The 56,581-nt window shown below is 59.7% G+C and carries 58 protein-coding genes and 1 pseudogene (2 of these 59 cut by a window edge); 39 read left to right on the top strand and 20 right to left on the bottom strand.

Annotated elements, in window-relative coordinates:
• The 9 genes and pseudogenes from QD336_RS05230 to flgB form a co-directional block, all read right to left on the bottom strand.
• Window positions 1-355 carry the 5' portion of a flagellar basal body-associated FliL family protein gene (locus tag QD336_RS05230; RefSeq protein ID WP_269341965.1) on the bottom strand. It extends 146 nt beyond the left edge of the window, so the window shows 355 of its 501 coding nt (coding positions 1-355); its start codon is at window positions 353-355; its stop codon lies beyond the left edge, outside the window.
• A gap of 28 nt (window positions 356-383) precedes the next feature.
• Complete coding sequence (gene flgH / locus QD336_RS05225) at window positions 384-1,103, bottom strand: flagellar basal body L-ring protein FlgH (protein WP_269341967.1); 720 nt, start codon at window positions 1,101-1,103, stop codon at window positions 384-386.
• The gene (locus QD336_RS05220) at window positions 1,100-1,636 is read right to left on the bottom strand and encodes a MotE family protein (RefSeq protein WP_269341969.1); all 537 of its coding nucleotides are present in this window, start codon (window positions 1,634-1,636) and stop codon (window positions 1,100-1,102) included. Before QD336_RS05220 ends, flgH begins: the two co-directional genes overlap by 4 nt.
• A pseudogene (locus QD336_RS05215) lies at window positions 1,633-2,688 on the bottom strand (flagellar basal body P-ring protein FlgI); the annotation flags it as partial. The pseudogene QD336_RS05215 and the gene QD336_RS05220, both read right to left, overlap by 4 nt.
• 62 nt (window positions 2,689-2,750) lie before the next feature.
• The gene (gene flgA / locus QD336_RS05210; RefSeq protein WP_269341973.1) at window positions 2,751-3,239 is read right to left on the bottom strand and encodes a flagellar basal body P-ring formation chaperone FlgA; all 489 of its coding nucleotides are present in this window, start codon (window positions 3,237-3,239) and stop codon (window positions 2,751-2,753) included.
• A gap of 20 nt (window positions 3,240-3,259) precedes the next feature.
• Entirely contained in the window at window positions 3,260-4,048 is a 789-nt protein-coding gene (gene flgG, locus QD336_RS05205) for a flagellar basal-body rod protein FlgG (RefSeq protein WP_269341974.1), read from the bottom strand.
• Between the two features lie 18 nt (window positions 4,049-4,066).
• Window positions 4,067-4,402, bottom strand: a complete 336-nt coding sequence (gene fliE, locus QD336_RS05200) for a flagellar hook-basal body complex protein FliE (protein ID WP_269341976.1) — start codon at window positions 4,400-4,402, stop codon at window positions 4,067-4,069.
• Window positions 4,399-4,818 (bottom strand): flagellar basal body rod protein FlgC, encoded by a 420-nt coding sequence (flgC, locus tag QD336_RS05195; RefSeq protein WP_003503422.1) that lies wholly within the window; start codon window positions 4,816-4,818, stop codon window positions 4,399-4,401. Before flgC ends, fliE begins: the two co-directional genes overlap by 4 nt.
• 3 nt (window positions 4,819-4,821) lie before the next feature.
• Complete coding sequence (flgB, locus tag QD336_RS05190) at window positions 4,822-5,214, bottom strand: flagellar basal body rod protein FlgB (protein ID WP_269341978.1); 393 nt, start codon at window positions 5,212-5,214, stop codon at window positions 4,822-4,824.
• Window positions 5,215-5,511: 297 nt separating this feature from the next.
• On the opposite strand from flgB, the gene QD336_RS05185 reads away from it, so the two are divergent.
• Window positions 5,512-6,162: a LysE family translocator gene (locus tag QD336_RS05185; protein WP_269341979.1), complete on the top strand. Its 651-nt coding sequence runs from the start codon at window positions 5,512-5,514 to the stop codon at window positions 6,160-6,162.
• A 153-nt stretch (window positions 6,163-6,315) separates the two neighbouring features.
• On the opposite strand, the gene QD336_RS05180 is transcribed toward QD336_RS05185, so the two are convergent.
• From QD336_RS05180 to QD336_RS05165, 4 genes are read right to left on the bottom strand one after another with little or no spacing between them, the layout of a single operon-like run.
• Window positions 6,316-6,840 (bottom strand): hypothetical protein, encoded by a 525-nt coding sequence (locus QD336_RS05180; RefSeq protein ID WP_269342426.1) that lies wholly within the window; start codon window positions 6,838-6,840, stop codon window positions 6,316-6,318.
• Between the two features lie 41 nt (window positions 6,841-6,881).
• Window positions 6,882-8,288 (bottom strand): flagellar protein export ATPase FliI, encoded by a 1,407-nt coding sequence (gene fliI / locus QD336_RS05175; protein ID WP_269341981.1) that lies wholly within the window; start codon window positions 8,286-8,288, stop codon window positions 6,882-6,884.
• A gap of 11 nt (window positions 8,289-8,299) precedes the next feature.
• Window positions 8,300-9,034, bottom strand: coding sequence for a flagellar basal-body rod protein FlgF (gene flgF / locus QD336_RS05170; protein ID WP_269341983.1), 735 nt, complete (start codon window positions 9,032-9,034; stop codon window positions 8,300-8,302).
• A 1-nt stretch (window position 9,035) separates the two neighbouring features.
• Complete coding sequence (locus QD336_RS05165; RefSeq protein ID WP_269341985.1) at window positions 9,036-9,815, bottom strand: DUF1217 domain-containing protein; 780 nt, start codon at window positions 9,813-9,815, stop codon at window positions 9,036-9,038.
• A 185-nt stretch (window positions 9,816-10,000) separates the two neighbouring features.
• Here QD336_RS05165 and motA point away from each other — a divergent pair, with 185 nt between their 5' ends.
• The 29 genes from motA (at window position 10,001) to QD336_RS05020 (ending at window position 37,495) form a co-directional block, all read left to right on the top strand.
• Complete coding sequence (gene motA, locus QD336_RS05160) at window positions 10,001-10,873, top strand: flagellar motor stator protein MotA (RefSeq protein WP_004439982.1); 873 nt, start codon at window positions 10,001-10,003, stop codon at window positions 10,871-10,873.
• Window positions 10,870-11,829: a FliM/FliN family flagellar motor switch protein gene (locus tag QD336_RS05155; RefSeq protein WP_499169666.1), complete on the top strand. Its 960-nt coding sequence runs from the start codon at window positions 10,870-10,872 to the stop codon at window positions 11,827-11,829. Before motA ends, QD336_RS05155 begins: the two co-directional genes overlap by 4 nt.
• 64 nt (window positions 11,830-11,893) lie before the next feature.
• Complete coding sequence (fliN, locus tag QD336_RS05150; protein ID WP_269341990.1) at window positions 11,894-12,433, top strand: flagellar motor switch protein FliN; 540 nt, start codon at window positions 11,894-11,896, stop codon at window positions 12,431-12,433.
• A 27-nt stretch (window positions 12,434-12,460) separates the two neighbouring features.
• Window positions 12,461-13,504 (top strand): flagellar motor switch protein FliG, encoded by a 1,044-nt coding sequence (gene fliG / locus QD336_RS05145; RefSeq protein WP_269341992.1) that lies wholly within the window; start codon window positions 12,461-12,463, stop codon window positions 13,502-13,504.
• Between the two features lie 122 nt (window positions 13,505-13,626).
• Window positions 13,627-14,709, top strand: coding sequence for a flagellar biosynthesis protein FlhB (gene flhB / locus QD336_RS05140; protein ID WP_499169664.1), 1,083 nt, complete (start codon window positions 13,627-13,629; stop codon window positions 14,707-14,709).
• A gap of 5 nt (window positions 14,710-14,714) precedes the next feature.
• Window positions 14,715-15,152: a BspJ family T4SS effector nucleomodulin gene (locus tag QD336_RS05135; protein ID WP_269341995.1), complete on the top strand. Its 438-nt coding sequence runs from the start codon at window positions 14,715-14,717 to the stop codon at window positions 15,150-15,152.
• Window positions 15,153-15,458: 306 nt separating this feature from the next.
• A complete protein-coding gene (locus tag QD336_RS05130; protein ID WP_499169663.1) occupies window positions 15,459-16,751 on the top strand; it encodes a flagellin N-terminal helical domain-containing protein in 1,293 nt (430 codons plus the stop codon).
• A 336-nt stretch (window positions 16,752-17,087) separates the two neighbouring features.
• Window positions 17,088-17,738: a hypothetical protein gene (locus QD336_RS05125; RefSeq protein WP_499169661.1), complete on the top strand. Its 651-nt coding sequence runs from the start codon at window positions 17,088-17,090 to the stop codon at window positions 17,736-17,738.
• Entirely contained in the window at window positions 17,735-19,036 is a 1,302-nt protein-coding gene (locus tag QD336_RS05120; protein ID WP_269342000.1) for a MotB family protein, read from the top strand. Before QD336_RS05125 ends, QD336_RS05120 begins: the two co-directional genes overlap by 4 nt.
• Entirely contained in the window at window positions 19,033-20,313 is a 1,281-nt protein-coding gene (gene motC, locus QD336_RS05115) for a chemotaxis protein MotC (protein WP_499169660.1), read from the top strand. Before QD336_RS05120 ends, motC begins: the two co-directional genes overlap by 4 nt.
• Window positions 20,310-21,668, top strand: coding sequence for a flagellar hook-length control protein FliK (locus QD336_RS05110; protein ID WP_499169658.1), 1,359 nt, complete (start codon window positions 20,310-20,312; stop codon window positions 21,666-21,668). Before motC ends, QD336_RS05110 begins: the two co-directional genes overlap by 4 nt.
• Window positions 21,616-22,182: a lytic transglycosylase domain-containing protein gene (locus QD336_RS05105; protein ID WP_269342006.1), complete on the top strand. Its 567-nt coding sequence runs from the start codon at window positions 21,616-21,618 to the stop codon at window positions 22,180-22,182. The genes QD336_RS05110 and QD336_RS05105 overlap by 53 nt, the downstream gene beginning before the upstream one ends.
• A gap of 282 nt (window positions 22,183-22,464) precedes the next feature.
• Entirely contained in the window at window positions 22,465-23,136 is a 672-nt protein-coding gene (locus QD336_RS05100; RefSeq protein WP_004432529.1) for a response regulator transcription factor, read from the top strand.
• A gap of 105 nt (window positions 23,137-23,241) precedes the next feature.
• Window positions 23,242-24,519 (top strand): flagellar hook protein FlgE, encoded by a 1,278-nt coding sequence (locus tag QD336_RS05095; protein WP_269342009.1) that lies wholly within the window; start codon window positions 23,242-23,244, stop codon window positions 24,517-24,519.
• Between the two features lie 21 nt (window positions 24,520-24,540).
• The gene (gene flgK, locus QD336_RS05090; RefSeq protein ID WP_269342011.1) at window positions 24,541-26,019 is read left to right on the top strand and encodes a flagellar hook-associated protein FlgK; all 1,479 of its coding nucleotides are present in this window, start codon (window positions 24,541-24,543) and stop codon (window positions 26,017-26,019) included.
• Between the two features lie 3 nt (window positions 26,020-26,022).
• Entirely contained in the window at window positions 26,023-27,120 is a 1,098-nt protein-coding gene (locus tag QD336_RS05085; protein ID WP_269342012.1) for a flagellar hook-associated family protein, read from the top strand.
• A gap of 34 nt (window positions 27,121-27,154) precedes the next feature.
• Window positions 27,155-27,499 carry a flagellar biosynthesis regulator FlaF gene (gene flaF / locus QD336_RS05080; RefSeq protein ID WP_269342014.1) on the top strand — a complete coding sequence of 115 codons (345 nt, stop codon included), beginning with the start codon at window positions 27,155-27,157 and terminating at the stop codon, window positions 27,497-27,499.
• Window positions 27,496-27,945, top strand: coding sequence for a flagellar biosynthesis repressor FlbT (gene flbT, locus QD336_RS05075; RefSeq protein WP_004432543.1), 450 nt, complete (start codon window positions 27,496-27,498; stop codon window positions 27,943-27,945). The genes flaF and flbT overlap by 4 nt, the downstream gene beginning before the upstream one ends.
• The gene (gene flgD, locus QD336_RS05070) at window positions 27,936-28,406 is read left to right on the top strand and encodes a flagellar hook assembly protein FlgD (protein WP_499169655.1); all 471 of its coding nucleotides are present in this window, start codon (window positions 27,936-27,938) and stop codon (window positions 28,404-28,406) included. Before flbT ends, flgD begins: the two co-directional genes overlap by 10 nt.
• A 48-nt stretch (window positions 28,407-28,454) precedes the next feature.
• Entirely contained in the window at window positions 28,455-28,721 is a 267-nt protein-coding gene (locus QD336_RS05065; RefSeq protein ID WP_269342018.1) for a flagellar biosynthetic protein FliQ, read from the top strand.
• Window positions 28,722-28,879: 158 nt separating this feature from the next.
• Entirely contained in the window at window positions 28,880-30,967 is a 2,088-nt protein-coding gene (gene flhA / locus QD336_RS05060) for a flagellar biosynthesis protein FlhA (RefSeq protein ID WP_269342019.1), read from the top strand.
• The gene (gene fliR, locus QD336_RS05055; RefSeq protein WP_269342021.1) at window positions 30,964-31,719 is read left to right on the top strand and encodes a flagellar biosynthetic protein FliR; all 756 of its coding nucleotides are present in this window, start codon (window positions 30,964-30,966) and stop codon (window positions 31,717-31,719) included. Before flhA ends, fliR begins: the two co-directional genes overlap by 4 nt.
• A gap of 15 nt (window positions 31,720-31,734) precedes the next feature.
• The gene (locus tag QD336_RS05050; RefSeq protein ID WP_269342023.1) at window positions 31,735-32,154 is read left to right on the top strand and encodes a hypothetical protein; all 420 of its coding nucleotides are present in this window, start codon (window positions 31,735-31,737) and stop codon (window positions 32,152-32,154) included.
• A gap of 113 nt (window positions 32,155-32,267) precedes the next feature.
• Window positions 32,268-32,825, top strand: coding sequence for a rod-binding protein (locus QD336_RS05045; RefSeq protein ID WP_499169653.1), 558 nt, complete (start codon window positions 32,268-32,270; stop codon window positions 32,823-32,825).
• A 29-nt stretch (window positions 32,826-32,854) separates the two neighbouring features.
• A complete protein-coding gene (locus QD336_RS05040) occupies window positions 32,855-33,223 on the top strand; it encodes a hypothetical protein (protein WP_269342027.1) in 369 nt (122 codons plus the stop codon).
• Window positions 33,223-33,762 carry a flagellar basal body-associated FliL family protein gene (locus QD336_RS05035; protein ID WP_269342029.1) on the top strand — a complete coding sequence of 180 codons (540 nt, stop codon included), beginning with the start codon at window positions 33,223-33,225 and terminating at the stop codon, window positions 33,760-33,762. The genes QD336_RS05040 and QD336_RS05035 overlap by 1 nt, the downstream gene beginning before the upstream one ends.
• 190 nt (window positions 33,763-33,952) lie before the next feature.
• Complete coding sequence (locus tag QD336_RS05030) at window positions 33,953-34,627, top strand: WecB/TagA/CpsF family glycosyltransferase (protein WP_331284186.1); 675 nt, start codon at window positions 33,953-33,955, stop codon at window positions 34,625-34,627.
• A 115-nt stretch (window positions 34,628-34,742) separates the two neighbouring features.
• On the top strand, window positions 34,743-36,518 hold the full coding sequence (locus QD336_RS05025) for a GumC domain-containing protein (RefSeq protein ID WP_499169651.1): 1,776 nt from the start codon (window positions 34,743-34,745) through the stop codon (window positions 36,516-36,518).
• A 77-nt stretch (window positions 36,519-36,595) separates the two neighbouring features.
• Complete coding sequence (locus QD336_RS05020; RefSeq protein ID WP_499169649.1) at window positions 36,596-37,495, top strand: bifunctional methylenetetrahydrofolate dehydrogenase/methenyltetrahydrofolate cyclohydrolase; 900 nt, start codon at window positions 36,596-36,598, stop codon at window positions 37,493-37,495.
• Window positions 37,496-37,641: 146 nt separating this feature from the next.
• Here the strand turns inward: QD336_RS05020 and QD336_RS05015 are convergent, their stop codons facing one another.
• A complete protein-coding gene (locus tag QD336_RS05015) occupies window positions 37,642-38,667 on the bottom strand; it encodes a LacI family DNA-binding transcriptional regulator (RefSeq protein ID WP_499169647.1) in 1,026 nt (341 codons plus the stop codon).
• Between the two features lie 278 nt (window positions 38,668-38,945).
• Between QD336_RS05015 and QD336_RS05010 the strand changes: the two genes are divergently transcribed.
• The 8 genes from QD336_RS05010 to QD336_RS04975 all read left to right on the top strand — a co-directional run bounded on the left by QD336_RS05010 (window position 38,946) and on the right by QD336_RS04975 (window position 46,671).
• Window positions 38,946-40,307: an ABC transporter substrate-binding protein gene (locus QD336_RS05010; RefSeq protein ID WP_499169646.1), complete on the top strand. Its 1,362-nt coding sequence runs from the start codon at window positions 38,946-38,948 to the stop codon at window positions 40,305-40,307.
• A gap of 103 nt (window positions 40,308-40,410) precedes the next feature.
• Window positions 40,411-41,424 (top strand): carbohydrate ABC transporter permease, encoded by a 1,014-nt coding sequence (locus QD336_RS05005; RefSeq protein ID WP_499169645.1) that lies wholly within the window; start codon window positions 40,411-40,413, stop codon window positions 41,422-41,424.
• Window position 41,425: 1 nt separating this feature from the next.
• Entirely contained in the window at window positions 41,426-42,586 is a 1,161-nt protein-coding gene (locus QD336_RS05000) for a carbohydrate ABC transporter permease (protein ID WP_499169643.1), read from the top strand.
• 37 nt (window positions 42,587-42,623) lie between these two features.
• Complete coding sequence (gene bglA / locus QD336_RS04995) at window positions 42,624-44,279, top strand: beta-galactosidase BglA (protein WP_499169641.1); 1,656 nt, start codon at window positions 42,624-42,626, stop codon at window positions 44,277-44,279.
• Between the two features lie 20 nt (window positions 44,280-44,299).
• The gene (locus tag QD336_RS04990; RefSeq protein ID WP_269342039.1) at window positions 44,300-45,388 is read left to right on the top strand and encodes an ABC transporter ATP-binding protein; all 1,089 of its coding nucleotides are present in this window, start codon (window positions 44,300-44,302) and stop codon (window positions 45,386-45,388) included.
• 238 nt (window positions 45,389-45,626) lie between these two features.
• Window positions 45,627-45,983 (top strand): hypothetical protein, encoded by a 357-nt coding sequence (locus tag QD336_RS04985; RefSeq protein WP_034501827.1) that lies wholly within the window; start codon window positions 45,627-45,629, stop codon window positions 45,981-45,983.
• Between the two features lie 128 nt (window positions 45,984-46,111).
• Window positions 46,112-46,375, top strand: a complete 264-nt coding sequence (locus QD336_RS04980; protein ID WP_499169639.1) for a type II toxin-antitoxin system ParD family antitoxin — start codon at window positions 46,112-46,114, stop codon at window positions 46,373-46,375.
• A complete protein-coding gene (locus tag QD336_RS04975) occupies window positions 46,372-46,671 on the top strand; it encodes a type II toxin-antitoxin system RelE/ParE family toxin (RefSeq protein WP_499169638.1) in 300 nt (99 codons plus the stop codon). The genes QD336_RS04980 and QD336_RS04975 overlap by 4 nt, the downstream gene beginning before the upstream one ends.
• Window positions 46,672-46,752: 81 nt before the next feature.
• Here the strand turns inward: QD336_RS04975 and QD336_RS04970 are convergent, their stop codons facing one another.
• The 6 genes from QD336_RS04970 to QD336_RS04945 all read right to left on the bottom strand — a co-directional run bounded on the left by QD336_RS04970 (window position 46,753) and on the right by QD336_RS04945 (window position 55,340).
• On the bottom strand, window positions 46,753-48,117 hold the full coding sequence (locus tag QD336_RS04970) for a metallophosphoesterase (RefSeq protein ID WP_499169637.1): 1,365 nt from the start codon (window positions 48,115-48,117) through the stop codon (window positions 46,753-46,755).
• 222 nt (window positions 48,118-48,339) lie between these two features.
• On the bottom strand, window positions 48,340-50,160 hold the full coding sequence (gene edd, locus QD336_RS04965; RefSeq protein WP_499169636.1) for a phosphogluconate dehydratase: 1,821 nt from the start codon (window positions 50,158-50,160) through the stop codon (window positions 48,340-48,342).
• 122 nt (window positions 50,161-50,282) lie between these two features.
• Complete coding sequence (gene pgl / locus QD336_RS04960) at window positions 50,283-50,981, bottom strand: 6-phosphogluconolactonase (protein ID WP_499169634.1); 699 nt, start codon at window positions 50,979-50,981, stop codon at window positions 50,283-50,285.
• 10 nt (window positions 50,982-50,991) lie between these two features.
• Window positions 50,992-52,467 carry a glucose-6-phosphate dehydrogenase gene (gene zwf, locus QD336_RS04955; protein WP_269342045.1) on the bottom strand — a complete coding sequence of 492 codons (1,476 nt, stop codon included), beginning with the start codon at window positions 52,465-52,467 and terminating at the stop codon, window positions 50,992-50,994.
• 137 nt (window positions 52,468-52,604) lie between these two features.
• Entirely contained in the window at window positions 52,605-53,891 is a 1,287-nt protein-coding gene (locus QD336_RS04950) for an NAD(P)/FAD-dependent oxidoreductase (RefSeq protein WP_499169632.1), read from the bottom strand.
• 12 nt (window positions 53,892-53,903) lie between these two features.
• On the bottom strand, window positions 53,904-55,340 hold the full coding sequence (locus QD336_RS04945; protein ID WP_269342047.1) for a glutamine synthetase family protein: 1,437 nt from the start codon (window positions 55,338-55,340) through the stop codon (window positions 53,904-53,906).
• Between the two features lie 123 nt (window positions 55,341-55,463).
• On the opposite strand from QD336_RS04945, the gene QD336_RS04940 reads away from it, so the two are divergent.
• Window positions 55,464-56,581: the 5' portion of a BaiN/RdsA family NAD(P)/FAD-dependent oxidoreductase gene (locus QD336_RS04940; RefSeq protein ID WP_499169630.1), read on the top strand. 67 nt of this gene lie beyond the right edge of the window; only the first 1,118 of its 1,185 coding nucleotides appear in the window; the start codon lies at window positions 55,464-55,466; its stop codon lies beyond the right edge, outside the window.

The following is a 56,581-nucleotide window of genomic DNA, read 5'->3' as shown; positions in this document are numbered from 1 at the left end:
TGATGTCCTGGTGGATTTCCTCTGCCAGACTGACCTCGACCGGCCCCTTGAACATCAGCGCCACTTCGAGCCGCACCCAGTTCGTCGAGGGATAGGCGAGGTTGGTGGTGATGGGGTCGAGCTGGACGATGCCGTTCGCCTCGGCCTGGATTTTCTCGATGCCTTCGCCCTTCTGTTCGCCATGGCCGCCGGCGGCAGCCGTGGCATGCGCCTCGGCGCCGGCGATCCTGGGGGCGATCATGCCGCCCACCAGCCAGCCGCCACCCACGCCGAGCAGGGTGAGGATCGCGACCCCCGCAATGGTCATCACCAGCGGGGAGGATTTTTTCTTGACCTCGGTCTGTTCGTTTTCCATGGCTCAGCCCCGCTTTCGCATATCGGCGTCAGAGCGGCGAGAACAGGTCGACGACCTGCTGGCCGACCGGCGGCTGCTGCACTTCCGTCAGACGTCCGCGACCGCCATAGGAGATGCGCGCTTCGGCGATGCGCTCGTAGGAGATCATGTTCTGGGCATCGACATCCTGCGGCCGGACGATACCGCCGACGTTGAGGATGCGGATTTCGTGGTTCACGCGCACTTCCTGCGAACCGCTGATGATCAGGTTGCCGTTTTCGAGAATGCCGGTCACCACGGCGGCCACCAGCAGCGTCAGCTTTTCGGAGCGCTTGGTCTTGCCCTTGGCCTGGGTGTCGGTGTCGGAGCCGTATTTGATGCTGGAATCCGCATCCGGCGTCCAGCCGAAGATCTGTGCCTTGGCCTTCCAGTTCAGGCCGCTGGCATTGGTGCGGTTACGCTCTGTCTCGTTGTCGAAATCGGCCTTGTCGTTGATCTGGATATTAACGGTCAGGATGTCGCCGATGTTCAGCGCACGCAGATCCTTGAACAGCGCGCCCTGGCTGTCGCTCCACAGCGAATAGCCGCTGGCCATGTGTTTCGGCTGCTTGGGATACATGCCCATCTGAGGGGTCTGGCTGAATTGCAGGCCGCTGCCGATCGGGCTCATCGCGGGCGCGTTGCCGATTTCCTTCAGGGTCTGGTTGTTCTGGCAGCCGGCGAGCAGGGCAAGCGGCAGGAGGAGGGCCGGAAGACGACGCGTGCTCATGAAGGATCCTTCGAAGTGTTTTTATCGGTTGCCTGAGACATGATGCCGGCGACGGTTGCCGCTTTCTGTGCATCCATCTCGCTAAGAATGAGGCCCGATTGGCGCGGTGGCAGCTGCATGATGATGGCGGCGGCGATTTCCACATGCATCTTTTCGAGCTGGGGTGCTGCGGCATCCGCCTTCATCGTTTTGTAGATGTCGACGAGATTGCTTTTCGCCTGGTTGAGGAAGTGCTCGCGGCGCGCCAGCCAGTCCTCATATTCCGCCTTGCGGTCTTCCAGCACGGCAATACGCTCGTTGACATCGGCCTGAAGCTTTTCAAGCTCCTGCTTCTGCATCAGGTAACGCTGGTCGCGCGCGGCATCGGCGATGTTGGTGCAGAATTTCTGGATTTCGTCCTGCGTGCTGAGTTCCGAAACCACGTTCTGCTGGCTTTCCGCGCCGGCAGCCGGCAGCAGGAAAAGCAGCGAGGCAACGGCGGCGAAGCGAACGAGGCCATTCGAGAGCGGATTTTTGATCTGAGGTTCCATCATTGCAGCACGAGCTCCGCCTGAAGGGCACCGGCGGATTTGATGCCTTGCAGAATGGCGATGATGCCGTCCGCCTTGAGCCCGATGCTGTTGAGACCGGCAACCAGCGTGCGAAGGTCTGGCCCTTCGACGATGGCGACCTTGCCGCCTTCCTGCAATGCCATGATATCCGTCTGCGGCTGCACCGCCGTCTGGCCGCGCGAGAAGGGCTCGGGCTGGATCACCTGGGGCGATTCCGTTACCTGCACGGTCAGCGTTCCGTAGCTGACGGCGACGCGGGAGATGCGTACGTCCGCGCCGATGACGATCGTGCCGGTGCGCTCGTTGATCACGACCTTGGCGGGCGTATCCGTTTCCACCGTCAGGTTCTCTATCTCCGCCATCAACCGGGTGAGGTCCGCGACACGGGGTTTCTGCACCGCGATTTCCTGCGAATCGCGCGGTTCGGCGATCGGGTCGCCATAACGGGCGCGGGCAAAGGCGTTGACGACATCGGCAACGCGCACGGCGGTCGAAAAATCCGGGTTGCGCAGCTGAAGGACCAGATTGACCGAATCCTTGAACTTGGACGGCAGCTCCCGCTCGATGATCGCGCCGTTGGGCACGCGGGCGGATGTGGTCACGCCCTGCGTCAGCGTTGCGGCATCGCCCTGGGCCGAAAAGCCGTTGACGATGAGGGCGCCCTGCGCAACCGCATAAATCTGCCCGTCCGCGCCGGAAAGCGAGGTCATGATGAGGTTGCCGCCGCGCAGTGACGAAGCGTCGCCCAGCGAGCTGACCGTCACGTCGACACGGCTGCCGGGGCTGGCAAATGGCGGCAGGTTGGCCGTCACCATCACGGCCGCGATATTCTTGGCGTTGGACTGGCCGCCCTGCGTGGTGATGCCGAGGTTCTGCAGCATGGCGCGCATGGATTGCTCGGTAAACGGCGAGGAGCGCAGGCTGTCGCCCGTGCCCTGAAGGCCGACGACGAGACCGTAACCGATCAGCTGGTTGTCACGCCCCGCCTGCAGCGACGCGATATCCTTGATACGGGATGTATCGGCATGGGCTGCCGGGACGGAAAGGAAGGGCTGGGCCGAAAACAGGATGGCCGCGGCTATGATACGAAGCACTCTCATTTCGCCATCACCTGAATGGTTCCATCCTTCATGACCGTGCCGTTGACGATGACGCCGGAATCGATGTTGCGCACCCGCACGATTTCGCCGAGCGAGCCATCGGTCATCGGCGTTCCCGAAGCCATCAGCGTCATGTTGCCGATGGTGAAGACAAGTTTGACGCTGGTACCGCGCACCACCAGCGATGGTTCACGCAAGGCGGCAACGGGAATGGTGCGGCCGGGAAGCAGGGTCTGCTTGGAGATCATGCCTTCCACTTCGCTGATATCGCTCGCATAACCCGCGGAAATATTGGGATTGGTCACCTCCACCGGCTTCACCTGTTCGGGCGTGATGGTCTCGCCCGGATAGATGGTGCGCACGGGAACGAGCGCCATTGGCGCCTGAGCCAGAGCGGGCGCGAAGGCGCCCAGTGAAAAGGCAGACGCAAGGCACATACGGACAAGCGCCGTTCTGCTGCTGCTATTGTTCCGGCCAAACCTCATGTTCGCCTGCCTTTCCGTTCTTACTTCAGGTTCTTGCTGACAATCGACGCCATTTCGTCAGCGGTGGTGATGACCTTGGAATTCATCTCATAGGCGCGCTGCGCCGTGATCAGGTCGGTGATTTCCTTGACGGCGTCGACGTTCGAGCCTTCAAGGTAGGACTGCTTGATGTAGCCGTAGCTCGGATCGTCCGGCACGCCGATCACCGCATCGCCGGATGCCGGCGTCTGGGCGAAGAGGTTGTCGCCAAGCGGCTTCAGACCCGCCTCGTTGGCGAAGTTGGCGATGGTGAGCTGACCGAGTTCGGTGAATTCGGCGGCATTGCCGATACGGGCCGTTACCTGGCCGGTGCGGGTGACGGTGATGTCCTGCGCGTCGGTCGGGATATTGATGTTCGGAATGACGTTGTAACCGTCGATCGTCACCAGATTGCCGTCGGCATTCTTGTTGAAGGAGCCGGCGCGGCTGTAGAGCGTCGAACCGTCGGCCGCCTCGATCTGGAACCAGCCCTGTCCGATGATCGCGACATCGAGCTTGTTGCCGGTCTCGATCAGGTTGCCCTGGGTGTGGATGTTGCGCACGGCCGACGTCTGCACGCCGAGGCCGATATTGGCGCCTTCCGGCACGATGGCCTGGTTGGCGCGGTTCGGCACACCCTGCATGCGCTCGGTCTGGTAAAGAAGATCGGTGAACTCCGCACGCGCGCGCTTGTAGCCGGTGGTGTTGATATTGGCGATGTTGTTGGCGATGACTTCCAGATTGGTCTGCTGGGCGTCCATACCGGTGGCAGCGATGGCAAGAGCTCTCATGTCAATATTCCTGCTGGGCTAGATCTGCATCTTGGTAATGTCGAGATAGGCCGACACGATCTTGTCGCGCAGCGCGATGGCGGTCTGCAGCGATTGCTCGGCCGAAAGCACGGCATCGACCACTTCACGCGTGTTCGCCTTGCCCTGAATGCCTTCAAAGGAGGCGACTTCCGCCTTCTTCAGGTTGTTCATCGCATCGATCGATACGTTGCCGAGAACGCTTGCGAAGCTTGCACCCGTCTGCTGGGCGGGCGTTGTCTGCTGGCTGCCGAAAACGCTTTCCGTCAGCGAGGAGATGCCGCTTGCGCCGCGCGTGAGCGAAAGGGAGCTGAGTTGTTTGATGCCGTCGATCATTGCGAAGCCTTCAGAAGGTCGATGGTGGAGGCGACGAGGTCGCGTGTCTGGCGGATGACCTGAAGATTGGCATCGTAGCTGCGATTGGCTTCGCGCATATCGGCCATTTCGATCAGGATGTTGACGTTCGGCATCTTCACCATGCCGTTGCTATCGGCGGCCGGATTGCCGGGGTCGTATTCGTTGACGAAGTCGCCGCGGTCGACACCGAGCTTCTTCACCGTCACGCGCTCGACACCGCTGACGCGGTCGAGTTCGGAACCGAAGGTGACTGTCTTGCGGCGATAGGGGTCGGCGCCGGGGGTGTCGCCGGTCGATCTGGCGTTGGCGATGTTTTCGGAGACGATGCGCAGGCGCGTGGACTGCACTTCCAGGCCGCTGCCGGCGATCTTGCTCGCCGCACTCAAGGGATCCATGGCTTACCTCTTAACCGTCATCAGCATCATGCGATGGAAGGATTTGACGAGATTGGCGTTCAGGTCATATTGCCGCTTGATCTCGCCGGTCTTGGTCATTTCTTCCGCAAGCGCGACCGAATTGCCCGATTCCTGCATGCCGATCTCGTTGTTGACCGGGTTGTCGCGCACCGCGATATTGTCGCTGAGCGTGCTCTCGCCGAAGTGGGCAGGGTTGGTCCTTGCCATGCCCATCTGCTGGCTGGTGGCCTGCATGACCGCTTCGAAAGGGCTTACATCCTTGGCGTGGAACTTGGGTGTGTTGGCGTTGGCGATGTTGGTCGCCACGACTTCCTGCCTCACGCTCAGCCATTCCGCTTGGCGGGATGCCAGATCGAACAGTTGAATCGGTTGCATAGACTTCTCCATCTCGTATGGCCCGAACCTACGGGGCTAATCTTGCGTCAGACTTGCGGGGAGGGCGGAAGGCGCAGGCCAGGAGCCGGAGGCGGGACGGAAGAGGGACAAAGAAGGGTCTGCCGGAGAAAAAAGGTCACACCTTCGCCTTGAATGATTGCATGCAAGATCCTGCTGTCACGCCGGACCGGGTGTCATCCCACAAGTGCCGGCCAGTGGCTTTTGGAAGCGGTTTCCATCCGTCTTGAACGCAGCCAGATATTAGCGCTACAGTGGTGGAAACGGAGGGAGACAATCATGGATCTGGTAATTCCCAGTGTGGCCAATCTCGGCCTGTTCGTCAGCGCCACGCTGGTGCTGCTTCTCGTGCCCGGCCCAGCAGTCCTTTATATTTTCGCGCGTTCGGTCGAGCAGGGCCGCTCCGCCGGCCTCGTTTCGATCCTTGGCATCCATACGGCGACACTTGTTCATGTCGTCGCTGCCGCCGTTGGACTGTCGGCGCTTCTCGCCTCGTCCGCGCTCGCCTTCAGCGTGGTGAAATATGCCGGCGCGGCCTATCTGATCTGGCTTGGTCTCAAGAAGCTTTTTGGCCCGTCGGACATTCCCGATGTCGAGGGCGGTTTGCCGACGCGCAGCCGCATGCGCATCTTTCGCGAGGGCTTCATCGTCAACCTCCTCAATCCGAAGACAGCGCTGTTCTTTCTGGCCTTCCTGCCGCAGTTCGTCGAGGTTGACCGGGGCCATGTGGCGATGCAGATCGCTTTCCTCGGGATTCTCTACACGGTGATCGGCATTTTGACGGATGGAACCTATGCGCTTGTGGCCGGCACCGCCGGCAGCTGGCTGAAGCGCAGCCCCGTTTATCTGAAAGCCGAACGCTGGGTCAGCGGTTTCGTCTATATCGGCCTTGGTGTGACGGCGGCTTTTGCCGGAAACCAGAGGAAATAGCCCAGGCGAAGTAGCCGCAAGTAGCATCCCCGACGGCTGTCAATGCAATATCGTCGCAAAGGGGCTCTTTGCGACGATCATCGAGAGTTTTGCTGTGGGGTGTTTCTCGTCGCCGAGATGGGCGGCGCGGCCTTGCGCTCGAGGGCGGCTGGACTATTTTTCAGGACGATAGGTTTTCCCGGAGGATGTCTCGATCAGCCATTCGCCGTTGCGCTGCTCGATCTTTGTCAGCAAGGCATTGTCCGGCAGGGTCGAGCCGACCCTGACCATATACATGCCCGAACCGTCTTCGATCAGGGCACGGCCGTTGGAGACATGCAGCAGGCGGAAGGAGGTCTGGCCGGGGAAGGGCTGGTCCTCGATCCCGGCCGCCAGATCGTTCTGTTTTTCCTTGCCGCCTGCGCTGACGGTCGCCGTCGTCAGCATGTCGGGCAGCTCCGCCGGCGGCGGGGTGTCTTCCTTGTTGCGGTTGGTCATGGCCATGGGCGAAACGCTGAAGACTTCGCGCGGCCCGGTATGGGGCAGATCACGGGTGCGGTCGCCGCCCGCTACCCTTATTCCGAATTTTTCTTCATTGAAGAACACGTACCAGGGGAAAAAGGCTGCGGCGGCCGCAAGCCCTATGCCTGTCCATGTCAGAATACGGTCCGGCGTGAAGAAAACAGGCTGTGGCTGCACGTCGTCGACGCCGCTATTGTCGTTCCGTTGCTTTTTCACGGTCAGCCTCTCATTCTCGGGTTTACCTGCGGCTGGTTGTTCTGTGCACCGCCGCGCAGCGCGGTTGCGAGGTCCGCATAGGCGTCCTGTGCCGCCGGTTCGTCCGGAAGCTGTTTCAGCGTTTCGTAGATGATCGGGACCTGCTTCACCGCCATGTCGAGGTCGGGATCGGTGCCGGGCCGGTAGCCGCCGATGAGGCGCAGATCCCGCGTTTCCTCGAAGCGGTGCACCAGCGCCTTGAGGCGCGAGACCAGCTTTTCCTGATCCGGCGTCCAGGCCTTCTTGGCGAGACGCGAGATAGAGGCGAGCGGATTGATCGGCGGGTAGCGGCCTTCTTCGGCAAGGCTGCGATCCAGCACGATATGGCCGTCGAGAATACCACGGGTCGAATCGGCAATCGGATCGTTGTGATTGTCGCCATCCACGAGAATGGAGACGATGGCGGTGATGGTGCCGGTGCCTTCGGCGCCCGGTCCCGCCCGCTCCAGCAGGCGCGGCAGTTCGGTGAAGACCGAGGCCGGATAACCGCGGGCCACCGGCGGTTCACCCGAAGCGACCGCCACTTCGCGGATCGCATGGGCAAATCGCGTCACGCTGTCGATGATGAGAAGGACATTGTCGCCCTGATCGCGGAAATGTTCGGCGATGGTGACGGCGGAAAGCGGCGCCATCTTGCGCAGCATCGGGCTCTCATCACTCGTCGCGACGACGGCGATGGACTTGCTCATATTCTCGCCCATCGTGTCTTCGATGAATTCGCGCACTTCGCGGCCGCGTTCGCCGACAAGCGCAATCACGACCTTGTCGAAGGCGTCGGCCTTGGCAAGCATCGACAGCAGCGTGGATTTGCCCACGCCGGAACCGGCGAAAATGCCGAGACGCTGGCCGAGGCAAAGCGGCGAGAAGATATCGATCGCCCGCACACCGGTCTTGAAGGGCGTTTCCACCCGCTTGCGCGTCATCGAAGGCGGCGCATTGTTGGAAATAGAACGGCGCTCGGTGCCGGAGGCGAGCGGACCCTGGCCGTCGATCGGTTCGCCGAGCGCATTGATGGTGCGCCCGCACCAGCTATCGTCGGGCGCGACACGGAAGGCGCCCTTGCGGATGACGGTGTCGTGAATGCCGATCGGTTCGCCGGGTTCGATGGGGCAGACGTAACAGATATCCGGTTCCACGCGCACGACTTCGCCGAGATGAATGCCGGTCGCGCTGCGATGGGCGACGAATTCACCGAGCCGCACATGCCGCGACAGGCCGGACACGGTGTAGTGCCCAGCCGCAATGGTGCGGACGTGCCCGCCATGCGCCACCGAGAATTCCGGATCGGCATAATGTCCGGCAAGGCTGGCGAGCTGGGCGAGTTTCGGTGAAATGGCCTCAGCCGAGAGCGTGGGGTCCGGCATTGTCATCACTCAGTTCCTTAACGCGCGCCGCCAAGCGTCTTGATGCCTTCGCCGAAGGTCGATTCGGTGTCGCGCATCAGCGAAGAAATGCTTTCGAAGGCACGGTTGACCTGAATGAGCTGCGTCATCTGGGAGATGCCGTTGACGTTCGACTGCTCGAGGTAACCCTGAACGACACCGACCTCGTGATTGTTGACCACCGGAACCGGCTGGGCCACGGGCTTCACGCCGCTATTGGGATGACGCAGGAAGCCCTGCGAAAAATCCGCCTGGAAGATGCCGAGCGTGGCGACGATGTTTTCGTTCTGCCTGATGGCGCCGTCGAGGCCGACGGTGATCGGGCCGCCATTCGGATTGAGCTGGATCGGGCCGCCGCCGGCATCGAGGACGGGATAACCGCTGGACGAGATCAGCGCGCCGTCCGGACGCATGGTGAAACGGCCGTCGCGGGTCAAAATCTGGCCGTCGGGCGTATCCAGCGAGAACCAGGCATCGCCCTTGATGGCGAAATCGAAGGAATTGCCGGTCTGCTCGAAGGCGCCCTGGCGGGTGGAGAGATAGTCGTTGCCCTGCGAAACGAAAGCCACCTTGGCATTCATGTCATTGTGGTTCTTGGCGACCATTTCATCGAATTTCACTTCGGAGCCGCGGAAGCCGACCGTGTTCACATTCGCCATATTGTCGGAAATGGTGGTGAGACGGCGCTCCAGCGCGATCTGCGAAGACAGGGCGACGTATAGTCCGGATTGCATATCATTTGCCTCCGAGTTTCAGGGAGTTGATGGAAATCAGCAGGTCCGGGGAAATGCCGTAGCCGCTGGAGGAGCCGAAAACGGCGAGAGGGTCATAGGTCGTCGAGGGGTTCTGCATTTCCCACATGATGGTGAAACGCTCGAGCAGCTTGCCGACCTTTTCAGGATCCTTCAGATCCTTGATATCGATGGTTTTTTCGATGAGTGCGGCCTGTTTTTCGACGTCTGCCGCGGCAAATTCGTCGGGCAGGTTGTAGGCCGTACGGAACACCTGTGCGAGCGCATCGTCAGCAAGAAAATCGAGCCCGGACTTGATCGTCGACGCCTTGCGCTCGAAATAAAGGGCGAGGCGGACGCCGTTATTGTCGTCGCCCGCTTCCTGCTCCAGCGTCTGGCGGGTGTATTTGGTAATGATGCCCGATTGGGCCGCGTCGACCGAAGTCGCCGCCGCACCCAGATCCGCGAAATTCAGCGATTTGGCGAAATCCGCATAACGGCTGTCGGAGAGCTTGTTGGCGAAGGCGTCCTTGTTGGTCGTGCCTTCCGTCAGCACCTTGCGGATGAAGGCTTTGGCATAGGCCATGTCCTCGAGCCCATGGGCTTTCAGCGCGTAATTATAAAGACGCGTATCGGCCATGAAGTCGTCGATGGATTTCACCTCGCCGATCTTCGCGCGGTAATATTCGGTTTCGCGCGCCACGTCGGGCTGCTGCGACACCCGCTCGAGCGACTTGCCGATATCCTGACTGATCAGTCTGTAGCTGGTATAGGTGGAAGTCACTGAACCGCCGCTCTCGTTTGATCCCGATCTCAAGGCGCACGTCCGCCTTTGCCGGCATAGTGACGCGGCTTGCTTGTGCGAAACTGGTTGCTGGAAGCGCTTGAAAGGGGTCTTGCGGACAGGTTCACGCAAGCCACATTTTCTAGACATGGCGGCATGGAACACTGTTCGGGCGTGGTCGATCAATGAATATTGTAATTGGACTTATAATCACCTTCGGCTGCATCATCGGCGGCTATATGGCGATGGGCGGTCATCTGGACGTGCTGATTCAGCCGTTCGAATTGATGATCATCGGCGGCGCCGGTCTCGGCGGCTTCATCATGGCGAACCCGATGAAGGTCGTGAAGGACTCGGGCAAGGCGCTCGGCGAGGCCTTCAAGCATTCGGTGCCGAAGGAACGCAACTATCTCGACGTGCTCGGCGTGCTTTATTCGCTGATGCGCGACCTGCGCACGAAGTCGCGCAACGAGATCGAGGCCCACATCGACAATCCGGAAGAATCCTCGATCTTCCAGAGCGCACCCTCGGTCCTGAAGAACAAGGAACTGACCTCGTTCATCTGCGATTATGTCCGCCTCATCATCATCGGCAATGCCCGCAGCCACGAAATCGAGGCGCTGATGGATGAGGAAATCGAGACCATCCTTCATGACAAGCTGAAGCCTTACCATGCGATCACCACCATGGGCGATTCCTTCCCCGCCATCGGTATCGTTGCGGCAGTTCTCGGCGTCATCAAGGCCATGGGCAAGATCAACGAATCACCGGAAGTGCTGGGCGGCCTGATCGGCGCCGCACTCGTCGGCACCATGCTCGGCATCATCCTGTCCTATTCGATCTGCAACCCGCTCGCGTCGCAGGTCAAGATCGTCCGCACCAAGCAGCACCGCCTCTACATCATCGTCAAGCAGACGCTGATCGCCTACATGAACGGCTCGGTGCCGCAGGTCGCGCTTGAATATGGCCGCAAGACCATCTCCAACTACGAACGTCCGTCCATCGACGCCGTCGAGCAGGAAATGATGAATCCCGGCGGCGAAAACAAGGCGGCATGACCATGGCAAAAGCTGCAGCGCAAAAAGCCCCCGTCATCGATACCGCCCTGCTGGCAAAGCTCACGGGAGGGCTTTCCGACCGCAGGACGATCGCCAGGATCGGTTCCGATATCGGTCATCTCTACAGCGAATTCCTGCCGGATATTTTCCACAGCGAAACCGGCATCGCGATCGACGTCGAATATGTCGGCTCCGAATCGGGGCTGATGACCGATCTCATCGCCAATGCCGGGCAGAATGTCTCGGTTGCCGATTGTTCGCTGCGCAACTGGTGCCCCAATTTCATGATGACGGTCGGCAACGGCTTCGTTATCGCGCTCATGGAGCGCATGCTGGGCGCATCGCCGGATACCATCGGCGAGCCGGATGAGCGCAGCCTCTCCCATATCGAGCTCGATCTCGCGGCCATGGTTCTCGGCCGCATCGCGGGTGTGCTGCGCTCGGGCGTCAACGCGCCGGGCGGCTTCGAGGCGACGATAGAGCCGCCATTCAATGCCAACGGAAAAAGCGCCTTCGACGAGATGATCGCCGGCCTTTACGGCGTGACCATCCGCATGAAGATCGATATCGGCAAGGTCTCCTCGGAATTTTCGCTCATCGTGCCGCAGCGGCCTCTGCTCAAGACCTCCATCGTCGCCCCCAAGGCTTCAGCCCAGGCGCTGAAGAAGCAGGAGGAATGGATGGATATGATCTCGCAGCAGGTGAAGAGATCGCAGGTCACGCTTGAGGCGCGCATCAAGCTCGAAACGCTGACGCTGCGGACGATTTCCAGGCTGGTGGCCGGCGATGTCATTCCGTTCCAGGATCTGAAGCAGGACGATATCGGCGTTGAGGTCAGCGCCAACGGCTCCAAGCTCTATAATTGCGAATTCGGCAAGTCCGGCGACCGCTACATGGTTCGGGTGAAGAACAATGTCAGCACCGACGACGAGATTTTACGACATTTGATGGGTTAAAATCCTGCCCGCCTTTTGAGGGGCTGGGCAGGCTGACGCAAGTTTCAAAGGGAATAATCAGCGCATGGCTACGAAGAAAACACCTGTGACCGATGATGTGGCGTTGCCGTCGTTCGAAGACGGCGCCGACCTCGACCAGGCTATCGGCGATCTGCGTGGCGTCCTCAAGACGGATGCGGAAGGTTCGCTGTCCGATTTTGGCGACTTCGGCGATTTCGGAAGCACGGACGAGGTTTCGACAGACAACGACCTTTCCGCCTTCGGTGGCGGAGCGGCCGATTTTGCGATGGACGATTTTGCCGCCGCCCCGCAGGTTGCGGGCGTGAAGGCGCCGCTTGGCAGCGGTCTGTCGGAGAATATGGAAATGATCATGGACATCCCGATCGATGTCCAGATCGTTCTTGGCACCAGCCGCATGCTGGTTTCGGGGCTGATGAGCCTCGAAGAAGGCGCGACGATCGCGCTCGACCGCAAGATCGGCGAGCCGGTGGAGATCATGGTGAATGGCCGCCGTATTGCGCGCGGTGAAATAACGGTTCTGGAAGACGACGATACGCGCTTCGGCGTAAAATTGATTGAAGTACTGAGTACGCGAAAAGCCTGATCCCTGTGGGGACGGAGAGGAAAGACCATGATGGACTTCGAGGATTTCGGTAACCCCCTTGCGGGCAAGCCGTTGTCTCAGGCCGACAAGGCGGCCGCGGTGCTGCTTGCCATGGGCAAGGGCGTCGCCGGCAAGCTGCTGAAGTTTTTCACGCAGCACGAATTGCAGATGATCATTTCCTCGGCCCAGACGCTGCGTGTCATTCCTCCGGATGAACTCGCGCAGATCGTGGCGGAATTCGAAGACCTGTTCACCGAGGGAACGGGTCTGATGGACAATGCCAAGGCTATCGAAAGCATTCTCGAAGAAGGCCTGACCCCTGAAGAGGTCGACAGCCTGCTCGGCCGCCGCGCCGCCTTCCAGGCCTATGAAGCGTCGATCTGGGACCGTCTGCAGGAAGCCGAGCCGGAATTCGTCGGCAAGTTCCTGCTGCGCGAGCATCCGCAGACCATCGCCTATATCCTCTCCATGCTGCCTTCCTCCTTTGGCGCCAAGGTGCTCCTGACCATTCCGGAAGAACAGCGCGCCGATATCATGAACCGCACGGTGAACATGAAGGAAGTCAGCCCGACAGCCGCGCAGATCATCGAGAAGCGCGTCGTCAACCTCATCAACGAGATCGAAGCCGAGCGCAATGCCGGCGGTTCCACAAAGGTTGCCGATCTGATGAACGAACTGGACAAACCGCAGGTCGACACGTTGCTCAGCTCGCTCGAAACGCTCAGCAAGGAAGCCGCCAACAAGGTCAAGCCGAAGATCTTCCTCTTCGACGACCTCATGTTCATGCCGCAGCGCAGCCGCGTCCTGTTGCTCAACGACGTTTCGGCGGATGTTCTGACCATGGCGCTGCGCGGTGCCACGGCGGAAATCAAGGAATGTGTGCTCTCCAGCATCAGCCCGCGCCAGCGCCGCATGATCGAATCGGACCTTGCGGTGCCGCAGGCCTCGATCAACACCCGCGAAGTGGCGATTGCCCGCCGCGCGGTGGCGCAGGAAGCGATCCGGCTCGCCAATTCCGGCCAGATCCAGCTGAAGGAAGCCGCCGCAGACGAACAGTCGGCCGCCGCTTAAGCGGAAGCCGGTTGATAACCCGCCCCCAAGGCGGAGCCGGCCATTGCGATGGCCGGCCACGGACGCTAGTTTCGGGATGACGGCCTGCCGGGAGCGGCGGGCTTTTTTTTCGGGAACGTGCCTTGGCAGACGATCAGGACAAGGACAGTAAAACAGAAGCCCCGACGGAGAAAAAACTCCGTGATGCGGCGGAAAAGGGCAATCTTCCCTTTTCTCGTGAAGTGCCGATCTTTGCGTCCTCGCTCGCCTTTTATTGTTACCTGGTCTTCTTTCTGCCCGATGGCGCCGGTCGCATCGGCGAAACGCTGAAGGATCTGTTCGGCCAGCCCGAACAATGGGACCTCAGCACCCGGCCGGATGCCCTGTCGCTGCTTTATTTTCTCGGCACCTCCATGGCCTATCTGCTCATGCCGGCCATGATCATGTTCATCGTTTTCGGGCTTGCGTCGTCGTTTCTCCAGAACCTGCCGTCGCCGGTGCTGGAGCGGGTGCGCCCGCAATGGTCGCGCGTCTCTCCGGCAAAGGGTTTCACGCGCATCTACAGTAAACAGGGTTTCGTGGAATTCGGAAAATCCCTGTTCAAGATCATGATCGTCTCGGTCATCATGTTTTTTGCCCTGCGAGGCGAATTCTACAGCCTCATCGATCTGATGTTCTCCGATCCGCAGGTCATTTTCGTCAAGGTCGTCGAAATCGTCAAAAAAATGATGGTGGTGATTCTGCTGTCGACCGCACTACTTGCCGCCGTCGACCTTTTGTGGACGCGCCATCACTGGTTCAGCCAGCTGAAAATGACGAAGCATGAGGTGAAGGAAGAATACAAGCAGTCCCAGGGTGACCCGGTGGTCAAATCCCGCCAGCGTTCGATCGCCCGTGATCGCGCCCGCCGCCGCATGATCAACAACGTGCCGCGTGCGACGCTGGTCATCGCCAACCCGACACACTTTGCGGTAGCGCTGCGTTATGTGCGTGAGGAGGGTGACGCGCCGGTCGTCGTCGCCAAGGGCCAGGACCTTATCGCATTGAAAATCCGCGAGATTGCGGAAGAGAACAATATCCCCGTTTTTGAGGACCCGCCGCTTGCACGCTCCATGTTTGCGCAAGTCTCGGTAGATAGTGTGATTCCACCAGTCTTTTACAAGGCTGTGGCTGAGCTCGTTCACCGGGTTTACGCCATGAAGTCATCGAAAATACGGGTTCAATAAAACCAATGAAAAAATCCGCCTATTCCGAACAGCGGGAGATGATCGTCGCAGAGGCGATCAACCCGATCGCCACCGAATTACGATTGCTGGATCCGGCCGACCTGATTTCACTGCTCAGGTTCGAGTGCTACGGCAGTATCGCCGATCTCGTTTCGTCGGCGGCGGAGCTTTATTACCACCCCGGTACGATCAATTTCGGCGCCGGTGGTGAATATAAGCTTGAATGGGAAGGTGCGCCGGAGATCGTCCTCGATCTCGAAATCAAGCCGAAGGGCGCCACGGTCTATGCGCGGCTGGTTCTTGCCAATGAACATGCGGCAATCGAGATCAATCACGTCTCGTTTCAGAACCCTTCGGAAAATCCGGACGAGAACACCGAATTTCTCCGCAGGAGCCTGATGGCGGCCCGATTCGTTCCGACCCGTCAGGGCGAAGCGGCCTAGCTGATCGCCCGCCATATTTTCTCTCATGTTCGTTACGTCCGCCGAAATCGCGGGCGTAACGATTTCGTGCCGGTGCGTTTTAACCCGAGCTTGCCTGAAGCCTGCCGATTTATACGAAAGCCAATCGTGCAGACGAGGAACGCCTTGCAAATCAGCCTCGTTGTTTGTTACCTATCGCATTAACGATTTGTTAACGAACGGCAGGTCGCGGTGGCCGGTTTAAGCCATTGCCGATGCGCATGATGCCCCTGCTCGTTTTCGGCGCAGCGCCGGATTTCTTCTTACATTTTGAATTGGGTGGAACCCATGACCAGTATTTTGACCAATGCGGCGGCAATGGCCGCGCTGCAAACTTTGCGCATGATCGACAAGAATCTGGAAACCACCCAGGCGCGTGTCTCGTCCGGTTATCGTGTTGAGACCGCAGAGGACAACGCGGCCTACTGGTCGATCTCGACGACAATGCGCTCAGACAATACTGCGCTCTCGGCCGTACAGGATGCGCTGGGTCTCGGTGCTGCCAAGGTCGATACGGCCTATGACGCGCTTGAAAGCACGATCGAGGTCGTCAAGCAGATCAAGGCGAAGCTGGTCGCGGCTTATGGAGTCGGGGCTGACCGTGGCAAGATTCAGGATGAAATCAAGCAGCTTCAGGAACAGCTGAAGAGCATTTCCGAATCGGCGTCGTTCTCGGGCGAAAACTGGCTGCAGGCCAGCATCAGCAATAATGGCACGCCGCCGGTAGACGAACCCATCACGAAAAAGATCGTCGCATCCTTCACCCGCACGGGCTCGGGCAATGTCGGGGTCACCACTGTTGATTATGTGCTCGACCGCAGCACCGTCCTTTTCGATCTCAGTGGCGGCAAGCTCGGAATTCTCGACAAAAACGCTGTTTTTGTCGGCAAGACGGAGCATGAGATCACGCAAATTTCGACGACCGCCGGCAAGGTAACGGAAGCGGGTCACGTCGTTGAGAAGCTGAGCGATGCGGAAATCGGCGCGCTGAATGCGGCGACGGCTGATACGAATCCTGATCCGACCGTCTACGGTAACGGGACGGATAATTATCTCCGCCTCGCGGAAAATGTATGGGTCAAGGTAACCTCGGTGGACCCGTCGCCCGCGGGAACGACTATTTCGCCCGCCTATCGCGATACGGGTGCCAACGACTGGTTCTACGATACCAGCGGCGGTCAGACTTCGGCCAGTCGCTCCCTCACCTTTTCCGTATCCACGCTCGATCTCGGCAATCTCGATGTTGTTGCCGCAGCGATGAGTGGTTTTGCCGGCAGCGGCACGACCTATACCGACGCCGATGCCATCGACGTGATGATGTCCTTCGTCGACAAGCAACTGGAGGCCATGACCAGCACGGCGTCCAGCCTCGGCTCGCTGCAGAGCCGTATCGATATGCAGGAAAATTTCGTCTCTAGCCTGATGGACGTGATCGACAAGGGTATCGGTCGTCTTGTCGATGCGGATATGAACGAGGAATCGACCAGGCTGAAAGCCTTGCAGACGCAGCAGCAGCTCGGCATCCAGGCGCTGTCCATCGCCAATGCCAATGCGGAAAACATCCTCCAGCTCTTCAAATAACGGGTTTCGATCGGCGTGGGCGCGCGGATGAATGGGGGCAGGCTTCCTGATCCCGCCCGCCTTCATCCTCGCACAAGTTTGAACACCTAACGTCGGGGCAAGATCGGGTGGATCGCATGGCGTGATCCGGCCGGGAAACGTGGAAGAGACGGGCAGGGTAGCAAGGATGATGGTGGTGCCGCCAAACGGCTTAGAGCATTTCCAGGAAAAGTGGACCCCGGTTTCCCGTTGGGAAATGCGGGGAGGTTTTCGCGATTCGAGGAAAAGCGAAAATGCTCCGGATCGCAGGCAAGGAAACATGTCTCGCCCCTTTGGTCTGTTTTGCCGGGGGCAGGCATGAGCGCGTCCATTGCACGATTTCTCAAGGATTTCGGTGAGGCCCAACCGGCTTCACCGGCCTTTGGCGACCCGTTGGCCGATGCCGATTTCGCGTCCGGTTTTGCCGATGTTGCTTCCGGCTTCGACGAATTTGCCCCCGTCGACGTGGAGAGCGAAAAACAGGCGGCCTATGCCCGTGGCCACGACGATGCGACGCGCGAGCTCACCGAAAAGATGCAGGCCGAGCGGGAAGAGCTGCTGGCTGCCCATGCGGCCGAGCTGGAGAACCTTCGTTCTGTCTATCTCGAGGAAACCGCCATTTTCCTGTCGCGTCGTTTGCGCGAGGGTATCGACGCAATCGCCACCAATCTCAGTGAGCAGACGGCCAATATCCTTGCACCGCTTCTGACGGAAAAACTGTCGTTGAAGGCGGTTTCGGCGCTGGCGGATGTGGTGCGTGCTTCCATGCCGGATGGCGAGGCGGTCACGCTTGTCGTGAAGGGTCCGAACAACCTGTTCGAGCAGTTGAAGACCCAGCCGGGCTTTGAAGAAGAGACGATGAAATTTACCGAGACCACCGATATCGATCTTTCCATCGAATTGGGTGAAAGCGTGTTCGTGACGCGCATGTCCGCCTGGGCATCCAGTCTTCGCAAGGTGATGAAATGAGTGAAGGCGAAAATCACCACCACGGCAAGAACGAGATCATCATCGTCAAACGCCACAAGGGCGGGCACGATGGCGCCCATGGCGGCGCGTGGAAGATCGCTTATGCCGACTTCATGACGGCGATGATGGCGTTCTTCCTCGTCATGTGGCTGGTCAATGCCGCCAATGAGGAGACCAAGGCCTCGGTCGCCAGCTATTTTAACCCGATCAAACTCTCCGACGAGAAACCCTCGTCCAAGGGTCTGGAAAAGCCGGTGGACAAGGAAGAGGGCGTCCAGAAGAAGGACCAGTCCAACATCCAGGCGGAGAAAGTGACCAAGGGCTCCGCCGCGGCGACGGGCGAGGACCTGACATCGCAGACCGGCGAACAGTCGAATTTCTCCGAGGCCGACTTTTTCGAAAATCCCTATTCCGTGCTGGCCGAAATCGCCCAGCAGGTCGGGCAGCAGGCCAATGTCAGCGCCAAGGGTGAGGGCGGCGCGGCCGATTCCGGTCCGGCGACGGGTGCAAGCGGCGGTGAAGCCTATCGTGATCCCTTCGATCCGGATTTCTGGACCCAGCAGGTGAAAATTACCCGCGCCGACCAGAAGCAGGTTCCGACGGAGCCCGCGCAATCTGCCGATGGCAAACAGCAGGATGTGGTGGCCAAGGAGGCCGACAAGAGCGCCGAGGCCGTTGCTCTCGTGCAGGCCGGCGCACCCGCCGACAAGGCGGAAGACGGCAAGCCGATGGAAATCGCGGCGGTGGTGCCGCAGCAGCGCCCGGATGCGAGCGAGCAGGCAGCCCTCACCAAGCCCAATCCGGATGAAGCAAGCAAAGCCAGCGATGCCGAATGGGAAAAGGCCGATACGCTGCGCGAAGAAATCGAGAAACAGATATCCGGCATCACCGGCAAGCTTTCCGAAGGGCTGGTGGTAACGCCGGCCGAAGGCGGATTGCTGCTGACCATTTCCGACCAAACGGAAACGCCAATGTTCAATATCGGATCGGCCGTTCCCCGGCGCGAAATGGTCCTGGCCATGGAAAAGATCGGCAAGCTGCTTCAGGAGCGCGGCGGCAGCGTGGTCATTCGCGGCCATACCGACGGCCGGCAGTTCAAGGGCGAGGCCAATGACAACTGGCGGCTCTCCATGGATCGCGCCCACAGCGCCTATTACATGCTGGTGCGCGGTGGCCTTTCGGAAGAACGGGTGAAACAGGTTTCGGGTTTCGCGGACCGCAGATTGCAGGTGCCGTCGGACCCTCTGGCGGATGCCAACCGCCGTATCGAAATCCTGCTTGAGGCTGATCGGGGGTGAGTGTGACGAAAACCTCGAAACGCTGGCTTCTTCTTGCGGCGACGCTTTGCGGTCTCGGTTCCGAGCCGAGCAAGGCGTTTTCGCAGTCGCAAGACAATCTCATGCCTTACGCCATGCTGCGCTCCCTGCAATTCGTGCAGGATTCTGTCGCCATGGGGGATCATTCCGCCTCCGAAATGCAGCGCTTTCTGCTGCAGACGATCGATGAGCGGCTGAAGAGCGCGCCTTCGGCGATCTTCAAGGACCCGCGCAATGTCGATGCGGCGCTGATCTATGCGATGAGCGGCGGCAACCCGGCCACGCTGGAATTGCTGGTGGCGCGTGATGTCGACGGCAATTTCGACAGCCGTGTCGCCGATATCCTGCGCAAATACCTCTCCGGCAAGGGAACGCTGGTGGCGCAGAGCATTGCGGCCATGGTGCCGGAATATCGCGGCACGCGGATTGGCGCCTATCTGGCGCTGATCGGCGGCAATGTGACGATCCCGCGCGATCCACTGGCGGCACTCACCTTTTACGACATCGCCCGGCTCGAAGCGCCCGGTACCATCGTGGAGGAGGCGGCGCTGCGCCGCTCTCTCGCCATTGCGGTGGAAGACGGTGACGCGACGCGGGGCGTCGAATATGCGCAGCGTTATGCGCGGCGGTTCCTGCATTCGCCCTATGCCAGCCAGTTCGCGGATCTTCTGGTTTCGCTGGTGGTCAAGCGCGCCGATTCCATCGGTGAGGAGGCGATACAGGAAACCTTCGCCATGATGGATACGGAGAGGCAGAAGGAAGCCTATCTGCGGCTTTCTCGTCTCGCGGCGATCAGCGGCAAGGATTCGCTGGCGCGCATGGCGGCGTTGAAGGCGAAGGCGCTCTCTCCGGCATTGCCGGGTGCGCCGGAAGTGCAGGCAAATCTCTATGAAAGCCTTTCCAACATCGGCACGCCCGATGTGGTGAGCGCGATCGAGACGATCGGGCAAATTCCCGAAGCGCAGCTGTCGGATCGGGACAGGGCCCTGCGCGATGCGGCGAGGGCGATTGCCGACCAGGTGGTGCGTCCCCCTTCCGTGGAACCCGGCGTCGGTGCCGAGGCCGCGGCGACAAAGGATCCCGGGGGCAAAGCGTCCGCAAAAGAGACGGCGACCGCTGCCGAGACAAAAAGCATATGGCGGGTTGAAACCCAAAAGGCTGACGACGAGGGCGATAACGTGCGGCAACTCGTGACGAGTGGCCGCAGCAAGCTCGATGAAATCGACAGCCTGTTGAAGAAAGGCGAGGGGGCACCATGATCGACGCAACCATCAACGCGATAATGAATGCGCCAGCACCCGATCCGCGCGCCGGCAGCGCCAATGTGCGGGACGACGCCAAGGGCGGCAGTTTCGGCGATGCGCTTTCCACGGTTCGGGACGAACGCCCGCCGCAGGCACCGCACGCACGGCATCAGCAGGAAGCGGGCCCGGATGAAGAGCAGCATGCGCAGTCGGATGGCGAGGCGGACAAGATGGATGTTCCGGTCAAGCGGCCCGCGACCTTTCTGAATGTGATCGTCAACGAGCACGCCGGAGAACGCGGCCACGAGACGGTGGCAGAGTTTCAGAACGCCGTGAAAACGGCGCGCACATCGCCTGGAGAGGGCAAGCCCGGCAAGAAGCTCAAGGACGATGCCGACAAGGACGCCGAGGTGACTGTCGATGCGATCGATCCGAAACTGGCGGAACTGCAACTGGTGACGGCCAACGCCGGCGATATCGCAACGGCGAAGACGCCTCTTGAGGAAATTGCACAGGCGATTGCCGGCAAGGCGGATACGGTGAAATCCGACAGGGCTGAACCTGTTCGTGGCAAGGCCGAGCATTCGATCAAGGACATGCCGACAGGCATCGCTGCTGCCGGGAACGAGGCGGGTTCGGCTTCGGAAAACGAGGGCGATGCTTCGGCATTCCGCTTCTCGTCTCCGCGTTCGGGTGCGTCCCGCGCTCTCGATATGAGCACGGTTCAGCGTGAAGGCCGCGTCGAGTTCGACGCGCGGGAAAGCACCGGAAAAGCGACCGATACGATCACGGTTCTCGATTCTCGGCGTTTCATCGGCCTTGCGCCTTCGACCAACGCTTCGGCCCTGACCGGGCTGATCGTCAACGATCCCGAATGGGTCAGCGCCATGCAGCCCGGTTCGTCGCTGTCCAATGCGGCGGCCCAGAGCAGCACGGGCAAGGTCGTGCATACGCTGAAGCTGCACATGACGCCGATCGAGCTCGGATCGGTGACGATGTCGCTGCGCCTTGCGGGGGACGAGCTCGCCGTTCACATGACGGTGGAGAGCGTGGCGGCCTATAAAAAGCTCCAGGACGACAGCAAAAGCATCCTTGAAGGTCTCAAGGCGCAGGGTCTGACAGTCGATAACATCACCATCAGCATCGCTTCTTCCGACAAGAGTGACCAAACGGGCACACAAGCCAACAATCAACAAAATCAGCAGGCGCAGCAGCAGGGCCAGCAGGCCGCCGCCGGGCGCAACCGTGACGAGTCCGGAGCACGAGGCGACCGCCAAGGCAACGGCGATAATTTGGGGGTGCATAATGAAGGCATGGATGGCGCTCCTGGCTCTGCCCGTTCTTCTGCTGACAATGGCGTCTACCTCTGAAAACGCGTCGGCTTCGGCAACATCCGGTGTCTGTGAAAGAGAGATCCAGTCGGCCGCCCGCAAATATGGCGTGCCGGAGGGAATTCTTTATTCCGTCGGCCTGACCGAGACGGGCCGCAAGGGGCGGCTCGACCCCAATGCCATGAATATCGAAGGAAAACCGGTATTTGCGTCCTCCACGGAGGAGGCCTTGGTGACTTTCGAGGCGGCGAAGCGCAACGGCGCCAAGCTGATCGACCTTGGATGCATGCAGATAAATCATTATTTCCACGGCGAAAACTTCACATCCGCGCGGGAAATGTTCGATCCGCGCCGCAATGTCGAATACGCCGCCATGTTCCTGCGCAATCTCCATAACAGGCATGAAACCTGGACGATGGCGGTGGCCCGTTATCATGCCGGCCCGAATAATGACCCGGCACAGAAGAAATATGTCTGCCGCGTCATCGCCAATCTCGTGGCGACGGGCTACGGGAAATGGACTCCCAACGCGAAAAATTTCTGCGACGGTTAGCAACCTGAAATTGCTTCTGAAGGCCTCGGGACTCGCAATTTGAAATGTGGCGAGAGAAAGCCCGAAAAAAGGCATTTCAAGCTGTTTTTTGCGATTTTCAAAATTCTTACACAAAAATTTTGTGCCATAAATGGTTAATAACCACTATATGTAGATCAAATCGGCACAAAATGGTTAATCAATTATTAATAACTATCGATGATTTCCTACAGTTGTCCGTGAATCCTCCGATTCGTACCAATGCCACATTGGAAAACACCACACTGATTCGGAGGCGGACGAATGATCGTAGTGGTTGATGAGCGCGAGCTCGTTAAAGACGGCTATACATCTCTATTTGGGCGTGAGGGCATTCCCTCGACCGGGTTCGATCCGGTCGAATTCGGGGAATGGGTCTCGACGGCCGCGGAAAGCGATCTTGCGGCCGTGGAGGCCTTTTTGATCGGCCAGGGCGACCGGAGCTTTTCCTTGCCGAAGGCGATCAGGGATCGCACGACGGCCCCGGTGATCGCGGTCAGCGACCAGCCCTCGCTGGAATCAACGCTGGCGCTTTTCGACAGCGGCGTCGACGACGTCGTGCGCAAGCCGGTTCACCCCCGTGAAATCCTGGCACGTGCGGCGGCGATCCGTCGCCGGCTGCAGGTCATCTCGAACTTTACCGATGCCGGGCCGATCCGGGTTTTCTCCGATGGCCGTGATCCGGAAGTCGGTGGTGAAGTGTTCCCCTTGCCGCGCCGTGAGCGCCGCATCCTCGAATATTTGATCGCCAATCGCGGACGCCGCGTTTCCAAGGCGCAGATTTTCAATGCCATCTACGGCATCTTCGATGATGACGTCGAAGAAAACGTCGTTGAAAGCCACATCAGCAAGCTGCGCAAGAAACTGCGCAAGAAGCTCGGCTACGACCCGGTCGATTCCAAGCGTTTCCTCGGCTACAGCATTGATTGGCAATGATTTTCATTGACCCGCGTGGTCTTTTTCAAACGCGGTATTTCCGACAGCTTCACGCAAGCCAAACGCTTTACCTTCTCCCTGAAAGATGACCACGAGGGTTTTTGAATGAGTATTTTCGGCACTATGCGAACCGGTGTGTCCGGCATGAATGCACAGGCGAACAAGCTGGGCACCGTGGGCGACAACATCGCCAACGCAAGCACCACCGGCTACAAGCGTGCATCGACGTCGTTCTCCTCGCTCGTTCTGCCCTCCTCGTCGGGCAGCTATGCTTCCGGCGGCGTGCAGTCCAACGTTCGTTACAGCATTTCGGAGCAGGGCAACCTCTCCTACACCACCTCGAGCACCGATCTTGCCATTCAGGGCAACGGTTTCTTCGTGGTCCAGGATGGTGCAGGCACGCCTTACCTCACGCGTGCCGGTTCCTTCGTGAAGAATGCGGAAGGCTACCTGGAAAACGCGGCCGGCTTCCAGCTGATGGGTTACCCCTACGGCTCCAACCCGCCGGCAGCTGTGGTCAACGGCTTTACCGGTCTTGAGGCGATCAACGTCAACAATTTTGGTCTGACGGCATCTCCCTCCACGCAGGGCAGCTTCCCCGCAAACCTCAATCGCGACGATAAGGCCGCGACGGCGCCGCTTCCGAGCACCAACTCCGCAACTGCGGCGTTCGGCAACAAGACGTCGTTGACGGCATTCGACAGCGGCGGTGCGAAGGTTCTCTACGATTTCTATTACACCAAGACGGGCGACAACACCTGGGAGGTGTCGGTCTATCGTCAGGATCAGTCGACCAATGGTGGTTTCCCTTATACGGCGACTGCACCGGCAACCCTTGTTAAGGAAACGGTGGATCTGGAGTTCGATCCCGCTACCAACAAGCTCACGACCGCATCTCCGAAATCGATCACCATCAATGACGACAACAGCGGCGTGGCGCAGGCGATCAATATCGACCTGTCGGAAATGACGCAGTTCTCCACGAAATTCACGCCCGGCACCGCGATCCTGGATGGCAACGGCCCGAGCCAGATCAAGGATGTCGAAATCGGCAAGGACGGTGTGGTGACGGCGGTTTATCAGGATGGCGGCCGTCGCAACATCTACCAGCTGGCTCTCGCCACGGTGCCGAGCGTCGACAATCTCAGCCCGCAGAACGGTAACGTCTACCTGCCCAGCAACGAGTCGGGTGTCGTCACCATCGGTTTCCCGCAGTCGGGAAGCTTTGGTTACGTTCAGAAGGGTGCGCTGGAGGGCTCGAATGTCGATATCGCCAGCGAACTTACCGACATGATTGAATCCCAGCGTATCTACACAGCGAATTCGAAGGTCTTCCAGACTGGATCGGATTTGATGGACGTCCTGATCAATCTGAAGAGATAATATTCTCACGAGGACAGATGAATGTCGCTCACGTCAGCAATGAATACTGCGCAGTCGATTTTCAATAATACAGGTAAGCAGACGGACGTTACCTCGAAGAACATTGCCAATGTCGGCAATGCGAATTACGTCAAGCGAACCGCCATTCTCGGCACGACCATGGCCGGAGCGAGTATCGTCTCCAATGGCCGTGCCCAGAATGAAAGTCTTCTCAGGCAGACAATCTCCAGTTCTTCCCTCGCTTCGGGCCAGAAGACCGTTTTGACCGGTCTCGAGGAGATGAAGAGCATTTTCGGCGGGAATGACTACGAAAGTTCTCCTTCCACCTATATGAAGGAATTGCTCAAGAGCCTTGTTGGTTATGCAGCCAAGCCGAGCGATTCCGCTTTGGCCGCGACGGTGGTGACCGCCGCCACGGACGTTGCCAGTTCCCTGAACAAGGCTTCGGCCGAATTGCAGTCGATGCGCCTGCGCGCCGACAAGGAAATCACCCTTCAGGTCGACAAGCTGAATGATCTGCTTGCGAAATTTGAAGAGGCCAATAACGAGGTCAAGGCGCAGACGGCGATCGGCGGCGATCCGAGCGACGCCCTCGATCAGCGCGAAGCGCTTGTTAAGGACATCTCGTCCATTATCGGCGTCAATGCCGTCACGCGTCCAAACAATGATGTCGCGCTCTATACGACGGATGGTGCGACGCTGTTCGAGATCGTGCCGCGCAAGGTAACCTTCAACCAGCAGCCGGGCTACGATGCGACGACGACCGGCAACGCAATTTATATCGATGGCGTGGCGCTCAAGGCGGGCACCGGCAGCAACACGACGGCAGAGGGTTCGCTTCAGGGCCTGATGCAGCTTCGTGACGATCTGGTGCCGACCATGCAAAGCCAGCTCGACGAGATCGCGCGCGGTCTGATCACCATGTTTGCGGAAAAGCCGGCTGATGCAACCGCTGGCCTGCCGAACATGCCGGGCCTGTTTACCTATGGCTCTCCCCCGGCGACGACCATTCCGGCGGATGGGGTTGTCTCTCCCGGGCTCGCCGCCAGCATTACCGTCAACCCGGCGTTAATTATTTCTAAAGGTGGCAATCCGGAATTGTTGCGTGATGGTGGTATCAACGGTACCGATTATATCATCAATAGCACGACTTCGGGCGGAACCGGTTTCTCCGCGCTGATCGACAGTTATGTCACTGCTTTCGACGCACCCATGAATTTTTCCGCGTCGACACGTATCGATACGAATACCAGCATCCTGAAATACGGCACCAACTCGATGGGGTGGCTCGAACAGGAACGTTCCGGTGCGACTTCGGCAAACGAGGCGAAAAGCGCGCTTTATGAGCGCTCGTCCACTTCCTATTCGAACAATACGGCGGTCAGCCTGGATGAGGAGCTCTCGCTGCTCATGGATATCGAACAATCTTACAAGGCGGCCACGAAGCTGGTGACGACAGTGGATGAAATGCTCAAGTCGCTGATGGACATGGTGAGGTAAACGATGAAAACGTCCTTCATTTCATCGCTGGCAATGCAGAACAGCATGCGCAGCACCATCCTCAAAGCCCAGCTTGAGATGACCAATCTCAATACGGAGCTGACGACGGGCAAACATGCGGATCTCGGCGTGACGCTGGGCGCCAATACGGCGCGCAGCCTCGATCTCAATCGCGATGTCGACCGTCTCCAGTCAAACATCACCATCAATGCATTCGCCACTCAGCGTCTTGAATCCTCTCAGGCCGCTCTGACGTCGATGGCGACGGCGGCTAACAAGATCCAGAGCGTCGTGTTGACCACCAACGGAGCGGAGGCCCCGACGACGGCGGTCGTGCTCCAGACCATTACCGACGCCTACAAGACCTTTACCGGTTTTGCCAATACGGCGGTCGGGGGTGAGTACCTGTTTTCGGGTATCAATACCGATGTGCAGCCGGTCGATGACTATTTTGCAGAAGGATCGACGCTGAAGACGGCCTATGATGCCGAGTTGAACGCTTTCCTCGCGACGGCCGGTGTGTCCAAGCCCTCGGACCTGACCAAGGACCAGGTCAGCGCGTTCATGACGCATATCGAGGGTGTCTTTAACGGCACCACCACCGTGACGAACCCGCCGCATACCGGCCTGGACGGCACCCAGAATTACGATTTCTGGACGACTTTCGGTTCCAAGGCGAGCGACACGAACATGACGAGTCGCGTCAGCCAGAATGAGGTGGTGCAAAGTTCGACGAACAGCAATTCCCAGGGAATGCGCTATTTCGCAATGACGGCTGTCACCGCCATGACTTTTCTCGACAGCAGCGTGAGCAGTGAGATTCGCGCCATGGTGGCTTCGCAGTCCGGCACGAATATCGGTAAGGCCATTGACGGCCTGAACCAGCAGGCGAGTAGCCTCGGCCTTTCCCAGGAGCGTGTCAAGAAGTCGAACGACTCCCTGGCGGCGCAGAAAAAGATCATCGAAACGCATCTGCTGGATATTGAGGGGATCGATACTTACGAGGCGAAGACCCGTCTCGATCTGCTGCAGCAGCAGATCGAAATCGCATACAGCCTCACGTCGCGTCTGCAAAAAATGAGTCTGGTGAACTACCTCTGATGAACAGGGGTGGCGGCAGATAAAGGATACATGAATGTACCAGTTTTCCTACGCCGAAATCATGGAGGATGGTGTCGCAAACGCGAAAGATCGCGAGCGACAGGCGTTGAACAAATCGATCGAACTGCTTGTGGAGGCAAAGGATAGCTCTTCCCAGCGCCATACGATCGAAGCACTTTTTTACACTCGGCGGGTCTGGATCCGCTTCATTGAGGACCTCAAGCAGCCGGATAACCAGCTGGCCATGGAACTGAGGGCCAATCTGATCTCGATCGCGATCTGGATTTTGAAAGAGTGCGAACTGATCCGGAAACGTCAGTCGACGAATTTCCAGGGCATAATTGACGTGACAACCATCATCAGGGATGGACTGAAATGAAAAGTACACTTCGAATTTCGCTGAAATCGGGCGAAAAGATTTTCATCAACGGCGCGGTTCTGCGTGTGGATCGCAAGGTCGCGCTCGAATTCCTGAACGATGTCACCTTCCTGCTCGAAAACCACGTTCTGCAGCCCGATCAGGCGACGACGCCGCTCCGGCAGCTTTATTTCATCGCGCAGATGATCCTCATCAACCCGGAAGGGCGCGAGCAGTCCACCAACATGTTCCGCAAGTCGGTCAGCATGCTGTTGAACTGCTTCCAGCATGACGAGGTTCTGGCGGAACTCAAGCGGATCGACGGCCTGGTCGCCTCCGGCAAGGCTTTCGAAGCGCTGAAGGCCATTCGTGGTCTTTATCCGATCGAGGAAAAGATCCTCAACAATCAGGAAATGACCCCGGCAACGATCGAACAGATTCGCAAGGAGATCGCACCATGGCGGTAGATGCAGTCAATTCGGCAACCGCTAACCCCTGGGCCAATGCCGGTGCGAGCAGCAGTGACAAGAATGCGGCCTCGCTGAACTATGACAGTTTCCTGAAGCTCCTCATCGCCCAGATGAAGAACCAGGATCCGACCAGCCCGATGGATGCGGGCCAGCAGATGTCGCAGCTCGCGAGCTTCTCGCAGGTCGAGCAGACGATCAAGACCAACACCCACCTGAAGAGCATGCTGCAGGCGGAAGCCCTGACACGCGCGTCCGATCTTGTCGGCAAGACCGTCATGAGCGCCGACGACAAGGTTACCGGTGTGGTGAAGGAAGTCGAAGTCTATTCGGACGGCGTCATCGCCATCACCGAAGCTGGTGACAAGGTGCTGCTGCAGGCCGGTGTCACCTTCTCCAACGGCCCGATCAAGAGTACATCTGGTGACGAAACCGATTCGAACAACTCGGCCGGTTCGTGAATATGAAGAGGCGGCATCACGCCGCCTTTCAGGAATAAGGATGCGACGATGAACGAGGCCGATGCGCTTGATATCATGCAGGCGGCAGTCTGGACCGTTCTCGTCGCGGCCGGTCCGGCGGTTCTCGCCGCCATGATCGTCGGTGTCGCCATTGCCTTCATTCAGGCCCTGACCCAGGTTCAGGAAATGACGCTGACCTTCGTTCCCAAGATCGTCACGATCATGATTGTTCTCGGTGTCGCCGCCCCCTTCGTGGGCGCGCAGATATCGCTTTTCTCCAATCTCGTCTTCTCCCGCATCCAATCCGGCTTCTGACGCCGTTTCCTCGATATGCCACCCTCGCGCAAGCTTCAGCGGCTAGGGATAGGATGAAGCATCGGACCGACTTGCGTGAGCGATTGTCGAAAGCCGATGCCGTGGAACCGTGCGGCGGCTTTCCGTCGCCCTTCTCATGAAGAGACAGGACGAATTTTATGGCGCAACCACCAGTCATTTCCCTGCCCAAGGTCAGTCCGAGCACGCGCGATATCGGCTTTGCACTGGGCATCGTGGCGATCCTCTGCGTCCTCTTCCTGCCTATTCCGGTCATGCTGGTCGATATCGGCCTGGCGTTCTCGATCGCGCTCTCGGTCCTCATCCTCATGGTGGCGCTCTGGATCCAGCGGCCGCTGGATTTCTCGTCTTTCCCGACCGTGCTGCTGATCGCGACCATGATCCGCCTGTCGCTGAACATTGCGACAACACGCGTCATCCTGTCCCACGGCAATGAGGGGCCGACGGCGGCCGGCGGCGTGATTGCCGGCTTTTCCAGCCTCGTCATGTCCGGGGATTTCGTGATCGGTCTGATCGTCTTCCTGATCCTGATCACCGTCAACTTCATCGTCATCACCAAGGGTGCGACGCGTATCGCCGAAGTCGGCGCGCGCTTCACCCTCGATGCCATTCCCGGCAAGCAGATGTCGATCGATGCCGACCTGTCCGCCGGCATCATCGACGAAAAGGAAGCGCAGCGCCGCCGCCGGGAGCTGGAAGAGGAAAGCTCCTTCTTCGGTTCGATGGACGGTGCCTCGAAGTTCGTGCGCGGCGACGCGATCGCCGGCCTCATCATCACCGCGATCAACGTCTTCGGCGGCATCATCATCGGTTATTTCCGCCATGGCATGCCGATCGGCGAAGCAGCCGACGTTTTCGTCAAGCTTTCGGTCGGTGACGGTATCGTTTCGCAGATCCCCGCCCTGATCGTATCGCTGGCAGCCGGCCTTCTGGTGTCGCGCGGCGGCACGGCCGGTTCGACCGATCAGGCGGTGGTCAACCAGCTGAGCGGTTATCCGCGCGCTCTGATGGTTTCGGCCATGCTGATGGGTCTGCTCGCCATCATTCCGGGCCTTCCCTTCCTGCCCTTCATTTTCCTTGGCGGCATCATGGCCTTCGGCAGCTGGTATATTCCACGCCAGGCGGAGGCCGAAAGTGCGCTTCGCCGTCAGGAAGAAGAGAACAAGGTTCTCCAGACCACCGAGGCGGAAAAGGACTCGGTCAAGCAGGTGCTGAAGACGGCCGAGATCGAGCTGGCGCTCGGCAAGCAGGTCTCGACCCGCCTGCTCGGCGCGCATCAGGAACTGGCCTTCCGCGTCGGCAAGATGCGCAAGAAATTCGCGGCCCAATATGGCTTTGTGGTGCCGGAGATCAAGGTCTCCGACGACATCATGATCCAGGAGAAGGCCTACCAGATCCGCGTCCACGGCACGACGATCGCGTCGAGCAACCTGCGCGTCGGCGATGTTCTGGTCGTGACGGGGGCAGGGCGCAAGCCGAGCATTCCGGGCGACGAAATCCGCGAACCCGCCTTCGGCATGCCCGCCGTCTCGATCCTCGAAACCTTCACCGAGGATCTGAAGCGCGAAGGTTTCCACCCGATCGACAACGTCTCGGTGGTGCTGACGCATCTGAGTGAAGTCATCCGCAACAACCTGCCGCAGCTCCTGTCCTACAAGGACGTCAAGATCCTCATCGACAGGCTCGATCCCGAATACAAGAAACTCGCCGATGAAATCTGCTCGTCGCATATGTCCTATTCCGGCCTGCAGGCGGTGCTGAAGCTGCTGCTTGCCGAGCGCGTATCGATCCGCAACCTGCATCTCATTCTCGAAGCGGTTGCCGAACTCGCACCGCATGTGCGCAAGACGGAACAGATCGTCGAACATGTTCGGGTGCGCATGTCGCAGCAGCTCTGCGGCGATCTGGCGGATAATGGCGTGCTGCGCGTCCTGCGCCTCGGCAACAAGTGGGACATGGTGTTCCATCAGGCGCTGAAGCGCGACCAGAAGGGCGAAATCGTCGAATTCGATATCGATCCCCGCCATCTCGAGGAATTTTCCGAGCAGGCGTCCAAAGTTATCCGTGAATTCATGGATCGTGGCCTGCCCTTTGTCCTTGTAACCTCGCCGGAAACGCGGTCCTATGTGCGCATGATTATCGAGCGACTCTTTGCGACCCTGCCGGTTCTTTCGCATGTGGAACTTGCCAAGGGTCTGGAGATCAAGATTCTGGGCGCCATTTCATGATAACCGACCCGCAAGGGACAATTATCGCATTGTTCCTTGCCGTTTGCCGCATCGGCGCCTGTTTCATGACCATGCCGGGCTTTTCCAGCTCGCGCATTTCGCCGCAGATCCGCATGTTGCTCTGTGTGGCGGTGTCCATGGCGCTGCTGCCCGTCTTGTGGGACACGATCTACCCGAAGGTTTCCGGCGCAAGCCAGGGCACCGTTGTCGGCCTTATCTTCACCGAGATCCTCATCGGTGCCATGTATGGGCTGATAGCACGGTTCTACACGCTTGGCTTCCAGTTCACCGGCTCGCTCATCGGCGCTTCCATCGGCCTTAGCGCGCCGGGCGGGGCCGATGTCATCGAAGACGTGCAGGAAAACCAGATATCCAACTTCATCACCTTTGGCGGCCTGCTGGTGCTGTTCATGCTGGATTTTCACCATATCGTCCTGAAGGCGCTGGTGGATTCCTACAGCGCTACGCCGGTCGGCGCGCTCATCAGCAGCCAGAAGATGCTGATTACGCTGACCGATACGCTACGGGCGTCCTTTTCGATCATGTTGCGGCTGGCGAGCCCCTTCGTGATCTACGGCCTGATGTTCAACGTCGCCGTCGGCCTCATAAACAAGCTCGCGCCGCAGATTCCCGTCTATTTTATCTCGACGCCCTTCGTTCTCGCGGGCGGTCTTTTCATGCTCTATTTGTCGGTCGCGGCCCTCATCCGGCAATTCGTGGATGGTTTCGGCCCGGTCTTCATCGGCTTTTGATCTGGAGAAAACGCGATGGCTTCGGACAAGCGCTCCGCCAAGCTCAAACGTCTGGTCACCGTCCAGCGGCACATGGAAAAAATGGCCGAGGTGGAATTGGCCGACACCACCCGCACCCGGAGCGAGGTGGCGCAATCCATGGAGAGCACGCTCGAGGCCATGAGTTCGATGGAGCCTGTGCATCAGACGTTCTCCCGGCATTATTCGGATCGTTATGGCCGCCTCGTCGTCCAGGACCGCCAGCTGGCCGGTGTGCAGCAGTTTCAGGAAAACAAGGTGCTGAAGGAAAAGACCAAGGCCGACAGGCTGGAGGACCGGATGCATATTGCCCGCGATCTCGAGGATCGCGAGGCCGATGATAATGCAATCTATGATTTGTTAGAAATTACGAATGTTTCCCACACACCAGCCTCCAGCAAGGTTGGCGATCCATAGTCTATCCCATTGTTGCATCGCGGACGTTTTGAAGGCGTCTTCGGCGATGTTTCTTGATTGAACGAACGCGTCGGTTTTCGTCCGGTACGTTCGTCAGCTCGGGAGTTCGGGACGTGGCGATATCGGTTATAAGCGATCTGGTGATGGATGTGGTTCGCGCGGCGGACCCCCAGGAAGTACAGGTCGCCCAGGAAAAACTGAAGGCGAACAAGGCGGCTTTCGCGGCCACCAGCCTTGCCGATGCCGGCAAGGGCTTCGGCGCCGCTGTCGATATGCTGGATGGCGCTTCCTCGAAGGCCGGCCTTGGCGACACGAATATTCGTGCGCCCCGCACCGAAATCCCGGAAACATACCGTAAATATGAAGCCTCGGTGCTCCAGACCTTCGTTGCCAACATGCTGCCGAAAGACAGTGAGGAAGTATATGGCAAGGGTAATGCCGGCGAGATCTGGAAAAGCATGATGGCGGAACAGTTTGCCGATACGATTTCCAGAAATGGCGGCGTCGGCATTGCGGAGCAGGCTTACAAGGATGCGCTGCGGAAAGCCGAAAGCAAAGGCATTACCGACGTATCGATGAATGACAAAGACCATAATGCTGCAATTCGGATGGTGGCGGAGTTCGAGCGGCAGGTCCTCGGCGTTTCCAATGATAAAACGGACGAGGCTTGAGAATGAAAAACCCTAACGAGGAGACAAGCATGGACCTTATGTCGAACGACCACCGTATCCAATCCGTTCTCGGCCGCCTTGAGATGATCATCGACAATGAGAACGACAATATCGGTAAGGACCCGCAGTTCGACTTCAAGGTCTCCAACGCCCACAAGAGCCGTTGCCTCTATGAGCTGACGATGCTGGTCCGCGATACGCCGCGCGAGGAAATCGCCGCCGGTTACATGGATCAGGTCAAGGGCATCAAGTCCAAGCTCGCTACCAATGCCAGCCGCGTCGAAGCGCATCTGAACGCGGTTCGCGCTGTTGCCGATCTGCTCAAGAGCGCGATCCAGGAAGCCGATACGGACGGCACCTATTCGCAGGAACAGTTCCTTTACGGCGCAGCCTCCTGATGTTGAAGCTTCTTCTCACCGGCGTCTGGGTTTGCGCCGTCACGCTCGGCGCGGTGTATTTCTCCGTCCAGATGGCGACGGCGCCTTCGCCGGATGAGGCGGGAGCGAAAAAGGCCAATCTGCAGCTGGTCAAGGGCGAAAGCATCACCATTCCCGTCATCAATGATGGCGGGGTGAACGGTTATTTCCTCAGCCGGATTTCGCTGCGTGTCGACAAGGACAAGATGGCGAAGATCGAGCTGCCCGCAACGCAGCTGATGACCGATGAATTGTTCACGCTTCTGGCGGGTTCTTCCATGGTCAACATCGCCAATATTTCCACCTTCGATCCCGAAGCCTTCAAGCAGCGTATCCGTGAGGGGCTGAACAAGCGGCTCAACGACGAGGTGGTCGAGGATGTGCTGATCGAGCAGCTCGATTATCTGTCGAAAGCCGATATTCGCGAGCAGAACGGCAACGGCACGCCCCGCTCGGTCAAGCTTGTCGAGGGCGAAAAGGCCGAAGCTGGAAAAGAGGCGGCCGCGGCGCCCAGCCACTGACGGCGCGGGCTTTGGCGGCACAAAAGCGTGCCACCCTGCTGGTTAATCGTCTCTTTCTGCCTCCCGGAGCATTTGAGAGATTGCTTTCAAGCTAAATTCAACCTGCACCTGTATAACAAACCCATGAACCACCGGCCCGCAGGTCATGCGTGAGATCGGTGGTGATGGGTATGCATTTGGGGGTTGGCAAATGGGGTTCGCGTCAGGTTTTGCGCGGTCGGGATCGCAGCGGAATATCCACGGATTGGGCGTCTGTGATCTTGAATGGAATGGCGCGCTGGAACTGGTTTCCGGCAAGGCTTCGGCCTGTGAAGGGCACACCATGCTCTCCTTTCTCACCATCGAGAAGGCGAAGCTTTCCCTGAAGGACAACGCCTATCGGCAAATTCTGGAAAGCTGCCTGCTCCTGCCGCAGGGCAAGGGAATGAAGGCCGCGGCACGGGCAGAACATGGCGAACCTCTGCCCGCCACCATCGATGGCGTTGCCTTCGTCATGGCGCTTCTGACCTATATGGCGGTGCCGAAACGCATCGGTGTTGCCGGAGATGACGCGGTGCAGATCGGCGAGGTGCTTGCCCGGCTGCGCGCGCATGCACCCTGGCACGATTTCGTCATGCTGAACCGGGATGCATCGGGCGTTAAGGTGGATGTTCTGCTGGCCGGAATGCTGAAGGAAAATCAGGAAAAATGGCTGCACCGCACCGTCAGCCATGAGGATGCGCGTGTTACCATCGCGGTCGGCCCATTGTTCAAGGTCCTGTCGTCCGAAGTGGCCGGCATGCCGGAGATTTTCCGCAAGCTGCATATGAGCTGGCTTTACAGCCTTTGCGCCGAACCCTGGCACATCGCGCTCGGCAAGAGCTGACACCAGACCTGCCAATCCTCACGTTAACCATTTGTTTGCCACGATCCTTTAACCTCTCGTAAGGTTTTGACAGTTGCCCGTTGCGGGCGGCACCGATGGCGGCAGACGGCTTCAGATGGTTGATGACAATCCGGATATGATGGCGATCCGCCCCGAGGGGGATGATGTCGCCGCGCCCTCATCGCAATGGCGCAGGCATTGTCTGCGGCTCCTGACGGCAGGCTGCGTCGCGGCGGCAACGCTTGCGGGTGCTGCCATTCCGTTGTTCCTCATCGATTCCGGTTTTCGCGGTTATGTTTCGCAGGCCCGGATCGAGGTTACCCAGACCGCTTATGATGCCCCGGATGCGACCCGTTTTCTGGCGATGGCGCGGCGGACCCTGCTTTCGCCCTCCGGGCTTGAGCGGGTAACCGCCGATCTGAAGCTGAAACCCGCCGATATGATCGGTGTTCGCAATCAGGGTGAGCTTGGCCTGCTTCTCGATCTCCTGACCGGTGGACATGCGCGCGTGGTTTCCCCGCGTGAGGCGCTGAACGGCGCCGTGGGCGAAGCGATCCGGCTGGAACTGACCCCCGACGAAAATATGCTGATCGTGACCGCCAAGGCGGCGACGCCTGAAATGGCGATGCGGCTGACGGACTATCTTTCGATGCGCGTGATGGCGGATGGCAAGGCCGGCACAATGACGCCCGCCATGCGCGAGACGGAGAGAGCACGGAAGAAGCTGGACGAGGCGGAAGCCGCCGTAAACGGTTTCCAGATGCGTCATGGCGATGCCGTGATGACCGAAGCGCAGCAGCTCGAACAGCAATTGCGTGACGTAAACGACAGTCTGGCGCGCGCCACCCGGCAGCAACAATCTCTCCAGGCCGATCTGGCTGCCGCCTCAGCTCTGAAGCCGAATGACGTGTATTCCAAACCTCTCCCGGCCGGCACGGCATTTTCGGCGCTTGAGGATGTCAGGCAGAAACAGGCGAGTGCCAGCATGGCGCTTGCCGGTGTTTCGGTGGATTACGGCCCGAAACATCCCCGCCGCATCGCCGCCCAGAATGCCGTGGATGCCGCGCAGGCGCTGGCCGCCCCCGCATTGCGCCAGTTGCTCGACGGGCTGCGGGCGGATGAAAAGCGCGTCAATCAGGAGATCGCCACCGTCACTGGCGAGCAGAAGACATATCTCGACCGCCTGAATACCCTCGGTGTCGCGCCCGGTGAATTCTCCAGATTGCAGGGTGAGCTGGAAACGGCGCGAAATACCTATCTGGAGGCCAGCGAACGCCGCGACCTGACCGTTTCGGCAACGCCCGCCATTGAAACCCGTCTGGCCAGGAAGGCAGCACCCGGCGAATTGTCCCGGGACCTGACGCAGGCCGCGATGCTGGCGGGCGGCGGGGCGCTGATCGGCCTGCTGGGCAGCCTCTACCTCCTCAGCTATCGTCGCCATGACGAGGAAGAAGAGGCGGAAGCGGTATTGGCCGTCGAAACCACCGAGGAACCGCTCTCCCTCGCTGCCGTGCCGCAATTTTCGGAATTCGAGCCCATCGAGCCAGCCGTATTTGATGATCTCCCACTGCTTGCCGCGGAGGCGGATGTCGAAGCGGCGGCGGAGGAAGACAGCTTTGCCGACTATTACGGCGAGGCCGCAAATGACGCTGATGATATGCCGCTGGACGAGCGCGTGCGGCAGGTTCTGATGGGCAATCGTACCGTCAGGACGGCCGATCCCGCATCGTCAGGGCTACCGCCGCTGCTGGCCGAAGCCCTTGCCGGACGCTTCGATCACGCCGAGGCCGAAGCCGAGGAGCTGATGGAATTGCGACGGGAATTGGCGTTCCTGAGAGAGCGTCTCGCCGATTACGCCGATCACCGCGAAGACTACCGCAAAACAGCCTGAAAACGCCGCATTTTAGCTTGCATTCCTGCGAAGGGGGCACCATACGGAGCCTACGTAACCCAGCAGGAGCAGGACGCATGGCAGTTGTGATTGACGGGAAGGCGAAGGCGGCTTCGGTAACGGAGGCGGTCCGCAAATCGGCAGAAGCGCTCGAGGCGGAAAAGGGCGTGAAGCCCGGTCTGGCGGTTGTCATCGTCGGAAATGATCCGGCCAGCCACGCCTACGTGAACTCCAAGAGCAAGATGGCGAAGCAATGCGGTTTCAACTCCATCCAGCACACGCTGCCGGAAGAAACCAATCAAGCTGACCTCCTGAAGCTGGTTGGCGAAATGAACGCCGATGTGTCCATCCACGGCATTCTGGTGCAGCTGCCCCTGCCGAAACATTTCAATTCGGATGAGATCATCCAGTCGATCCTGCCCGAGAAGGATGTCGACGGTCTCAGCGTCTTGAATGCCGGCAAGCTGGCAACCGGCGATCTCGCCACCGGCCTCATCTCCTGCACACCCGCCGGCGCCATGCTGCTTGTGCGCGGCATTCACGGTGACGACCTTTCCGGCCTCAACGCCGTTGTCATCGGCCGCTCCAACCTCTTCGGCAAGCCCATGGGCCAGCTTCTGCTGAATGCCAATGCCACGGTGACCATGGCGCATTCGCGCACCAGGGATCTCGCCACCGTCTGCAAGACGGCGGATATTCTCGTCGCGGCAGTCGGCCGCGCGGCGATGGTGAAGGGCGATTGGGTAAAGCCCGGCGCAACCGTCATCGATGTCGGCATCAACCGCATTCCCGCACCGGAAAAGGGCGAAGGCAAATCGAAGCTGGTTGGCGATGTCGCCTTTGACGAGGCAAGCGCCGTTGCTGCCGCCATTACCCCCGTGCCCGGCGGTGTCGGCCCGATGACGATCGCGATGCTGATGGCCAACACCGTCATCGCCGCCTATCGCGCTCAGGGGCTGACGGCGCCGAAGTTTTAAGAGTCGTAGACAGCAAAAAGGGGATACTTCTCCTCATTCCTGTGACGAGCACAGGAATGAGAGTGGAGGGGCGCTCAAGCGAGAAACGCCTTGTGCCAGCGATGTGTCCGGCTTCAGCCGCAGCACATGCATCAAGACCATCCGCCTTACGCTTTCGGAGCCGGCCCCGTCGAAGCGCGCACCACCAGTTCCGCCTTCCAGAGTTCCTGATGGGGTTCCGTCTGGTTGAGCTTGATGCGATTGATCAGGCGCTGGCCGACGCGCACCCCCGCTGCCCTGAGTGATGAGCGGGTGGTGGTCAGCGGCACCGAAAAATTATCGGGCTTCAAAAGTGGCAGCACGTCGTCATGGGCGATCAGCGAGATATCCCTGCCGGGTTTCAGGCCACGCTGGTTGAGCGAACGGATCGCACCGAGTGCCAGCGCGGTACTGGCGCAGAGAATGGCGGTCGGTGTTTCCGGGTGTGACAGCAGAGCCTCCATACCGAGATACCCTTCCTCATCCGTCATGCTGCTGTGCCGTTTATTGGCCGGGTGCAGGGAAAGGCCATTGGCCGCCAGCGCCTTTTCCACCCCGAGACAGCGCCGGTAGGTGAAGTCATAACCTTCCGGGCCATTCAGCAGCCCGATTCGCGTATGGCCAAGCTGCAGGAGAAGCTGGGTCGCATCGCGGAAGGCGCCTTCATTATCCACGTCGAGATAAGGGTAATCCTCCTCCACGCCGACGGAGCGGCCATGCACGAGGAAGGGCAGGGAGAGCGACTGCATCATGGCGATGCGTGGGTCGTTATTCTTCATGTAGGCGAGATAGATACCGTCGACGCTGCCGCTCGCCGCCAGTCCTCGCAGGGCCTCGCGCTCCTTCTCCGGTTCGGTCGGCATGATGACGAGATGAAAGCCGCTGCGCGAGGCTTCCTCACCCAGCCCGCTCAGGAATTCACCGAAATGCACGTCGGAGCGATGGTGTTCACCAATCGGCATGACGAGGCCGATGGAACCGACCTTACCCGTTGCCAGCCGCTGTGCCGCGGCATTCGGGCGATAACCGGTCTTTTCGGCCGCCTCCATGACGCGGCGGCGGGTTTCCGCGCTGACCTCCGGATAGCCGTTGAGCGCCCGGCTGATGGTCGTCTGCGAAATCCCCAGCAGTTGCGACAACTGTTTCAGGTTCATGTCTGTCATTTCCTCCATGCGCGCGCTCGGGAAAAAGGCCAAAAGCCGCTCCTCACATTCCCAAAGCGCTTTAGATTTTTATCAGCCCCATGCGCTTTTCTCAATCGAAAATGATAGCCGCCTTCCGAAATAAATATGACTATTCCCAAGGCTCTGCAACGTTTCCGCAGAAAGAGCCTCTTGACTCGGTCTCAATGACAATGAGATGAATAGGCAGCCAAAGCGCTTTGATTGAGAGAGGACGCTTTGAGCCTTTTATGTGATGGGAGGTAAATCACATGCGGAAGACTCTTTTGGCGACGGCGGCCTCGATGGTGCTGCTGTCGGGTTCGGCCTTTGCTGCCGATCTGAAATTCGCACCCGGCGCAGATGCCAAGTTCAACTGGAAAAGCTACGAGGACTTCAAGGCGGCCCATGCCGACCTGAAAGGTCAGACACTGACGATTTTCGGCCCCTGGCGCGGTGAGGATGAGGCGCTGTTCCAGTCGGTGCTCGCCTATTTCGCTGATGCGACCGGCGTGAATGTCCGTTATTCCTCGTCGGAAAATTACGAGCAGCAGATCGTTATCGACACGCAGGCGGGTTCGCCGCCCAATATCGCCATTCTGCCGCAGCCCGGCCTTCTGGCCGATCTGGCCGCCAAGGGTTTCCTTGTGCCGCTCGGCGATGCGACCGCCAGCTGGGTCAAGGAAAATTACGGCGCGGGCCAGTCCTGGGTCGATCTCGGCAGCTACAAGGGCAAGGATGGCAACAAGGCCTATTTCGCGTTCCCCTTCAAGGCGGACGTGAAGTCGCTCGTCTGGTACGTGCCTGAGAACTTCGAGGAAGCGGGCTATAAAGTGCCCGAGAGCATGGAAGACCTGTTCAAGCTGACCGACCAGATCGTCGCCGATGGCGGCACGCCCTGGTGCATCGGCCTCGGTTCCGGCGGCGCCACCGGCTGGCCGGCCACCGACTGGGTGGAAGACCTGATGCTGCGCACGCAGCCGCTGGATGTCTACCAGAAGTGGACGACCAACGAAGTCAAGTTCACCGATCCGGCCGTGGTTGCGGCGATCAACGAGTTCGGCAAATTCGCCAAGAACGAGAAATATGTGAGCGGTGGTGTTGCGGCCGTGGCCTCCACCGACTTCCGCGACAGCCCGAAGGGCCTCTTCGACATTCCGCCGAAGTGCTACCTGCATCATCAGGCGTCTTTCGTGCCGTCCTTCTTCCCGGAAGGCACCAAGGTGGGTACCGATGTGGATTTCTTCTACATGCCGACCTATGCCTCAAAGCCTGAACTCGGCAAGCCGGTTCTGGGCGCCGGCACGCTCGTCACCATCACCAAGGAAGCGCCGGCTGCCAAGGCATTCGTCGAATTCCTGCAGACCCCGATCGCCCATGAAGTGTGGATGGCGCAGTCCAGCTTCCTGACGCCGTATAAGGGCGTGAATGTCGACACCTATGCCAACGAACAGATGAAGCGCCAGGGCGAAATCCTGACGACCGCGACGACCTTCGGTTTTGATGGTTCCGACCTGATGCCCGGCAAGATCGGTGCCGGCGCATTCTGGACCGGCATGATCGATTTCGTCGGCGGCAAATCCGCCGATCAGGTCGCCACCGACATCCAGAAGGCCTGGGACGGCCTGAAGTAACGGCATGTAGATCAGGCCCGGCTTCCGGCCGGGCCCATTTACCAAGGGAAGGGCCGACGACCGCATAAATCAGCGCGGCGTGGAGAGGATCAAGGGAGGGAACATGGCTCAACAACTCGTGTCTGCCATAGGCGTCATGGTGGCGGGCGTTTTTGCCTGCGCTGCCTATTATTGGCTATCCGACAAGGTGCTGCAGGCGATCTTTCCCGTCCGCTCGGGAGACGTCATTCACGCATCCCGCAACCTCAACCGCCGCGCCGCCGTCCGGCCATGGTTGTTCATCGGCCCGGCGCTGATCCTTCTGCTCGTTTATCTGGTCTATCCCGTCATCGCCACGCTGGTCCTGTCTTTCTATGACCGGACGGGCAGCGAGTTTGTTGGCCTTGCCAATTATCGCTGGGCGTTTTTCGATGCCGGTTTCTGCCAGTCGATCTTCAACAATATTCTCTGGCTCGCCGTCGTGCCGGCTGCCTGCACCTTCTTCGGCCTCGTCATCGCCGTCATGACGGACCGTATCTGGTGGGGCAACATCGCCAAATCCATCGTCTTCATGCCGATGGCGATCTCCTTCGTCGGCGCTTCCGTCATCTGGAAGTTCATCTACGAGTACCGCGCCGAGGGCCAGGTGCAGATCGGCCTGCTCAACGCCGTCGTCGAGTTTTTCGGCGGCAATCCCGAGGTCTGGATTTCCATGCCTTTCTGGAACAACTTCTTCCTGATGATCATCCTCATCTGGATTCAGACCGGCTTCGCCATGGTCATCCTCTCTGCTGCGCTGCGCGGCATTCCGGAAGAAACCATCGAGGCGGCCGTGATCGACGGAGCAAACGGCTGGCAGATCTTCTGGAAGATCATGGTCCCGCAAATCTGGGGCACCATCGCCGTCGTCTGGACGACGATCACCATCCTCGTGCTCAAGGTCTTCGATATCGTGCTGACCATGACCAACGGCCAATGGAACACCATGGTTCTCGCCAATCTCATGTTCGACTGGATGTTCCGTGGCGGTGGCGACAGCGGCCGAAGTGCGGTCATCGCGCTCATCATCATGGCGGCCGTCACGCCGATCATGGTCTGGAACATCCGCCAGGCCAACCGCGAGATGGAGGGCCGCTGAGATGAATATCGTCAAACGCCTTCGCCGCGTCGGCCTGCCGCGCCTCATCGTCCATGCCAGCGTCCTCGTCGTCGTGCTTCTCTGGCTCTTGCCCACGCTCGGCATTCTCGTCAGTTCGCTGCGCGACAAGGACCAGATCACCGTTTCCGGCTGGTGGACGGCCTTTTCGAGCTCCGAACAGACGGCGGCGGTTCGCCTCGCTGATGCCTCCGTGCAGAAGCAGGAAGGCAGCCGCTATGTCATATCAGGCAATGTTTTTGAAAACGGCGCCGGCGGAAAGGTATCCGCCTTCGGCGTGCGTGTTCAGGAACCCAGGGCCTTCAACGCCGGGGAACCTGCCGATATCGGCGATGGCGAAACCCTGCTCGTCAATACGGACGGTACTTACGAATATAGCAAGGCTTCCAGCTTCGAGGGTTCGCGCGGCAAACGCGTCTACATCTCCGTCGCGACGCCGCCCGTCTTCACCCTTGATAATTACCGCACGGTTCTGACCTCGGAAGGCATCGGCCAGTCCTTCGTCAACTCGCTCACCGTCGCGGTCCCGGCAACCGTCATCCCCATCCTCATCGCCGCCTTTGCCGCCTATGCCCTGTCATGGATGAACTTCTCCGGCCGCAATCTGCTGATTGCCATGGTGGTGGGCCTCATCGTCGTGCCGTTGCAGATGTCGCTGATCCCGCTTCTGCGGCTGTATAACGAAATCGGCACGATCTTCGGCGTGCCGTCCAAGACCTATGCCGGCATCTGGCTGGCGCACACCGCCTTCGGCCTGCCGCTCGCCATCTATCTGCTGCGCAACTACATTTCCGGCCTGCCGAAAGAGATCATCGAAAGTGCCCGTGTGGATGGCGCGAGCGATTTTGAAATCTTCGTCAAGATCATCCTGCCGCTGTCTTTCCCGGCGCTCGCCTCCTTCGCCATCTTCCAGTTCCTGTGGACCTGGAACGACCTGCTCGTCGCCATGGTCTTCCTCGGCACGCAGAAGGACGAGCTGGTGCTGACCGGTGCCTTGAACGCGCTGCTCGGCTCGCGCGGCGGCAACTGGGAAATCCTCACCGCCTCGGCCTTCGTCACCATCGTCGTGCCGCTCTGCGTCTTCTTCGCTCTTCAACGTTATCTCGTGCGTGGCCTGCTCGCGGGCTCCGTCAAGGGAGGCTGATTATTCCATGAACGCCCATACCAGACAGGACACTTCCATGACCGCTTCGGTGACTTCCGCTTTGACGCCCAACAAGGACTGGTGGCGCGGCGCTGTTATCTATCAGATCTACCCGCGCTCCTATCAGGACTCCAATGGCGACGGCATCGGCGACCTCAAGGGCATCACCGACCGGCTGGCGCATATTGCCGGTCTCGGTGCCGATGCGATCTGGATTTCGCCGTTCTTCACCTCGCCGATGAAGGATTTCGGTTACGACGTCTCGAATTATGTCGATGTCGATCCGATGTTCGGCACGCTCGCCGATTTCGACGGGCTGATTGCTGAAGCCCATCGTCTCGGCATCCGCGTCATGATCGATCTCGTCATGTCGCACACCTCCGACCAGCATCCGTGGTTCGTGGAAAGCCGTGCCAGCCGCAACAATGCAAAATCGGACTGGTATGTCTGGTCTGACGGCAAGCCGGATGGCACGCCGCCCAATAACTGGCTGTCGATCTTTGGCGGTCCGGGCTGGCAGTGGGACCCGACCCGCATGCAATATTACATGCACAACTTCCTGACCTCGCAGCCGGACCTCAACCTGCATAACCCGGAAGTGCAGGAAGAGCTGCTGAACATCACCCGTTTCTGGCTGAAGCGCGGCGTTGATGGTTTCCGCCTCGACACCATCAACTTCTATTTCCACGACCTCGAGCTGCGCGACAACCCGGCGCTTGCACCGGAACGCCGCAATGCTTCCACGGCTCCTGCGGTCAATCCCTATAACTTCCAGGAACATCTCTACGACAAGAACCGCCCGGAAAACATCGCCTTCCTGAAGCGCTTCCGCGCGGTGCTGGATGAGTTCCCGGACATCGCCGCCGTCGGCGAAGTGGGCGATAGCCAGCGCGGTCTCGAAATCGTCGGTGAATATACTTCCGGCGATGACAAGATGCAGATGTGCTATGCCTTCGAATTCCTCGCACCCGATGCGCTCACCCCGCAGCGTGTAGCCGATGTGCAGGCGGATTTTGCGAAAGCCGCACCGGAAGGCTGGGCCTGCTGGGCTTTCTCCAACCATGACGTCGTGCGCCATGTCAGCCGCTGGGGCGAACATGTCGAGGATAAGGACGCTTTCGCCAAGGTGCTTTCGGCACTCCTGATGACGCAGCGCGGTTCCGTCTGCATCTATGAGGGCGAAGAACTCGGCCTCACCGAAGCCGATATCGCGTTCGAGGATTTGCAGGACCCTTATGGCATCCAGTTCTGGCCGGAATTCAAGGGCCGTGACGGTTGCCGCACGCCGATGGTGTGGGATGCAGGCCATGCGCAGGCCGGTTTCTCGACGTCGGACAAGACCTGGCTGCCCATCCCTGCCGAGCACAAGCAACGCGCCGTCAGTGCCCAGCAGGGCAATGAGGCTTCGGTGCTGGAGCATTACCGCCGCTTCCTCGCTTTCCGCAGGCAGCACCCGGCTTTCGCCAAGGGCGGCATCGAATTCCAGCCGGTTGAGGGCGAGGTGCTGAGCTATACCCGCAAGCTCGGCAACGAAACCGTACTTTGCCTCTTCAACCTGTCGGCAACGCCGGCAAAAGCCAGGCTGCCGGAAGGGAACTGGGAGGTTCTCGAAGGCCACGGCTTTGCAAGCGGCCTTGAGGGCAGAAGCGTAGAACTTCCGGCATGGGGCGCTTTCTTCGCCCGTTACGCCTGACAGAACAGGGAGGAACACCCATGACAAGTCTCGTTCTCAAGGATATCCGCAAATCCTACGGGCAGGTGAAGGTCCTGCACGGCATCGATCTTGCGATTGAACAGGGCGAATTCATCGTTTTCGTTGGCCCGTCCGGCTGCGGAAAATCGACACTTCTGCGCATGATCGCCGGTCTGGAGGAGATCACCGGCGGTGAGATGTTCATTGACGGCCAGCTCGTCAATGAAATCCCGCCCTCGCGCCGGGGTATTGCCATGGTGTTCCAGTCCTATGCGCTTTATCCGCATATGACTGTCTACGACAACATGGCCTTCGGCATGAAGATCGCCAGGGAAAGCAAGCAGGAGATCGACCGCCGCGTTCGCGCCGCCGCCGAAATTCTGCAACTGACGCAATATCTGGAACGTCTGCCCAAGGCACTCTCCGGTGGCCAGCGCCAGCGTGTCGCCATCGGCCGCGCCATCTGCCGCAATCCCAAGGTCTTCCTGTTTGATGAGCCGCTGTCGAACCTTGACGCTGCCCTGCGTGTCGCCACCCGCATCGAGATCGCCAAGCTCAACGAGCAGATGGCCGATACGACGATGATCTACGTTACCCACGATCAGGTGGAGGCGATGACGCTGGCGGATCGTATCGTGGTTTTGAATGCGGGCCGTGTGGAACAGGTTGGCCCGCCGCTCGAACTTTACGAAAGACCCGCCAATCTCTTCGTGGCGCGCTTTATCGGTTCGCCCGCCATGAACATCATCTCGGCGAAGATCGTCGGAACCGGCGAACGCACGTCGATCGAGCTGGCTGGCGGCAAGACGTTGGCCGTCAATGTTCCGACGCCTGCCACCGAACAGGGCAAGGCTGCAAGCTTCGGGGTCCGGCCGGAAGATCTGAGCATCGCCACGGGTGACGACTATCTTTTTGAAGGAAAAGTGTCGATCGTCGAAGCTCTGGGTGAAGTGACGCTGCTTTATCTCGAAGCGCCGAAGGGTCAGGAGCCCATCATCGTCAAGGCGCCGGGCATCGTTTCCGTCGGCAAGGGCGAAACCCTCAGATTTGCCGCGCCGCAGGAAAAGCTTCACCTCTTCGACGCTGCGGGCAAGACCTACCGCCCATAACGACTGCGATCTTAAAAACATGCCCCGGAACATCCTTGTTCCGGGGTTTTTGGGGCCTTTTTACCCTTGTGGAAAAACGCCGAAAATGTCCCGCTTCCGGCCTGTTTAAGACAACTCTGATATGAATTGTTAAAGACTATGGCCTAGTCTCGATGCATTGAGAGAGCATGGGAGTCCGGGCGTGCAGAGCAGTGCGGGTGTCATCAGGAACAATTACCTGAGCAAGGAAGAATCCTTCATGTATGACCGCGAAGGCCGGTTCCGCATGGAAGATACCATGAATGCGGCACGCATCGAATATACCGAAAAGGCCGTCATGCACATGGCGGCGCGCCGCTGCGACGTCATCCGCATTTCGCAGACCGAAGCGGTGCTGGCGCTGCTGACGAAATATAACCTGCCCAACCAGTTCTACCTCGATATTCCCGACGCCCGCATCACCAAGATCGGCTGCGTAATGTTGCGCGTCAACGCCAACAATACGATCCACGTCCGCTTCCTGCGCATGCTGACGCAGAAGGAACTGGACCGCATCTTCGTGTTCAGCACGCATCCGGCGCACAAGGACCGGAAGCTGGATATCCGGTCGTTCTGAAAACCTATCTGATGATAAGAAAATAATCTGATCGGTTGTTTCCACCGTGCGCATTGCCGTGGACCGCATCCCGCCGTTGCTAACTATTATCACTGGATGGTATAGGTGACGGGATAGAGGATATCGGCATGGCAAGCAGTGCAAATCTTGGTCGTCATCTGGAAAGTTACGTTTCCGACCTTGTGAAATCGGGGCGTTATAATTCTCGCAGCGAGGTGCTGCGGGAGGGTGTTCGGCTGGTGGAAGAACGTGAAAAGAAGCTGGCGGCACTTGATTTAGCGATTGCGCGCGGCGTCGCAGATGCCGATGCCGGACGCGTGACGCCAGTCGAAGATGTTGCATCGCAGCTCGGCACCAAATACCGGAAAATTGCTGAAGAACGCGGTCTGTGATCGTCGTTCTAACCGACGAGGCAAAAGCAGGCCTTGAGCGTATCGGTGATTTTATAGCGGTGGATAATCCGCGACGCGCGGAAACGTTCGTTGCCGAATTGCTGGACCGCTGTTCAAGACTGGCGGAGATGCCCCAAGCCTATCCGCTGGTACCCCGTTACGAGCAGACCGGCATTCGCCATCGTCCCTATGAAAGCTATCTTATTTTCTATCGTGTTGCTGAAACCCGCGTGGAAATTCTGCACATTTTGAACGGTGCTCAGGATTACGAATCCATCCTTTTTCCGCAGGACTAACTCACGCGGTTCTTTCGAAAGCGCGGCATGGAATTGGGGTTTGTGGCCCCGTACCAACCCGCTGCTTTCCATACTGCAGGCTTAAGAAAGCCCGCCCAGAACAGTCTGCTTCAACTTCACATCCGCCACCTCGGTGAAGGTCAGGTCGGCACGGCCGAAATAGGATTTCTGGTTGGTGGCTGACCAGTCGTTGCAGACCAGCTTGTAGCGCTCTTTCTTTTCCGGCTTTTCCGGCATGGCGTAGAGATAGTCGCCGGTGCGGGCGGCGAGTGGGATGTCGCCATCCTGGTTGCATCGCTTGAGGATCTGGACGAGCGCCTCACCGTCCACTTCCGTTACCATAAGCTTGCCGTCGAAACGCAGCGAAGCGTTGAAATCATAGCGGCGAATATCGCCCTCGGGCAGGCCGGCGCCGAAGGAGGTGTGGCCGACGAAGCCGACATCCGCGCCGGTTTTTGCGGCGATGAGTTGCGCCACATGGCGGCCTGCCTCATCGACGGTCATCGCCTTGGCGGACTTGCCGACGATTGCCCGCTCTTCGGCGGTGAGGTGCTTTTCCAGCGTCTGCTCGATCAGGCTCTTGAGGGCCGGGGAGGCGGGAGCGCTGCGATCGATGGCGACAGTCTCGATGGCAGCGGCCTTGCCGGGACCGGCGATCGTCGCCACCGTCATGGAGGTGCACCAGGAGCCGGTATGGACATAACGCGTCGCGCCCTGTTCATGCACGAAGTTCAGGTGATCGTGGCCGCCCACCAGCAGCGTACCGTCCGGCAGCAGCGGCAGGATATCGCGGTCGGCGACGACACCGGCGTGGCTCAGAACGATGCTGATCGCATCCGTCTTGACGATCCCCGGCAGATTGGCCTTTGCCCATTCGACCGGCTGCGGAATGTCGAGCATTTCTCGCGTTGCCTTCGGATAGGTATTGATCGCATTGGTGGCGAGGCCCGCCAGAACGACCTTCCGGTCGCCGGCGTTCACCTCGGCACTGGCCGGCGCATAGGGTTTTCCGCTACGCTTGTCGATGATGTTGGAAAGCACGGTGACGCCGAGCGCCTGGGCGCGGGTAACAAAATTGGCGAGGTCGTTATCGATATCCGGCTCATGATTGCCGATATTGATGACGGTGGGGGCGAGCCTCGCGAGCGCCGAGAGGAATGTCCACTCGATTTCGCCGGCAGAACGTGCGGCCACTGCATTGCCGATCTCGAACAGGTCGCCGTTCAGCAGAATGATATGGGGTGCCTTGTCGGCGGCGATACGGGTTTCTATTGCCGCGAGAAGCTGGCCGATGCGCTCATAGGCGGAATGCAGGTCGGAGATGACGATTGCCCGCAGAGCCACGTCCTGTGCCATAACCGGCGTTGCCGCCACCAGCAGCGGCAGCGTGGCGGTGCCGGCCATAAGCTTCAGCACATCACGGCGTTTGCTTGAGAAAATCGTCATGTTCTATGCCCCATCATCCGAAACTATGCCGCCGTCCCCCGGCCGATCGAAGAAGGCCCTAAAGGGAGATCATCACAGCCGCATGACAAGTCTGACGTTTAAGGAATGGGAAATAAAGCGGTTTCTGCGCAGGCTCATCCCGAGCGACACAATGCGGTCAGGCGTTGCCGCGGAGCAGAGTTGCAAGGCGAAAGCCCCGACGGGCCTTCGCCTTGCGAAAGGTCAATGGAACAGAACGCTGGCGCCCTGATCGGCCGGGCCGGCATTGCGGCGGAAGGGGGCGAAAAGTTCGCGGCCCATACCCCATTCATTGCCGGAAAGATCGGCGCGCGCTGGTTCGCGTTTCGCCAGCTCGGCGGCGGAAACAAGCACCTCAAGCGAGCCGGAAATGGCGTCGAGACGGATGATGTCGCCATCGCGGATGAGCGAGATCGGGCCACAATCGGAGGCTTCCGGCGTGACGTGGATGGCGGCCGGCACCTTGCCGGATGCGCCGGACATACGCCCGTCCGTGACCAGAGCCACCTTGAAGCCGCGATCCTGCAGCACGCCGAGCGGCGGCGTCAGGCGGTGCAGTTCCGGCATGCCATTGGCTTTCGGCCCCTGGAAGCGGACGACGGCGATGAAGTCGCGGTTAAGCTTGCCGTCCTTGAAGGCGTCCTGGAGTTCCTGCTGGTCATGGAAGACGATCGCCGGCGCTTCGATGATGTGGCGCTCTGGCTTGACGGCGGAAATCTTGATGACCGATTTGCCGAGATTGCCGGTCAGCATCTTCAGGCCGCCGGTCGGCTGGAACGGGGTTTCGATGCTGGAAAGCACCTTCGGGTCGTGGCTCTGCTCGGGGGAGGGCTGGCGGGTGACGGCGCCCTTCTCGTCAAGCAGGGCATCCACGGTGTAGGCTGCGAGGCCCTGTCCGAAGACGGTGCGCACGTCATCGTGCACGAAGCCCTGTTTCAGCAGCTGCTTGATGAGGAAGCCCATGCCGCCGGCGGCGTGGAAATGGTTCACATCGGCAAGGCCGTTGGGGTAAACGCGGGCGAGCAGCGGCACGATGTCGGAGAGGTCGGAAATATCCTGCCAGGTGAGGATGATGCCGGCGGCGCGCGCCATGGCGATCAGATGCATGGTGTGGTTGGTGGAACCGCCCGTCGCATGCAGGCCGACGACGCCGTTGACGATGGAGCGTTCGTCGATCATCTCGCCCGCCGGGGTGAATTCATTGCCCTGCGCGGTGATCGCCAGCGCGCGCTTCGCGGCCTCGCGCGTCAGCGCATCACGCAGCGGCGTGCCGGGATTGATGAAGGAGGAACCGGGCATATGGAAGCCCATGATTTCCATCAGCATCTGGTTGGAGTTCGCCGTGCCGTAGAAGGTGCAGGTGCCGGGGCCGTGATAGGATTTGGATTCCGCTTCCAGAAGCTCGGCGCGGCCAACCTTGCCTTCGGCATAAAGCTGGCGAATGCGCGACTTTTCGTCATTCGGCAGGCCCGACGTCATCGGACCGGCGGGAACGAAGACGGCGGGCAGGTGACCGAAGGCGAGCGCGGCGATGACGAGGCCAGGCACGATCTTGTCACAGACGCCGAGATAGACGGCGGCGTCGAACATGTTGTGCGACAGGCCGATGCCGGCCGCCATGGCGATGGCATCGCGGGAAAACAGCGAGAGCTCCATACCCGGCTGCCCTTGCGTCACGCCATCACACATGGCGGGAACCGCGCCGGCCACCTGCGCTATGCCGCCCGCTTCCTTCGCCGCATCACGGATGATCGCCGGGAAGGTCTCATAGGGCTGGTGCGCCGAAAGCATGTCGTTATAGGCGGTGACGATGCCGAGATTGGGGACCCGGTCGCCGGCAAGGATATCCTTGTCGGCGGGGGAACAGACCGCAAATCCATGCGCAAGATTGCCGCAGGACAGCACGGAGCGGTGAACACCCTTCGAAACCTGTAGCCGCAGCCGTTCGAGATAGGTCTCGCGGTAGGGCTTGGAACGTTCGACGATGCGGGCGGTAATGGCCTGAATGCGGGAATCGGCGGACATGGGCGTTCATCCTGTTCGTTGGTCGGCAACCGGCGTTCCGGGAGGCGAATGCCGGTTGTCGTGTTTCAGTCTTCATGTCTTCGGGGCGCTTTAGCGGGCCGCTATCGCGGCAGAATGCTGGCCTAGGGCGCCCAGTATATATCCACGGGCGTTTCTGCCCGGTTCAGCACGGCGCGGATCGGCATTTCATCCTCATCCTCGCCCGATTGTGCTTTCTCCAGCGTCGCCTTCTTGGCGGCACCTTCGATATGCAGCACCAGAAAATCGGCATCGTGCAGGCTGGAGAAGTTGAAGGTCAACCGCTCCTCTCCCGCATTCTCCGCCGCCATGGTCAAAACGCCGCGCGGTTCGTCAAGGTCCAGCGCCTCGTAGAGATTGTCGCCGCCCGGGAAGAACGATGCCGTGTGGCCATCCGTTCCCATGCCGAGAATGACGACATCGAAGGGGTCGCAAATCGCTTCGGTCTTGACGGTCGCAAGCGTTGCCGCATCCTCCGGCGAGGCCGCCGGCTGGAACAGTGGCACGAAATAGGCCGCCTTCGCCTTGTCCTGCAGAAGATTTTCGGCAACGAGGCGGTGGTTCGAGCGGTCGCTTTCCGGCGGCACGAAACGCTCGTCCACCAGTGTCACGCTGATATTGGGCCAGTCGAGATCGTGCCTGGAAAGCGCCTGAAAGAACAGCTTTGGCGTCGAACCGCCGGAGACGGCGATGCTTGCCGCCCCGCGATCCTTCGTTGCCGCATCAAGGCGCTTGGCAATCTCCGCCGCCAGAGCGGTGGCCAGTTCGGCGGCGGTGTCGAAGACGTGGATCGTTTCGCTCATCGCCAGGCCCTCAGTCGGCATCATGCCAGGTGCGGCCATCGCGTTCGATCAGTGCGATCGAGCCACTCGGACCCCAGGTTCCGGCCGTATAACCCTGCACGCCCTGGGCCAGATCTTCCCAGCTCTTGAGGATGGGGTCGATCCAGTCCCATGCCGCTTCCACTTCGTCGCGGCGCATGAACAGCGTCTGGTTGGAGCGGATAGTGTCCATCAGCAGCCGCTCATAGGCATCGGGGCTGCGCACGTTGAAGGCTTCGGCAAAGCTCATGTCCAACGAAACCTGACGCAGGCGCATGCCGCCCGGACCGGGGTCCTTGATGAGGAGCGACTGCTTGACGCCTTCATCCGGCTGCAGACGGATGACCAGCTTGTTGGCTTCGATCTTGCCGGCCGCATCGTCGAAGATCGAATGCGGGATCTGCTTGAAGGTGACGACGATTTCCGACACGCGGGTCGCGAGACGTTTTCCCGTGCGGATGTAGAAGGGAACGCCGGCCCAGCGCCAGTTGGCGATTTCAGCCTTGATGGCGACGAAGGTTTCGGTGTTGGAAACGCCGCCTTCCAGCTCTTCCAGATAACCCTTTACCGGACCACCTGCGGAAGCACCGGCACGGTACTGGCCGCGAACCGTCTGTTTTTCGACATTGCTGGTGTCGATCGGCTTCAGCGAGCGCAGAACCTTGAGTTTTTCGTCACGCACGGCTTCCGCATTCATGGATGCCGGCGGCTCCATGGCGACAAGGCAAAGCAGCTGGAGGATATGGTTCTGAACCATGTCGCGCAGCGCGCCGGCCTTGTCGTAATAACCGGCGCGGCCTTCGAGACCGACCGCTTCGGCAACCGTGATCTGCACATGGTCGATATGGGCGGAATTCCACAGCGGCTCGTAAAGCGCATTGGCGAAACGCAGCGCCATCAGGTTCTGCACCGTCTCCTTGCCGAGATAGTGGTCGATACGGAAGATCTGCTCTTCCTTGAAGACATGGCCGATGGTGTCGTTCAATTCCTGGGCGGAGGCCAGATCGCGGCCGATCGGCTTTTCAACCACGATGCGGGTCGAACGGGTGATCAGCTTGTGCTCGCGGATCTTGTCGGCGATATCGCCGAAAATGCCCGGCGCGACGGCCAGATAGAAGGCGCGTACGCGATCCTTGCCCTCATCGAGCAGCTTCTTCAGCACATCCCAGCCATTATTGGTCTTCGCGTCGACCGGCACGTAGAAAAGCCGGTTGAGGAACAGGGAAACCTGCGTGTCGTCATATTCGCCAGCCTTCAGGTGTTCCTTCAGTGCGTCCTGCGCGAATTTGCGATATTCCTCATGGGTCATGACCGAACGCGACGCACCGATGATCCGTGTCGGCTCCGTGAACTGGCCTTCGACCTGGCGATGATAAAGGGCCGGCAGAAGCTTGCGCTCCGCCAGATCGCCTGTGCCGCCGAAAACGACACAATCAAAAGCTTCAACAGGAATGATCTGACTGCTCATATCGATTCTCTCGATCTTCAAGGGTTGGGGGCATCAATAATCTAATCGATTTAAAAATGCCAGACTCAGTTATGTGAAATTATGAATTTTGCTTCCGCCAACTCGTCTGCCGCCGGCAACAGTCTGTAAACATTGGCCTAAAACCTGTCTCGCAATGCATACCAAGAAAGCGCCAGGAAAAGCAGCGGCGTGCGCAGCGATGCTCCGCCGGGGAAGGAGGGCACCTTCAGCCGCGCAAACGGCGCCAGCATGTCCTTTTTGCCGAGAACAAGATCGGCATAGAGCTTGCCGCAATAATTCGACAGCATCACGCCATGGCCGGAATAACCGCCGATGGAGGTGACGCCGGGCATGACCTCGCGCACAAAGACCTTGCGTGGCAGGGTAATGCCGACGGAGCCGCCCCAGGAATGGGTGATGTCGATGTCCCTGAGTTGGGGATAGATTTCCGCGATCTGCCGGCGGATATGGCTGGAAATATCGCGCGGCGTATCGGCCGTATAGGCCTCGCGGCCTCCGAACAGCAGGCGGTTATCGGCCGTCTTGCGGAAATAGCGCACCACGAAACGGGAATCGGCCACGGCTTCCTTGCCGGGAATAATCTCCGGATAGGCGTCGAGCGGCGCGGTTGCCCCGATGAAGGAGCGGATGGGCATGATGTGAGCCGCCGTCACCGGTTCCAGATTGCCGATATAGGCATTGGTGGCGATCAGCACCCGCGGCGCGGTGAGTGTGCCGAAGGGGGTTTCGATGATGGTCTTGCCGCCCACTTGCCGGATGGATTTTGCCGGTGTCATTTCGTAAATGCCGGCACCTGCGGCGTGCGCGGCTTTGGCAAGCCCGACCAGCAGTTTCAGCGGGTGGATATGGCCGGTGCCGGTATCGCGCGTGCCGCCGAAATAGTGAGTGGAGCCGACACGTTTGCGCGCCTCGCCCCGCTCCATGTAGGAAATATGCGGATAGCCGTAGCGATTGTTCATCGCATCGACGCTTCTGCGATAATCATCCTCGTAAGCGGCCTTGTGCGCCACATAAAGCTGCCCGGGCAGATACTCCATGTCGATGCCGCGGCTGCTGGCGAAGTCACGCACGTAGTTCTTGGCATCTTCGGCGATGTCGAACAGAAGCTTGGATTGCTCGAAGCCGATCTCGCCTTCCATCTCGTCCGGAAAGGAGCGCTGGCCGGTGCCGAATTGCCCGCCGTTGCGTCCGGAAGCGCCATCGCCAAAACGATGCGCCTCGATGAGGGCGACGGAGACGCCGTTTTCTGCGAGGTTGCAGGCGGCCTGAAGGCCGGTATAACCGCCGCCGATGATCGCGACATCAACCTCTCTCGACCCGTCGAGGGCTGGATAGTCCGGCCGCTCGCCGACGGTTGCCTGATACCAGGAAATCCCCGGCGCAATCGGGCTTTGCCATGTCATGCTCGGGGTTCCTTACACGTTGAGAAGCAGGAATTCCCGCTCCCAGGGGCTGATCACCTGCATGAAGGTCTCGAACTCCCCGCGTTTCAGGCCGGCATAGAGGCCCACGAATTCATGGCCGAACACCCGGTCGAACTGCTCTTCGCCCTCCAGCAACGCCACGGCCTCAAGCAGACCGCGCGGCAGTTCGATGGAGCCCTCATTGGCCGTATCGGCGGTGGGTTCGGTCGGCTCGATATTGTTGACGATGCCAAGCCAGCCGCAGCCGAGCGAGGCGGCAAGCGCGAGATAGGGATTGGCGTCCGAGCTCGGCAGGCGGTTTTCGACGCGCCGCGCCTGCGGACCGGAAATCGGCACCCGGAAAGCGGTGGTGCGATTGTCGTAACCCCAGGCATTGTTGACCGGGCAGGCCATGTCCGGCGTCAGGCGGCGATAGGAATTCACGTAAGGCGCCAGCATGACCAGCGCGTTCGGCACATAGCGCTGCATGCCGCCCACGAAGTTGAAGAACTCCTTGGAAGGGCCGCCATCCTTGTTGGAGAAAATATTGCGGCCGCTGTCGATCTCCACCACTGACTGGTGGATATGCATGGCCGAACCCGGCTGGCCCTGCATGGGCTTCGCCATGAAGGTGGCATAGATGCCGTGTTTCAGCGCCGCCTCGCGGATGGTGCGTTTGAACAGGAAAACCTGGTCGGCAAGCTCGATAGGATCGCCATGGCGCAGGTTGATTTCCAGCTGCGCCGGACCCTCCTCGTGGATCAGCGTATCGATCTCGAGGCCCTGTTTTTCCGAGAAGTGATAGATGTCGTCGATCAGCTCGTCGAACTCGTTGATGCCGGCGATGGAGTAGCTCTGCCCGCCGACGATGGAGCGGCCGGACCGGCCCTTCGGCGGGTGCAGCGGATAATCCGGGTCGTCATTCATGGCGACGAGGTAGAATTCGATTTCCGGTGCGACGACTGGCTTCCAGCCCTTTTCGGTATAGAGCGAAAGCACATTCTTCAGCACGTTGCGCGGCGTGTAGGGCACGAAATTGCCTTCCGCATCCACCACGTCGCAGATTACCTGCGCGGTCGGGTCGGTTTCCCAGGGCACGACGGACAGCGTGGAAAGATCGGGCACCAGCTTCAGGTCGCTGTCGCGCGGCTCATAACGGAAATTGGCGGTCTCGTCGGGATATTCGCCTGATATCGTGTGGCGGTAGAGCGCAGACGGCAGGGCAAGCGAGGTATCGCCCGTGAATTTCGCCGTGGGCATCATCTTGCCGCGGGGAACCCCGGCAAGGTCGGGGGTGATGCATTCTATATCCTCGATCCCGCGCGCACGCAGCCATTGCGCGGCTTCGCGCCAGGAGGAAACGCCACGGGGGGAGGAAAGGTCGAGGGGAGGTGTCTTTGCCATGGTTGCCTGTTTCTTCGGGCGGAGCATGGTTTTCTTCGGGGGCATGTATCACCGGGTCTGTGTTTCGACTGGCGCCATCATAACCGTAGTTTGGCAATTGGCGAGGGGGAAAGCGCCATTGACAAGTGGCGGCACTTCGAAAAGAGGAAAGGAAACGGAACGGATGGAATGATGACAGAGAAATGTGACGTGCTGATTTTGGGGGCGGGCGCCGCCGGCATGATGTGCGCCATCCGCGCCGGTCAGCGCGGCCGCTCCGTCGTCATTCTCGACCACGCCAAAGCGCCGGGCGAAAAGATCCGTATCTCCGGCGGCGGGCGCTGCAACTTCACCAATATTCACGCCGGGCCGAAGAACTATCTCTCCGCCAACCCGCATTTCGCCAAATCCGCGCTCGCCCGTTACACACCCCGCGATTTCATCGCTCTCGTCGAAAAACACCGCATCGCCTGGCACGAAAAAACGCTCGGTCAGCTCTTTTGTGACGACAGCGCCAAGGACATCATCCGCATGCTGCTTGGCGAAATGCAGGCGGTGAATGCGAAGCTGCGGCTCGAAACCTCGATCTCGGCTGTCACCCATGATGGCGGCCGCTTTCGTGTCACGACCTCAGGCGGCGTAATCGAAGCGGAAAGCCTCGTCATCGCGACGGGCGGCAAGTCGATCCCGAAAATGGGCGCGACCGGCTTTGCCTACCAGATCGCCGAGCAATTCGGTCTCAAGCTCATCGAGCCGCGTCCCGGCCTTGTGCCGCTGACGCTCGATCCCGCTTTGCTGGAAAGGCTGAGCCCGCTTGCCGGCGTCGCGGTTCCAGCCGAGGTCTCTCACGGCAAGACCTTGTTTGAGGAAGCGCTGCTCTTCACCCATCGTGGTCTGAGCGGTCCCTCCATCTTGCAAATCTCATCCTATTGGCGTGAAGGCGATGCGATCCGCCTGAAACTCGAACCGCATCGCGATATCGCCGCGCTGCTGAAACAGGCGAAACAGAAGAACGGCCGCCAGTCGCCCCAGACGGCATTATCGGAAATCCTGCCGAAACGGCTCGCCCAGCACGTCGTCGAACAATCCGGCCTTACCGGTCATCTGGCCGATATGTCCGACAAGGCTCTGGCGAAGCTCGCCAGCGAGGTGCAGGACTGGCAGATCAAGCCCGCCGGTTCCGAAGGCTACCGCACGGCGGAAGTCACGCTCGGTGGCGTGGACACGATGGCCCTCGATTCCCGCAGCATGGCGGCGAAAGCGGTGCCGGGCCTGTTCTTCATCGGCGAATGCGTTGACGTCACCGG

It is taken from the genome of Rhizobium sp. BR 250, from assembly GCF_047445855.1.
Taxonomy (GTDB): Bacteria; Pseudomonadota; Alphaproteobacteria; order Rhizobiales; family Rhizobiaceae; genus Agrobacterium; species Agrobacterium tumefaciens_I.
The sequence above is the reverse complement of the archived record's forward strand: the minus strand, read 5'-3'. Positions and strand labels throughout refer to the sequence as shown.

Bases quoted from the DNA above. Each gene is read 5' to 3' on its own strand.
- flgH (WP_269341967.1), bottom strand. From the start codon at position 1,103: ATGAGCACGCGTCGTCTTCCGGCCCTCCTCCTGCCGCTTGCCCTGCTC.
- QD336_RS05220 (WP_269341969.1), bottom strand. From the start codon at position 1,636: ATGATGGAACCTCAGATCAAAAATCCGCTCTCGAATGGCCTCGTTCGC.
- flgA (WP_269341973.1), bottom strand. From the start codon at position 3,239: ATGAGGTTTGGCCGGAACAATAGCAGCAGCAGAACGGCGCTTGTCCGT.
- flgG (WP_269341974.1), bottom strand. From the start codon at position 4,048: ATGAGAGCTCTTGCCATCGCTGCCACCGGTATGGACGCCCAGCAGACC.
- fliE (WP_269341976.1), bottom strand. From the start codon at position 4,402: ATGATCGACGGCATCAAACAACTCAGCTCCCTTTCGCTCACGCGCGGC.
- flgC (WP_003503422.1), bottom strand. From the start codon at position 4,818: ATGGATCCCTTGAGTGCGGCGAGCAAGATCGCCGGCAGCGGCCTGGAA.
- flgB (WP_269341978.1), bottom strand. From the start codon at position 5,214: ATGCAACCGATTCAACTGTTCGATCTGGCATCCCGCCAAGCGGAATGG.
- QD336_RS05185 (WP_269341979.1), top strand. From the start codon at position 5,512: ATGGATCTGGTAATTCCCAGTGTGGCCAATCTCGGCCTGTTCGTCAGC.
- fliI (WP_269341981.1), bottom strand. From the start codon at position 8,288: ATGACAATGCCGGACCCCACGCTCTCGGCTGAGGCCATTTCACCGAAA.
- flgF (WP_269341983.1), bottom strand. From the start codon at position 9,034: ATGCAATCCGGACTATACGTCGCCCTGTCTTCGCAGATCGCGCTGGAG.
- motA (WP_004439982.1), top strand. From the start codon at position 10,001: ATGAATATTGTAATTGGACTTATAATCACCTTCGGCTGCATCATCGGC.
- QD336_RS05155 (WP_499169666.1), top strand. From the start codon at position 10,870: ATGACCATGGCAAAAGCTGCAGCGCAAAAAGCCCCCGTCATCGATACC.
- fliN (WP_269341990.1), top strand. From the start codon at position 11,894: ATGGCTACGAAGAAAACACCTGTGACCGATGATGTGGCGTTGCCGTCG.
- fliG (WP_269341992.1), top strand. From the start codon at position 12,461: ATGATGGACTTCGAGGATTTCGGTAACCCCCTTGCGGGCAAGCCGTTG.
- QD336_RS05135 (WP_269341995.1), top strand. From the start codon at position 14,715: ATGAAAAAATCCGCCTATTCCGAACAGCGGGAGATGATCGTCGCAGAG.
- QD336_RS05130 (WP_499169663.1), top strand. From the start codon at position 15,459: ATGACCAGTATTTTGACCAATGCGGCGGCAATGGCCGCGCTGCAAACT.
- QD336_RS05125 (WP_499169661.1), top strand. From the start codon at position 17,088: ATGAGCGCGTCCATTGCACGATTTCTCAAGGATTTCGGTGAGGCCCAA.
- QD336_RS05120 (WP_269342000.1), top strand. From the start codon at position 17,735: ATGAGTGAAGGCGAAAATCACCACCACGGCAAGAACGAGATCATCATC.
- QD336_RS05110 (WP_499169658.1), top strand. From the start codon at position 20,310: ATGATCGACGCAACCATCAACGCGATAATGAATGCGCCAGCACCCGAT.
- QD336_RS05105 (WP_269342006.1), top strand. From the start codon at position 21,616: ATGGCGCTCCTGGCTCTGCCCGTTCTTCTGCTGACAATGGCGTCTACC.
- QD336_RS05100 (WP_004432529.1), top strand. From the start codon at position 22,465: ATGATCGTAGTGGTTGATGAGCGCGAGCTCGTTAAAGACGGCTATACA.
- QD336_RS05095 (WP_269342009.1), top strand. From the start codon at position 23,242: ATGAGTATTTTCGGCACTATGCGAACCGGTGTGTCCGGCATGAATGCA.
- flgK (WP_269342011.1), top strand. From the start codon at position 24,541: ATGTCGCTCACGTCAGCAATGAATACTGCGCAGTCGATTTTCAATAAT.
- QD336_RS05085 (WP_269342012.1), top strand. From the start codon at position 26,023: ATGAAAACGTCCTTCATTTCATCGCTGGCAATGCAGAACAGCATGCGC.
- flaF (WP_269342014.1), top strand. From the start codon at position 27,155: ATGTACCAGTTTTCCTACGCCGAAATCATGGAGGATGGTGTCGCAAAC.
- flbT (WP_004432543.1), top strand. From the start codon at position 27,496: ATGAAAAGTACACTTCGAATTTCGCTGAAATCGGGCGAAAAGATTTTC.
- flgD (WP_499169655.1), top strand. From the start codon at position 27,936: ATGGCGGTAGATGCAGTCAATTCGGCAACCGCTAACCCCTGGGCCAAT.
- QD336_RS05065 (WP_269342018.1), top strand. From the start codon at position 28,455: ATGAACGAGGCCGATGCGCTTGATATCATGCAGGCGGCAGTCTGGACC.
- flhA (WP_269342019.1), top strand. From the start codon at position 28,880: ATGGCGCAACCACCAGTCATTTCCCTGCCCAAGGTCAGTCCGAGCACG.
- fliR (WP_269342021.1), top strand. From the start codon at position 30,964: ATGATAACCGACCCGCAAGGGACAATTATCGCATTGTTCCTTGCCGTT.
- QD336_RS05050 (WP_269342023.1), top strand. From the start codon at position 31,735: ATGGCTTCGGACAAGCGCTCCGCCAAGCTCAAACGTCTGGTCACCGTC.
- QD336_RS05040 (WP_269342027.1), top strand. From the start codon at position 32,855: ATGGACCTTATGTCGAACGACCACCGTATCCAATCCGTTCTCGGCCGC.
- QD336_RS05035 (WP_269342029.1), top strand. From the start codon at position 33,223: ATGTTGAAGCTTCTTCTCACCGGCGTCTGGGTTTGCGCCGTCACGCTC.
- QD336_RS05030 (WP_331284186.1), top strand. From the start codon at position 33,953: ATGGGGTTCGCGTCAGGTTTTGCGCGGTCGGGATCGCAGCGGAATATC.
- QD336_RS05025 (WP_499169651.1), top strand. From the start codon at position 34,743: ATGGTTGATGACAATCCGGATATGATGGCGATCCGCCCCGAGGGGGAT.
- QD336_RS05020 (WP_499169649.1), top strand. From the start codon at position 36,596: ATGGCAGTTGTGATTGACGGGAAGGCGAAGGCGGCTTCGGTAACGGAG.
- QD336_RS05015 (WP_499169647.1), bottom strand. From the start codon at position 38,667: ATGAACCTGAAACAGTTGTCGCAACTGCTGGGGATTTCGCAGACGACC.
- QD336_RS05010 (WP_499169646.1), top strand. From the start codon at position 38,946: ATGCGGAAGACTCTTTTGGCGACGGCGGCCTCGATGGTGCTGCTGTCG.
- QD336_RS05005 (WP_499169645.1), top strand. From the start codon at position 40,411: ATGGCTCAACAACTCGTGTCTGCCATAGGCGTCATGGTGGCGGGCGTT.
- QD336_RS05000 (WP_499169643.1), top strand. From the start codon at position 41,426: ATGAATATCGTCAAACGCCTTCGCCGCGTCGGCCTGCCGCGCCTCATC.
- bglA (WP_499169641.1), top strand. From the start codon at position 42,624: ATGACCGCTTCGGTGACTTCCGCTTTGACGCCCAACAAGGACTGGTGG.
- QD336_RS04990 (WP_269342039.1), top strand. From the start codon at position 44,300: ATGACAAGTCTCGTTCTCAAGGATATCCGCAAATCCTACGGGCAGGTG.
- QD336_RS04985 (WP_034501827.1), top strand. From the start codon at position 45,627: ATGTATGACCGCGAAGGCCGGTTCCGCATGGAAGATACCATGAATGCG.
- QD336_RS04980 (WP_499169639.1), top strand. From the start codon at position 46,112: ATGGCAAGCAGTGCAAATCTTGGTCGTCATCTGGAAAGTTACGTTTCC.
- QD336_RS04970 (WP_499169637.1), bottom strand. From the start codon at position 48,117: ATGACGATTTTCTCAAGCAAACGCCGTGATGTGCTGAAGCTTATGGCC.
- edd (WP_499169636.1), bottom strand. From the start codon at position 50,160: ATGTCCGCCGATTCCCGCATTCAGGCCATTACCGCCCGCATCGTCGAA.
- pgl (WP_499169634.1), bottom strand. From the start codon at position 50,981: ATGAGCGAAACGATCCACGTCTTCGACACCGCCGCCGAACTGGCCACC.
- zwf (WP_269342045.1), bottom strand. From the start codon at position 52,467: ATGAGCAGTCAGATCATTCCTGTTGAAGCTTTTGATTGTGTCGTTTTC.
- QD336_RS04950 (WP_499169632.1), bottom strand. From the start codon at position 53,891: ATGACATGGCAAAGCCCGATTGCGCCGGGGATTTCCTGGTATCAGGCA.
- QD336_RS04945 (WP_269342047.1), bottom strand. From the start codon at position 55,340: ATGCCCCCGAAGAAAACCATGCTCCGCCCGAAGAAACAGGCAACCATG.